This window comes from Ruegeria sp. D7 (genome assembly GCF_056534355.1).
Genome location: NZ_JBQFPG010000011.1, coordinates 1 through 57,187, shown reverse-complemented (window position 1 = coordinate 57,187; position 57,187 = coordinate 1). Strand labels below are relative to the sequence as shown.

Below are 57,187 nucleotides of genomic sequence, written 5' to 3'. Positions count from 1 at the left end.
GTCCTATCAGGAACTTGCGGGACATCCTCGTGTGTTAGAGACGATTCGGAGCCACGTTGAAGAGGTAAACAAGTCGGTCGCGGCGGATGAAATGCTATCGGGCTGTCAGGTGCATCGCTTTGTGGTTCTGCACAAGGAACTGGATGCCGATGATGGCGAGATGACTCGGACCCGCAAGGTGCGGCGTGGGTTTGTCGAGGACAAATTCAGCGACATTATTGCGGCGTTGTACGACGGGTCGTCGAGCGTTTCGACCACGACTGAAGTGACCTATGAAGATGGTCGTAAGGGATCGATTTCTGCGACGTTGGAAATTGTCGATGCGCCAGTGGTTCCGGTCGCGCAGCACAAGGTGGCGGCGGAATGAGTGGGCTGACGCGCGCCGCTCGACCTGCGGTCATCGCCCCGCCCGCCGTCCCGTTTTTGTGTCAGGGAGGTTCTGATGCTGGATAACTCCGAAGGATATGTCACCGAAGACGGCCGCAAGATCGGCGGTGTGGTGATGGAGATGAAGAACATCACCCTGCGCTTTGGCGGCGTGGTGGCTATCAAGGATATCTCGTTCGACATCCGTGAGGGTGAGATCCGTGCGATCATCGGGCCAAACGGGGCGGGTAAGTCCTCGATGTTGAACGTGATCTCGGGCTTTTATGTCCCGCAAGAAGGTGAGGTTTGGTTTCACGGCTCCAAGCGCCCTCCGATGCGGCCGTTTGAGGTGGCGCAGCAGGGGATCGCGCGGACGTTTCAAAACATCGCACTGTTCGAAGGCATGAGCGTGTTGGATAACGTGATGACCGGGCGTTTGGGTTTTATGAAGACCAATATTCTTCAGCAAGCGCTGTGGAAGGGCAAGGCCGAGGCAGAAGAGACCGAGAACCGCGAGGCGGTCGAGAAGATCATTGATTTCCTTGAGATTCAGCACATCCGCAAAACGCCGGTGTCCCGCCTGCCTTACGGGTTGAAGAAACGCGTCGAACTGGCGCGCGCGCTGGCGGCGGAACCGAAACTGCTGCTGCTGGATGAGCCGATGGCCGGGATGAACGTCGAAGAGAAAGAGGACATGAGCCGCTTTATCCTCGACGTGAATGACGAGTTTGGCACCACGATTGCGCTAATCGAGCACGATATGGGCGTGGTAATGGATCTGAGCGACCGTGTGGTTGTGATGGATTACGGCAAAAAGATTGGTGACGGCACCCCGGATGAGGTGCGCAACAACCAAGAAGTCATTGATGCCTATTTGGGGGTCAGCCATGACTGAGGTCCGGGCAGAATTGGGGAGGGGCTGGCATGCCTGAACAATTAATCTTCGCGATGGAGGTCATCCTCAACGGTCTGATGGCTGGGGTGCTGTATGCGCTGGTCGCACTGGGCTTTGTGTTGATCTACAAGGCGTCGGGGATTTTCAATTATGCCCAAGGGGTTATGGCCCTGTTTGCGGCGATGACGCTGGTCGGAATCATGAATGGGCAGGTACCTTTTGCGCATCTGATCAACGCGACTTTCGGCACGCATGTCTATAATTTTGGTTGGAATGTGCCCGCGTTGCTTGCGATTATTCTGACCATGGCCGTGATGGTGTTGCTGGCCTGGTGCGTGCAACGGTTCGTCATGCGCCATCTGGTCGGACAGGAACCGATCATCCTGTTCATGGCGACCATTGGTCTGGCCTATTTCCTTGAGGGCGTCGCCGACCTGATGTGGGGGTCCGAGATCAAGACGCTGGATGTGGGTCTGCCGCAGGGTATCAACCTGTGGATTGACGAGACGACCTTTAATATCTTCGACTACGGTTTCTTCATCGACAATCTGGACATCGTGGCCACGATCATCGCAGCACTTCTGGTGGCGGCTCTGGTGGCGTTCAGCCAGTACACCAAGCAGGGTCGGGCGATGCGTGCGGTGGCGGATGACCATCAGGCGGCGCTATCGGTCGGGATTTCGCTGAACTTCATCTGGATCATGGTCTGGTCGGTCGCCGGGTTTGTGGCGCTGGTCGCGGGCATCATGTGGGGCACCAAATCGGGCGTTCAGTTCTCGCTGTCGCTGATCGCGCTGAAGGCGCTGCCGGTGCTGATGCTAGGCGGGTTCACCTCGATCCCCGGAGCCATCGTCGGTGGCCTGATCATCGGTGTGGGTGAGAAACTGTTCGAGTTCGCCATCGGCCCAATGGTTGGCGGTGCGACTGAGAACTGGTTTGCCTATGTATTGGCGCTGATATTCCTCGTGTTCCGACCTCAGGGCCTGTTCGGCGAGAAGATCATCGAGAGGGTGTAGGGCGTGACCAAGCTGATTGCCATCATCAACGTGATCGCATGGGCGGGGTTTTGGGCCTTCGGCTACATCGCCCTGACATCGAGCGATCTGACCGAGGGCCAACTTGTGATCGCTGTAATTCTGGCCTTTGCCGGGCTGGTCATGGGCATCCTGGCTTACATGAAACTGGTGCGCGCTTCCGAGGCCACCGGATATGCCAAAGGGTCCAATCAACTGGACGCCGCTGCCCGCAATCGGGCGCAGGAAGAATGGGGAAAGTAAGACATGTTCTATCGTGAGGCCGGGGATTTCAAAACCTCATATATCGCCGACAGCCAGACTTTCCCGATCAAGTTTGACCGGTATCGGTATTATGTCGTGCTGGCGGTGGCGTTCGGGATCATTCCGTTCATCATCAACGACTATTGGGCCAACGCGCTGCTGCTGCCATTCCTGATCTATGCGATTGCGGCGATCGGGCTGAACATTCTGGTGGGCTATTGCGGACAGGTGTCGCTGGGCACCGGCGGGTTCATGGCTGTGGGGGCCTATGCCTGTTACAAGTTGATGACGGCTTTTCCGGATGTCAGCATGTTCATCCATGTGATCCTTGCAGGCGGCATCACCGCGATCGTGGGTGTCCTCTTCGGCTTACCTTCTCTGCGGATCAAAGGATTCTATCTGGCGGTGGCCACGCTGGCGGCGCAGTTCTTCCTTGTGTGGCTGTTTAACCGGGTGCCGTGGTTCTACAACTACTCGGCCTCGGGACAGATCAATGCGCCGGAACGCGATGTGTTCGGTATCATTATCACTGGCCCGAATGCTCCGGCATGGGCGACTTATTTGTTCTGCCTGATCTTCTTGACCGTCTGCGCAATCATCGCGCGTAACCTGACCCGCGGCACCACTGGTCGTACCTGGATGGCAATCCGCGACATGGACATCGCGGCCGAGATCATCGGGGTGAACCCGCTCAAGGCCAAGCTGACCGCCTTTGCTGTCAGTTCGTTCTTCGTGGGCGTGGCCGGCGCGCTGTTCTTTGCGGTCTATCTGGGCGCGGTCGAGGTTGGAGAAGTGTTCGGCATTCAAAAATCGTTCCTGGTGCTGTTCATGGTGATTATCGGCGGATTAGGGTCTATTTTTGGATCCTTTGCCGGTGCCGCCTTCCTCGTGTTGCTGCCAGTCGTTTTGAAACTGCTTGGCGTCGATCTGCTGGGCTGGCCCACAGATATCGTGGCGCACCTGAACCTCGTCATCGTCGGTGCTCTGATCATCATGTTCCTGATCCTCGAACCGCACGGTCTGGCGCAGCTTTGGCGTGTGGCGAAAGAGAAACTCAGACTCTGGCCGTTCCCGCACTAAGGACCGGCCCAACGAAAAGACGGGTGTGAAACCCGAAACCCAACATCGGATCAACCAAGGGAGGAGACACCCGATGAAAAAGAAACTGGCAACCCTGGCGCTGGGCGCCGTGATGGCCGCAGGTCCGGTCATGGCCGACCTCGTATTCCCGTCGCTCAGTTACCGGACCGGGCCTTATGCGGCCGGCGGTATCCCATTTGCGGACGGATATGCCGACTACTTCACACTGCTGAACGAACGCGATGGCGGTATCGGCGGTGTTGCGGCCAACGTGATCGAATGCGAGACCGGATATAACACGGAAAAAGGCGTGGAATGTTATGAATCGACCAAGGGCGAAGGTGCTTTGGTCTATCAGCCCCTGTCCACCGGCATCACCTATCAGTTGATCCCTAAAGTGACCGCAGACGGCATTCCGCTGCACACAATGGGTTATGGCCGCACCTCGGCGGCGAACGGTAAGGTGTTCAGCAACGTGTTCAACTATCCTGCCAATTACTGGAACGGGGCGTCGGGCGCGATCAACTATCTGCTGGACGAAAACGGTGGCGACTTGAGCGGCAAGAAGATCGCGCTGGTCTATCACAACTCGGCCTATGGCAAGGAACCGATCCGTACGCTGGAAACACTGGCTGAAAAACATGGCTATGACCTGACCCTGCTGCCCGTCGACCACCCCGGTCAGGAGCAGAAGTCGCAGTGGCTGCAAATCCGCCGGGAAAAGCCCGACTATGTGATCATGTGGGGCTGGGGCGTGATGAACCAGGTCGCCGTGCAAGAAGCCGCCAATATCCGCTTCCCGATGGAGAACTTCATCGGTGTCTGGTGGTCCGGGGCCGAATTTGATGTTGAGCCTGCGGGTGATAAGGCCACCGGTTACAAAGCGCTGACCTTCACCGGTCTGGGCGACGACTATCCTGTCTATGACGACCTGAAGAAATATGTCGTCGATGCGGGCAAAGCTGCAGGCGCCGGTGATCAACTGGGTACGGTGCAGTACAACCGCGGCCTCTATGCTGCGATGCTGGCCGCAGAAGCAGTGAAAACCGCGCAAGAGATGCACGGCACTGCCGAGATCGACGCATCGATGATGCGCGATGGCATGGAGGCGCTGGAGATCACCAACGCCAAGATGGAAGCGCTGGGTATGGCCGGTTTCGGACCTGAATTCGCGGTCTCATGCGAAAACCACGGCGGCCCAGGCCTTGTCGGCGTTGTTCAGTGGGATGCAGCGGCGGGTACCTGGAACTCGATTCAGGGCTTCGAACCGACTGACGCTGAGGTCATCAACGCACTGATCGACGAAGACTCGGGCGCATATGCTGCTGAGAACAATATTTCTCAGCGCTGCGAATAAGGTGCTCTGAACCAAACGGGGCGGCGGATCGCTGCCGCCCCGAACCCCACACTCGCACAAGGACACGCGCTGATGTTGGATGCGGCACAAACCACTGACGTGCAGGCGGAAACCCTGCTTGAGGTCAACAATATCGAGGTGATCTACAACCATGTGATCCTTGTTCTGAAAGGCGTCAGCCTGACTGTGCCCAAGGGCGGCATCACAGCCCTACTGGGTGGCAATGGTGCGGGCAAGACAACCACATTGAAGGCCGTGTCGAACTTGCTGCATTCGGAACGGGGCGAGGTCACCAAAGGCTCGATTAAATATCGCGGCGAGGGCGTGCATGAAAGCGACCCGGCTGCCTTGGTGGAGAAGGGCGTCATTCAAGTCATGGAAGGCCGCCACTGTTTCGAACACCTCACAGTCGAAGAAAATCTGCTGACCGGTGCCTATACCCGTAAGGACGGGTCTGCCGCGATCCAGCAGGACCTGGAACTGGTTTACAATTACTTCCCACGCTTGAAGGAACGCCGTCGTAGTCAGGCCGGTTATACTTCGGGCGGTGAGCAGCAGATGGTTGCGATGGGCAGGGCTCTGATGTCACGGCCCGAGACCATCCTTCTTGATGAACCCTCAATGGGTCTAGCCCCGCAACTTGTCGAAGAGATTTTTGGCATCGTAAGGGACCTGAACGAGAAGGAAGGCGTGTCCTTCCTGCTGGCTGAGCAGAACACAAATGTGGCTCTAAGGTTTGCTCATTACGGTTATATTCTGGAATCTGGCCGCGTGGTGATGGACGGCCCCGCCGCTGAATTGCGCGAAAACCCGGACGTAAAGGAATTTTATCTCGGCATGTCTGACGAAGGCCGAAAGAGCTTTCGAGACGTGCGCTCATACCGCCGCCGCAAGAGATGGCTGTAAGCGGGTGGAGGATATTTCAATGACCTATTTTGATAAGCTTGAAACCCGATCCGCTGACGAGCGCACCGCTGATCACGCGCGCGCCTTGCCAGAACAGATTGCCCGCGCTCAAAAAGCGCCCGGATATGCCGGCATCCTGTCCAACGTGGACGCCGGCACAGTGACAGACATGCAGGCGCTGGCACAACTGCCGGTTCTGCGAAAATCCGATCTGACAAAGGCGCAGGGCACCCGGCCTCCGTTTGGAGGGTTCACCGTCAAACCGGCGCGGAATTTCCAGCATGTCTTTCAATCTCCGGGGCCAATCTATGAACCCGGCAGCACTGATCACGACTGGTGGCGCATGGGCCGGTTCCTGAATGCTGCAGGGGTTGGTCCGGGCGATATCGTTCAGAACTGTTTTGGCTATCACCTCACCCCCGCGGGCATGATCTTTGAAAGCGGCGCGCAGGCTGTTGGCGCGTCGGTCCTGCCTGCAGGTACAGGTCAGACCGAGTTGCAGGTGACCGCTGCGCGCGATGTGGGTTGCACCGCATATGCAGGTACGCCCGACTATCTGAAAGTCATACTTGATAAAGCCGAAGCCATGGGCGTCGCGCTGAAATTTTCCAAGGCCGTTGTGGGTGGCGGGGCGCTGTTTCCAAGCCTACGACAGGATTACGCCGATCGGGGCATCGTCTGCCTGCAATGCTACGCGACCGCTGATCTGGGCAACATAGCTTATGAAAGCCCTGCGATGGAGGGTATGATCATCGACGAACACGTGATCGTTGAGATCGTCACCCCCGGCACAGGAACCCCGGTTGCACCTTGTGAAGTAGGTGAGGTGGTTGTGACCACGCTGAACCCCGATTACCCGTTGATCCGTTTTGCCACCGGTGATCTGTCGGCGATCATGCCTGGAGAGTCTCCGTGCGGGCGCACAAATATGCGTATCAAAGGCTGGATGGGTCGCGCCGATCAGACCACCAAGATCAAGGGCATGTTCGTCCGCCCCGAACAGGTGGCTGCGCTGGTCGACAAGCATGATGAAATCGTCAAGGCGCGTGTCATTGCGGCGCGACAGGGCGAGATGGATACCATGACCGTTCAGATCGAAAGCCCCTGCGAGAACGATGGTGCCTATGCAAAATCGGTGGTCGAAGTCCTGAAACTGAAAGGCGCGATTGAAGTTGTGGCGCCGGGCTCTTTGCCCAAAGATGGCTTGGTGATCGAGGATCAGCGCGTTTATGAATAGGGATCTGCGGCAAACATTGCCGCAGTTTTTGTTAGTCCGCCCACTGGTGTTTCTTAGAGTTTTAGTCGATTAAAGGCAGACCCTATGGGATTCTCAGTCAGACGCCATGGCCGAAGTCGAATATTCAGAACACGGAACGCATAATCGCGGCGCCCTAGGTACACGCTTTGTGGGCGGCATTGCCTATGTCGTGGCGGCCGCTTGTCTGTTGCCAATGGTGGCGGTTGTTCTGGCGGCGGTGACCGGTGGCACCGACACAATTTCCCATTTGTTAGAGACTGTTTTGCCTGGCTATGTGCTGACCACGGTGATCCTGGTGGTGCTGGTCGCAGCAGGGACGTTTTCGATTGGTGTCGGCGCTGCCTGGCTGGTCACGATGACCCGCTTTCCCGGAGTGCGGTGGCTGGAAATCGCTCTGGTCCTGCCGCTGGCCTTTCCGGCTTATGTGCTGGCCTATGCCTATACCTTCATTCTGGATCACCCCGGAATCGTTCAGACCACGCTGCGGGATGTGACCGGCTGGGGCCCGCGCGACTATTGGTTCCCCGAGATTCGCTCGACCGAGGGAGCGGCGGTGATGTTGATCCTGGTGTTGTATCCCTATGTCTATTTGCTGGCGCGGGCGGCGTTTCTGCAGCAAAGCGCTACGGCCTTTCTGGCGGCCCGGGCGCTGGGCAACGGCCCCTGGCATGCCTTTTGGCGCGTATCCCTGCCGATGGCACGCCCGGCGATTGCGGGGGGCGTCTTGCTGGCGGTTATGGAAACCATCGCCGATTTCGGCACAGTCGCCTATTTCGGAGTGCAGACTTTTGCCACTGGCATCTACACAAGCTGGTTTTCCATGGCTGATCGCGCTGCTGCGGCGCAACTCGCCCTTTGTCTGTTGGGTTTTGCGCTTGTCATGGCCGTGGCTGAGCGGACACAGCGCGGCAAAGCCAAATACTATCAGGCAGGCAAGCGCCACGCAGGTCTGCCAGCGGCGCAACTCAAGGGATGGCAATCACTTGCGGCATTTCTGCTATGCGCAATTCCCGTCCTGTTCGGATTCCTTCTGCCTGTGGTTATCCTGGTGCAGATGGGGTTGGAATCCGAGCAGAACCTGCTGTCGCGCCGATATATCGGGTTCATACAGAACTCGCTGACACTGGCGGGGGCTGCGGCGGTTATCACCGTCAGCGCGGCGATTTCGATAGGATTCTTCCAACGCCTGCGCCCCGGGCGCGGGTCCGCCATGGCGGCTTATGTGGCGCGGTTGGGCTATGCGGTGCCGGGTGGCGTGATCGCCGTGGGGCTGATCGTCCCCTTTGCGGGTTTCGACAACGCACTGGATGCGTGGATGCGCCAAACCTTTGGTATCTCGACCGGACTGCTGGTCACTGGATCCATCTGGTTGTTGATCGCGGCCTATATGGTGCGCTTTTTGGCCGCCGCGCTCAGCGCCTATGAAGGTGGGCAGAGTACCGTTCACGCCAATATGGATGCCGCCGCGCGGTCACTGGGTCAAACCCCGTTAGGAACGCTGCGCCGGGTACATCTGCCGATCCTTACGCCTTCATTGCTGACGGCACTGTTGATTGTCTTTGTGGATGTGATGAAAGAGCTGCCCGCGACCTTGATCATGCGGCCTTTTAACTTCGACACGCTAGCAGTGCAGGCCTATCGTCTGGCCTCGGATGAGAGGCTTGAAGGTGCAGCGGTTCCGTCGCTGGTTATTCTGGCTGTCGGGTTGCTGCCGGTGATCTTGATTTGCCGTCAGGTTGGGCGCAGATAGCGGGCGGGCGATCCAAAAATACAACACCTTGATGCCAGTGGGCTTGATTCGACGGCGATTTCCGGCAAGGCTTGTCATATGAACATGCAGCCTCCCAGCCGGTTCGGGTCCGGCTCTGCCCAGATGCCGGTCGCGTTTGACCGGCGCGAGATGTCTCAAATCCTGTCTGTTTATGGCCGAATGGTTGCTGCCGGTGAATGGCGCGACTACGGAATCTCGAACCTGCGGGATATGGCGGTGTTTTCGATCTTTCGGCGCACGGCGGAACATCCCATTTACAGGGTCGAGAAGCACCCGCGCCTGCGGCTACGTCAGGGCATGTATTCCGTGGTCGGCATGGATGGGCGTATATTGAAGCGCGGGCACGATCTGCGCGCGGTTCTGAGAGTTCTGGAACGCAAGCTCATCCGTGCGGTTGACCTGGATTAGAGCCTTTTGTGCGCTGTAACCGGCCCGTCGCCCTGGGCAGCGATCCGGGCAATCGCTTGATCCATCGGTTCGAGCGCGACAGCCATGTGATAGGCGTTGGCGTGAAGTAGAAGGTTTTCGGCGGCAACCCAGGCAACATGGCCTTTCCAGAACAGCAAGTCTCCGCGCCGTGCGGGATCGCCCTCGGGCACCGATCCACCAACTTCGCGTTCCTGATCGCCGCTGTCTCCGGGACAAGGAACGCCGCAGGCGAGCAGTGCGAGCTGTACGAGGCCCGAGCAATCCAGCCCGAATCGACTGTTACCACCCCAAAGATAAGGGGTGCCGAGAAAAAGTTCGGCCGCGGAAACGGGATCGGTCAGCAGGGAATAGGCGGGCACGGCATGCACCCCCGGAATGAACCCGATTGGCGTTTCCAGAAACCCGCCCTCCTCAGACAGAGCCCTGATTTTACTGCCAAAGCTCAGCGAGGTCAGATCGCGGCTTTTTATATCGGGCTTCTCATAGGCATGGGTCGAAGCGGCGACGATCCAGTGAGTCTGTGGCTCAATTGGTCCCAGATGGTCCGTCGCCACCCATCCGGTATAGCCGTCCTTGCTGGCTGAGATCTTGCTCCAGCCGTTTTGGTCGTCCAAAACAGTGACCGTGTCGCCGAACAACAATTGCCGGTCGCGCGGACCGTCAGGGTGGCGTAGCAGGTCTATGACCGGTTGAATGATGCGCGCCTGAGTCATAGGCCAAGGATCTCTGGCAAAGCCCCCAGGAGGGCACGCGGGCCTTGGCCCAAACCACCCTTGCTGCGACCGGGTTCCTTACTGCGTTGCCACGAATAGATGTCAAAATGCATATAGCGACTTTCGGCAGCGAACCGGCGCAGGAACAGTGCCGCGGTGATAGAGCCCGCAAATCCACCAGAAGGCGCATTGTCGAGGTTAGCGATGTCGGGTTCGATCATCGCTTCATAGGGGTCATGAAAAGGCATACGCCAGACCGGATCAGCGGCAGCCCGGCCAGCACGCGCCAGCACGTCCGCGGCTTTGTCGTCATCGGTATAAAACGGGGCCAAATCAGCGCCCAATGCAACCCGGGCCGCGCCAGTCAAAGTGGCCATCGAGATGAGCAGGTTTGGTGCCCCTTCATGCGCCAGAGCAAGGGCATCGGCCAGCACCAACCGACCCTCGGCATCAGTGTTGTTGATCTCAACCGTTAGCCCATTACGCGCCGTCAGGATGTCGCCGGGGCGGAAAGCATTGCCCGCTACTGCGTTTTCGACCGCCGGGATCAGGACCCGTAATTGCACCTTCAGATCCAGCGCCATGATCATACGGGCCAGACCCAGCACATTGGCCGCTCCGCCCATATCTTTTTTCATCAACCCCATCGAAGCACCGGGTTTCAGATTCAGGCCGCCGGTATCGAAACAGACCCCTTTCCCAACTAATGTTAGTTTTGGCCCGTGGTCACCCCAGTTCATCTCGATCAGACGCGGGGCCTGTTCGGCAGCACGCCCGACCGCGTGGATCATCGGAAAATTCTGTTCCAGCAACGCATCGCCTGTGATGACCGAGATGTCTGCGCCGTGTTCCCGTGCCAGTGCCTCAACCGCGTGTTGTAATTGCGCCGGGCCCATGTCCGAAGCGGGTGTGTTGACCAGATCCCGTGTCAATGCCTCGGCATTGGCCATGATTTCGATCCGCCGGGCATCTACGCCCTCGGGCGCGATCAGCGTGGCGTTAGCCGGGCTTTGCGCCGCATAGCGATCAAAGGCATATCCCGTCATCAGCCAGCCCAGGCATTCGGCCTCAAGCACATCTGCGGGAACGCCCGAGGCGATATGATAGGTGCCCTTGGGCAGCGATTCTGTCGCAGCGGCTAGCGGAAACCGCTTGCGTACCCGTTTTGCCGCGCTGCCATATCCCGCCAAGGCAAACTGCGGATTACCATCTGTGCCGGGCACCAGAAGTGTTTGACCCAGAGCTCCGGAAAACCCATCGGCCGCAACCCAAGCTCGGATATGATCCGGCTGATCGGTCAGCCAGCTTTCAAAATCTGATTGCTCTAACACATGTAGTGGCAGCGATGGGTCGGAGGCAGGGGCGAAGGACAGGGTCATGCGTGTCTCGGCTGGTTGGATTTTCGCCCAGACTATCTGTCTGCGGCGCACTCGCAACCCCCCTCAGACGGATAGATCTTGCTGGTCCCAGACGGCGGTCAGCGATCGCTCACCCACCCGGATTAGGCGGCTCAGAGTCGCCCCTGTCGCCACAGCATCGCCAGCGTCGACAGTACAGGCTACATCGCCTGCCACACGTGCCAGTGCTGTCATGCCGATTTGCTCGGATATGGCTACGAGAGATTTTGCGCATTTGCGCAGCCCGGCCCAATCGCGTTGCCGCCAAAACCGTTCACAATTCGACAGCCGCAACGCCAGTTCTTCAACCGTGCGGCACAGCACGTCCATCGCGTTGGTGTCGCCGAGCTGATTGTACAGGCTGCTCAGGCGGTCCGGGTCCAGACGCACGGGTTCTTTCTGTTCCAGTGTGATAATCTTGTCCACCACATTCACCCCAATTGAAGTGCCCCCACGGCACTGTCAGAGATTGGCGGCAAAATACTTTGCAAAACCTTGCACCGGTTCAAAAGAATGGGTCGAATTTTCTGAGAATTCAGGCTTCCACGCGGTTCTGTGGGCAAAACCGGGCGAGAGTCAGGTCACACCTCTTGCGTTGACGCTCACTTGCTGCCAGTACCATAGAAACCGGACAGAGAAGGACAGGATCATGCCGATTACCACTGACGAGCTGGCCGCTGCCCGTACCGCCTGGGGCGATGGGTTGATTGCGATCTCCAAAGCTTTTGAAGACGGTGGGATCGATGCGGCCCGTTCCGTTGCCGAGGGTGTTCTGGATGCGGCATACGGCTATAATCTGGGTCCGGTCCTGTTCAAACCAACTATGGCGTCCGGAGATCAAACCTTTCGCCCGACTCGCCACGGTGCACTGGCCTATTTTGTCGGTCACGATGCCGAATTTCCGCTTGATGGCGGTTTCGGAATCAAGGGTTGGCGCGAAATGGCAAGTGAGACATCGGCCAGCTTCGTCGAAGGCGATGTCGCCATGTGGATGGGCAAGGTCATTCTGACGGATAGCCAAGGTAACATCACGCAAGTCGACAAAAGCTTCGGCTACAAAAAGGACGCTGACGGAGTGCTTCGCATCGTGCTGCACCATTCGTCGCTGCCTTACCAGCCACCGGCCTGATCCTGCGGGTCATACGATCGGGCCTCTGAAATTACGTCGATTTTTTGATATGTTTCCGATGATGTTTTCAGAATCGGATCGAGCTCATGAAATTGATTAAACGCATTCTCGTCACCCTACTGGTGATCATTCTGGCGCTTGTCGGAGTATCATATCTTTTGCCTGGTCAGGCCGAGGTGTCCCGCAGCATCACAATCGACGCACCAGCCTCGGCGATCTTTCCCTATGTGAATTCGATGCAGGAGACCGAGAAATGGTCCCCCTGGCTGTCCCGAGACCCCGAAACCAAGCTGAGCTATAGTGGCCCGGAAGCGGGTGTCGGAAACACGCTGAACTGGGCCTCGGACAACCCGCAGGTGGGAACCGGTTCGCAGGAAATCACCGAGAGCACCCCGGATCAGTCCGTGCAAACCGCACTGGATTTTGGCCCGATGGGGACAGCCACCGCCTCGTTCCAGTTGCGGCCAGAAGGATCAGGCACACAGGTTACCTGGGGATTCGTATCCGACCTTGGTATGAACCCCATGTCCCGCTGGATGGGCCTAATGATGGACAATTGGGTCGGCGGAGATTACGAGCGCGGGTTGGAGAATTTGAAGACGCTGGTTGAGGGACAGGGGTGAAGGATCAGGCAGGAGGCATCTCTCTGATGACTGCTTTGAGGCCATACCAGAAACGATTGTTGAAATGTACGTGCGCCCATAGCAGTCCCTTTGCCACGCAGGAGGCTGGGATCAAGCCATCGTGCAGCGCAAATAACCTCCGCTGACGCGGTGTTCAACTCGGTTCAAGCCCATACAGAACGGGGCGTGGATCGTTTGGTCCTTCGCTTCAATGCCATTTGTAGTGCCTACCATTTTGACGACAGCTTAATCGGGGCGACCACCGACAACCCGTCTGTTATTGAATATCAAATCGTGAAGACCGTAGGTTCGAATGTGCAAGTTGGTTTCTCGAAAGCCACAGATTCGATTTTGATGCTCTGAACATTTGGAAAGGTGTGTTTATGAGGCGAACGGTATTGATGTTAGCTGTTTTGGCATTAGCGGGATGCGCTTCAACCACCACTCCTCCATCAGCACCTATTCCAAACCCCGGTCGCGCGAGCGCGCCCGTCAGTTCACAACAGGCACAAATAAGGTTCCGTCAGGTCGCCTCACGAATAGAACCTGTGGCAGAACGAGAATGCCTCCGCCGCACTAAGAATGTGAATTGTGATTTTTTGATCCGCATTGATCCAGACAAAAAAGCACCCTCAAACGCGTATCAGAGTTTAAGCAAGTCGGGGCGCCCCGTTATCACAATGACTCAAGCGCTGATACGGAATGTAAACAACACTGACGAACTTGCATTTGTTATGGCGCATGAGGCCGCTCACCACATTCAAGGGCATTTGGCGCGACAGGCCCAAAATGCGGCGGCTGGTGCGGTGCTTTTGGCCGGTCTAGCAACAATTGCGGGGTCGGGGCCGAATGACATTGCCGCAGCACAAGACATTGGAGCCTTTGTTGGCGGCCGCAGCTATTCAAAGAACTTTGAATTGGAAGCTGATCGACTAGGCACTGTAATAGCCTACAAAGCGGGTTATGATCCACTCAAGGGTGCGCTGTACTTCGCACGAGTTCCTGATCCTGGTGATCGCTTTCTAGGGACGCATCCCCCAAACTCTCAAAGATACCATGCGGTAAAAGCGACAATGTCCCAGATCGGTGGCTGACCAACTGGTGCTGGATAGGCAATGGCAACGCATGCACAGGGCGGCTTTGCCCCGCAATATTGCCATCTCTGCCCGTCCACAAAATAATAAACCCCACTGGCGGTACAGCGGGGTTTAATAGAGTCATAACCAACTGGCGAAGGTTACCCCTTCTTCAGAACTTCACGGCCCAGCAATTCTGCAATTTGAACAGCGTTCAATGCCGCGCCTTTGCGCAGGTTGTCCGAAACGCACCACAGGTTGATGCCATTCTCAACCGTCGAATCCTGACGGATGCGGCTGATGAACGTGGCGAAATCGCCCGCGCATTCGATGGGCGAGACGTAACCACCGGCTTCACGCTTGTCGATTACCATGATGCCCGGTGCTTCGCGCAGGATGTCGCGGGCTTCGTCTTCGTCGAGGAACTCTTCGAACTCGATATTCACGGCCTCGGAGTGGCCAACGAATACCGGAACGCGAACGCAGGTTGCGGTGACCTTGATCGACGGATCGACGATCTTTTTGGTCTCGACAACCATCTTCCACTCTTCCTTGGTCGAGCCGTCTTCCATGAAGACGTCGATTTGAGGGATGACGTTGAAGGCGATCTGTTTCTGGAACTTCTTCGGCTCAACCTCGGTCGTCGGGTTGTAGATGGCCTTGGTCTGATCCCAAAGCTCGTCCATGCCTTCCTTGCCGGCTCCCGACACCGATTGATAGGTCGAGACGACCACGCGCTTAATGCGTGCACGGTCATGCAGCGGCTTCAGCGCGACGACCATCTGCGCGGTCGAGCAGTTGGGATTGGCGATGATGTTTTTGTTTTTATAGTCGTGGATCGCCTCGGGGTTACATTCCGGCACGATCAGCGGAATGTCCGGGTCATAGCGATAGAGCGAGCTGTTATCGATCACCACGCAGCCAGCCGCTGCCGCCTTGGGGGCGTAAACCTTTGTGGCCTCGGAACCCACGGCAAACAGCGCCATGTCCCAACCAGTGAAATCGAATGTGTCCAGATCTTTGGTAGTGAGCGTCTTGTCGCCAAAGGTCACCTCAGTACCCAGCGAACGACGGCTTGCCAGAGCAGCAAGTTCATCGACAGGGAACTGGCGTTCCGCCAGGATGTTCAGCATTTCGCGGCCCACGTTGCCCGTGGCGCCGACGACTACGACGCGATAGCCCATTTCATGTCTCCAAAGTTAAGGACGCGCGTTCATAGCCGCGTTGCGGCAAAGAAAAAAGAGGGGTTTCGGCTTATTTCACCCCGTCACACCGATTTGACACAGTTCAGTACCGTTCAGAGTTGTTTCAGCAAGGATCGATAAACCTCGACAATCGCCCTCGCTTCGCCTTCGATTCGAAAATTCTGCTCGACATGGGCGCGCGCGGCTAGTCCCGCAGCGGCCAGCGCAGCGCGGTCCTGCAGCATATCCTCCAGCGCGTCGGCCAGTGCAGGGGCATTGTCTTTCTCGACCAGTCTTCCGGTCTCACCATCCTTGATTTGCGCACTGAACGCTCCGACCCCGTGACTGGCTATGGCGGGCACGCCCGAGGCCATCGCTTCAAGCGGTGTAAGGCCGAACCCTTCGTGTCGTGCGGGCGCAACGAACAGATCGAGCGCGCGATAGGTCTCGACGATCTCATCCCAGGGGCGCTCACCCAGAAAATGAACGCGGTTGCCCAGCCCGGCGTCCTGCAGCTTTTGCTCCTGCTCAGCCTGTAACGCCTCAAATTCGTTGGTGGTACGCCCGGTGAAGATCACATGCGCATCGGGGTGATTAGGCAGCACCTTCAGGGCGGCATCGACCAACAAGTCGACCCCTTTCTGAGGGCGGATACGGCCAAAACACCCGATCAGCAGCCCGTCTGGCAGGCCAAGTTTTTGGCGCAGGGCGCTTTTGTCCTCGGCTGGGTGAAACAGCTCGGTGTTGACGCCATGCATGATGACAGTAGCGGGATGCTCCAGAAAGGAAGCGGCCTGAGGCGTCGTCGCGATCAACGCGTCCATTTTCGAAATCAGCCGCTTGGTGAACCCGGAATGATCACGTTGCGCGGCTGAGGTGAATAGCAGTTTGTAGTTGCGTCGAAGCACCGAACGCAAGACCAGACCCATCAACATCTCGGTATTCCGGCGTGCATGCCAAACCCGTTTGCGATTAGGCAGAAACAGCAGCTTCCAGAATCTGATATGGGGCAAATCTGCCGGCAGGCCGGGACCGGTGGCGCGGATGCCGATCATTTTCTGCTGGATTGGCAGCAGTCGGATCACCGTCGTTGTCACGCCCGACAGGGAATGCTTCAGATTGGGTGCAATCACCTCAATGTCCTGCACGGGCGGTCTCCGGTTTCAGTCCACGCTGTCCCGACTGAATAGATAGATCACACAGCCAATGGCAAGGGTGACTGCGAAAAATCCGAAGATCGCCGTATAAGGTGCGGAAGGGCTGATCCCGGCGCTGGCCGCATGGATGCGCCCGGTGGCAAATTGCGCCAGACCAACGCCGCCAACGCCAAAAAGGTTCAGCAGGGTAACGCCCCGCCCGACCAGATGCGGCGGCACGAAGGCCCGGCCATGGGCCATGATCACCGGAAAACTGGCGCCCAGAAAGCCGATCACTGCCAACAGCAGCACCGAGACCCAAACGCCGCTGTCAATCCACAGGCACAGCAGGCCCAGTGCTGCGACTCCCAAGGTATTACCGCCCAGGATCACCCATTTCCGGGTGCCCAGGATACGGTCCAGCGGCCCATAGGCGAAGGTTCCCGCGATCATCGCGGCCCCCATGATCAACGTTGCCGTCCCGATCTGAGCGGTGCTGAGCCCGAACACGTCATTCAAATACGGCCCGGCCCAAAGACCTCGGATCGCACCCGATGGCGCATAAGACACAAGCATGAGAGGCAGAATGGCCCAAAGTGCAGGTTCTTTCAGCAGGTCTAGAAGTGATCCTTTTTGCTCGGTTTTTACCTTTTCAGGGTCATGCACCGTCAGCCAGATCCCCGCAGCCACCGCAGCAGAGATAATCGCCAGACCGGCCAGCGTCGCGCGCCAGCCCATCAGCTCGACCGCCAGCGCCGTGGGGTATGAGGCGACCAGATTGCCGACAGATCCCACGCCCAGCATCACGGCGGCGAGCGTGGCGAATTTGGCAGGTGGAAACTCTCGTGCAAAGATATAGTAGGATGCCATCAGAACCGGCGAGCATCCTACCCCGATCAACGCCATGGCGAGCGCCACATGGAACGGGGTCGTTGCGACCGCGAACAGGCCAGCCCCGCCAGCCCCGCCGATCAGCAGCAGCACCGCAGAACTGCGCCGAGGACCGACGCGGTCCAGTGCCCAGCCCACAGGAATCTGCATCGCCGCAAAGATTAGAAACCAAAGACCTGAAGCAAAGGCGAGGTCTTCGGGTGTTGCGCCGATATCGCGTCCCAGATCGGTGGTCAAAACTGCCAGAAAAGCTCGGAAAAACTGGCTGAGTACATAGGCCAGACACAAGATCACCAAACCTGCCTGCATTTCTTGACCTATTGTCTAGCTGCCCCGCCCCGATGCTTTGCACGCCGCGTTGATCGGCACAAGTGCCATGATTGAATCGATTGGGGCGGACATTCTTCACAATTGAGCTATCATCACTGCAGATTTAGGATTTCCCGAGTGTGTTATGACCCTCTCAGACTCTGTATTTTATGCCTCCGTCCCCATTTCGGACAATTTCCTCAGCCTCAGTGACCCCGCGCAGTTCACACCTTTGCCAGAGACATGGGTTCTGGGCGTCGCCGATATCGTAGATTCGACCGGTGAAATCGCGCGGGGCCGGTACAAGACCGTCAACATGGTGGGGGCGGCCGTGATTTCAGGCATGATCAATGCGCTGGGCGGGCGCATATTCCCGTATGTCTTCGGTGGTGATGGTGCTGGATTCGCCGTATCGGACGAGGATGCCGAGATCGCGCGAGATACGCTGGCAACATTGCAAAGCTGGGCCGAAACGGAATTCTCAATCACTCTGCGTGCAGCGCTGGTTTCGGTGGCCGACATCCGCGCCGCTGGACGTGATCTGCGTGTTGCTCGCTTTGCGCCGTCCACCGGCGTTGACTATGCGATGTTTACCGGCGGGGGACTGGCCTGGGCCGAGGCTCAGATGAAATCCGGGCAACTTGTTGTGCAACCAGCCGGACCTGACGCGCAGCCCGATCTGACCGGCCTATCTTGTCGTTGGTCCAACAGTCCAGCGAGGGTTGGTCAGATCGTTTCACTGGTTATTCAGCCTACATCAGAGTCTAATGAGGCTGAATTCGCCGCCCTGACTCAATCCATCCTGTCCGTCGCCGAAGGGTTAGAACGCGCCGGTCACCCGGTTCCGGCCAAAGGACCTCCGATGAGTTTCCCTCCGCCCGGCGTCGATATCGATGCCCATGTCTCACGCGCGGGTCGGAATCTTCTGATGCAGAAAACACGCTTGATGATCGGGAATATGTTGATCGGCTTGTTGTTCAAAACCGGGATGCGCCTGGGTCAATTCGAACCCAAGCATTACAAGGAGATGGTCAGTAGCAACGCTGATTTCCGAAAGTTTGATGACGGTCTGAAAATGACGCTGGATTGTGACTCGAGCACGTTGGAACAGCTCACTCAGATGCTGGACGACGCGCAAACAAAAGGCAAAATCAGATATGGCATGCACGCCCAGCAAGAGGCGATGATGACCTGCTTTGTTCCCTCGGCCATGCGCGACGACCATGTGCATTTTATTGACGGGGCCTCGGGGGGATACGCGCAGGCTGCAGCGTCAATGAGGGCCTAAAGCCCTCGAGCGATTTCAGTGATCACGTCATAGGCCATCATCACGTCCTGTTCTTTGGTTTCAAACTGACCTGCCTGAAAGCGGATGACCATATCGCCATCCACGCGGGTCTGTGTCAGGTAGATCCGCCCATCATCATTGATTGCATTCACCAGCCGCAGGTTCAGATCATCCAGATCGTCGGCCCCATCCGGCTCGTATCGGAAGGTCCAAAGAGACCACATTGGAGGCGTCACGATCCGAAAATCCGGTTCTGCTGCTAGACGGTCATGCAGCGCGCGCGACCAATTGACGTGATTCCGCAGCCGTTCGCGCAGCCCCTCCAGCCCATAGGTGCGGATGACGAACCACAGTTTCAGCGCGCGGAACCGACGTCCCAATGGCACCGACCATTCCGAGTAATTGATGATCCCGTCCTTGCCGTGGGTTTTCAGATATTCCGGGCTGATCGCAAGCGTGCGGACCAGATCATCGGGGTTTTTCAGGAAATGCGCACAGCAATCGAATTGCACGCCCAGCCACTTATGGGGATTGAATACAATGCTGTCGGCCTGATCGATCCCCGGCCAGTAGTGACGATATTCGGGGCAGATCATCGCCGACCCCGCCCAGGCTGCATCGACATGGGAATAAAGGCCGTATTTCTGTGCGATCGCAAGGCAGCGATCCACTGGATCAGTTGCCCCGGTTCCGGTCCCTCCAACACAAAGGATCACGCCCGCCGGGTGGAAACCAGTCTCTAAATCTGATTGAATCGCTGCTTCAAGCGCCTCGGGGTTCATTCCACGCCAATCACCTTGCACGGGGATGCGCACCAGATTGTCCTGTCCAATCCCCGCAACCCAGATTGCGCGGTCGATTGAGGTATGAACCTCGGAAGAGCAATAAATGCGCAGTGGCTTTTGACCGAACAGCCCCAGCGTGTTGCCCTGCCAGTTCATCGCCTTCTCGCGCATGGTCAGCACAGCCGCCAATGTCGCAGATGACGCCGAATCCTGAATGACCCCGGCAAAACCTTTGGGCAGGTCCAGCGCTTCGCGCAGCCAGTCCATCATTCGTGTTTCCATCTCGGTTGCGGCGGGCGAGGTCTGCCACAGCATACATTGCGGCGCGATGGCGCTGGCCAGGAACTCGGCCAGAACAGACGGGGCCGAGGCGTTCGAATTGAAGTAGGCGAAGAACCGAGGGTGTTGCCAATGGGTAATGCCGGGCATCACGATTTGTTCGAAATCATGAAAGATGTCCTCGATCGGCTCGCCCTGCTCAGGGGGATGCGCGGGCAGAGCGTTCAGGATATCGCCCGGCTCGGTCCGGGCGCGCACGGGCTTGTCGCCCACCCTCAGGTGATAGTCTTGCGTCCACTCGGCAACCTTCTTGCCCCAATCGGAGAATTCATTCCATTTCATCTTATCCGCCTCGGTAGCCTTTTTGTCAGTATCATATGCTAAACAAGTTAAGTAAAGTCCAGTAAACGAAACTCAACCACAACCAACGTTCTATTGCGAAATATTTGGAATTGCGCGAAAATTCCATATGTCAAAGAACTTACCACAGACGTCCCGATCATTGCCGATAGCGCTGTTGCGCGCTCGGGAAAGGGTGATGGGGCCTATTCGTGGTGTGCTAACGGATGCTGGCGTCACCGAGCAACAATGGCGCGTTCTGCGCGTTTTGCAGGAAGAAGGGCCTCAGGAGCCTACTCAGATCGCCGAGCGCGCCTGCCTCTTGTTGCCCAGCCTGACGCGCATTCTGAAAAAGCTAGAAGACAGCAAGCTGATCATGAGGCGGCCGGATACCAAAGACCGCCGCCGACAGATTGTCGAAATCAGCGAGAATGGGTTGCAAATTATCGACGCAAATCTGGCGGAAATGTTGGAGCTGGCGGAACACACCCGCTCTTTGCTCGGGGCAGAGCAGCACGAGAAGTTGCTGGACCTTCTGGTAGAGCTTCACCAGCTGGAAGGCTGAGAGCAATGCTCAGAACAGGCTCTAACCAAGTTGTTTGCCGTCGTTCAGACCTCGTTTTAGGCCCCAAACTATAAGCATTGTGGGCGGAGAAGGTAATATTCGTTGCCCGTAGATGGTTCGCGTCGTAGCCTCATCCTTACCTTTAACAAACGGTTCAATGCAGATGGATGGGCCCAAACCGCCAGAACCGGCACCGCCTGCACATATTGCAAAGCAGGATTTGAGCGAACGAGTGGGCGCGCGTGTACGCCGGGCGCGTCAAATGCGAGGCATCCCGCGCCGGATCCTGTCTGAGAACTCGGGCGTTTCCCCACGCTATTTGGCGCAGCTTGAGGCGGGTGAGGGCAACATCTCGATCGGCGTGTTGCACCGTGTCGCACAGGCACTGGATTACAAAGCCGAATGGTTGATTGGTGAAGATGATCCGTGGGATTCGGATGCTTTGCAGATAGTTGAGCTTTTCCGACAAGCCAGCGACGACGTCAAAGAAAGCGTCAGGCGTGCATTGCAACCTCACCCAGATGAGGATGCACGTGCGCATCGGGTTTGTCTGATTGGGTTACGCGGAGCGGGTAAGTCAACTCTTGGTGCTATGCTGGCCGCTGCACAAAGACTGACGTTTGTTGAGCTCACAGCCATGATTGAAGAGATGGCCGGCATGCCCATGTCTGAAGTGATGGCGTTCTACGGGCAAGACGGGTATCGCAATCTGGAAGCGCAGGCGCTGGATCGGGTGATTGCAGAGCATGATCGGGTCGTGCTGGCAGTCGCGGGCGGGATAGTATCAGAGCCTTCGACCTATGCTACCCTGCTTGGCCGGTTTCACACCATCTGGCTGCGCGCGTCACCGACCGAGCATATGGACCGCGTGCGCGCCCAAGGCGACGAACGCCCGATGGCTGGAAATCCCAAGGCGATGGAGCAGCTCAAGAACATATTGGCCAGTCGCGAGGCTTTGTATGGGCGGGCAAATGCGCAGCTAGATACATCGGGCAGGGCGCCCCATGTTTCGCTGAACGAGCTGCGCCTACTGATTGAGGAACAAGGTTTCCTGATCGAAAAATTGGGTTCTATTTAGGATCTTTCAGCCAATCCTTTTCAAATTCCACCCCGTCCAGTTCCGCAAATCGCCGCACCCGGTCCAATTCGGCCTGCAGGCGGCGGGTTCTTGCGTCAGACCAACGCACCGACCGTTCTGGCCATACGGATCGGACTTGCAACAGTCCACGGTCTCGCTGGGCCTTCATGTCGATGCGTCCGATCAACCGGTGCCCTTCAAGCAACGGAAAGACATAATAGCCGTAGGTACGCTTGGGTTCGGGTACGAACACCTCGATCCGATAGTGGAATCCGAACAACCGCTCGGCCCGGTTCCGGTCACGCAACATAGGGTCAAAAGGGCTGAGAACTCTGATCCGGCCCGGCGCATCGGGCAGCTCTGTAGCGTGTTCACATAGACCGGGGCGGGCGAACACTTTTCGTTCCCGCCCGTCTGCGCATTCGGCGCAGATCTCTTCGATTTCACCCTGTGTTAGAGCCTGTTGGCACCAGGATTTTGCCTCGGCAGCGCTTACCGTATCCCAGAACGCGGCAAGCTCTCCCGATGTGGCGAACCCCAGCCGGTCGAGTGCGGCGTTACACAACCAATCCACAGTTTCATTTGCGTCGCAATGCAAATTGCCGGGGCAAAGTTGAGTTTCTATAACCCGCTCTGTCAGATCATAGCGTTTCTGAAACCCATCGCGTCCAACCACGGTCAGCGCGCCGGATCGCCAGAGATATTCCAGCGCGGTCTTGGATGGATGCCAGTCCCACCAACCGCCAGATCCCTTTTTCTCGTCTTTTCCGACATCGGACGAGCCAACCGGACCATGGTCGCGGATATGTTGTAGGACGGTTTCGAACTTTTGCTCAAACCCGTCACGCCGCCAGTTCTTCCAGCGGGCTTTCAACATGTCGGCATCGCGCAGGAACCGCAGATGCCAATGGCGATAGAATTCCATTGGGATCACCGCCGCATCGTGCGTCCAATGCTCAAACAGCGCGCGGTCGCGTTCATAGAGGTGTTTGAGGTGGCGCGCGCGATAGCTGGGCTTACGCGCATATAGGATCATGTCATGCGCGCGAGCGACGGTGTTGATACTGTCGAGCTGGACAAACCCTAAACGATGGATCAGCTGTAACAAGTCATCGCCTTTGGAACTTCCAGCAGGCTGTTCCAAAAGCGCGTGCCGATCCATGAACAGCGCCCGCGCCGCGCGGTTGTCCAGACGTTGCTGCGCCATCGGGAGTTATCGCCGTTTCAGCGTGTCGCCATAGCTGATTTTGGGGGTCAGGGTAACACGGGTTTCAACCTCGGAATCCGGATCGGCCAACTTCGCCGCAATGATCTCGGCCGCGGTGCGCCCAATCTCGGTCCGGCAGGCATCCATGGTGGCCAGCTTGCGTGGTAGTCCCTGCAGCAGCTCCACATTGTTGAATCCGGCCAAACCGATCTGACCGGGCACATCGATCCCTTGGTCCAGCAAATACAGCAGCCCACCCGCGCCGATCATATCGTTGGAATAATACAGAAAATCCAACTCGGGCGAGCGTTCCAGCATCGCTTGTGTCATCTCGCGCCCCTTGGCCAGCGCTGAGCCACCCGAATAAAATTCACGGTCCTCAATCTCGATCCCGTGCTTGCCCAATACTTCGGTGAAGCCTTCGAACCGTTTACGGGCACGGTGGTCTAACGGCATCTTGGTGCCCATAAACCCGATATGCTCATAGCCCGCCTTCAGGATTGCCTGCGCCATTTCGCGCCCGGCGCGGCGGTGAGAGATTCCCACCATCGCATCCACCGGTTTGCCATCAGTATCCATGATCTCGACCACCGGTATGCCAGCTGAATCCAGCATAGCGCGCGCGGCTTCGGTATGCTCCAGTCCGGCAATGATCACGCCTGAGGGCCGCCACGAGAGCATCTCGTACAGCACTTTTTCTTCTTTTTCTGGCAGATAGTCCGTGACGCCAACCACCGGCTGCAGTTCAGTATCTTCCAGCACCTGATTGATACCGGTTAGAACTTCGGGGAAGACCATATTTGACAATGACGGGATGATCACAGCGACCAGATTCACCCGACTTGACGCCAATGCTCCCGCGATCTTGTTGGGCACATATCCCAACTCTTTTGCGGCGGCCAAAACACGGGTACGGGTGGCATCCGACACATCCCCGCGATTACGTAGCACCCGGCTAACGGTCATTTCGGATACTCCGGACGCTTCCGAGACATCACGAAGGGTAAGCGGGCGTTTTGTTTCTGTTGTCACCGAGATACCTGCATTGTTTGTTTGGCCGATGGTAGCGTGAACAGGGCGAATTGTTCAACTGTTGTGCAAAGCCCATGACAATCTGAAAAAACCCCGCTAGAGAAAACGACGCGCGGCCCCGTGGCTCAACTGGATAGAGCAGCCCCCTCCTAAGGGGCAGGTTGCAGGTTCGAATCCTGCCGGGGTCGCCAAGCTTTTCTGAACGTACCCGATTAAATGCGTTACAGATCAAGCGTTCTAATTCTCTGCCCTTTGGGAGACGAAGGAATTATACCCTCGTCACTTCTTGCCGGGTGTGCCGTCGAATTTCTTTTCGATGTCGCTCCAACAGTCGATGTAATCGTCCTGCAGTGGTGCCTCATTGGCGGCGAACGCTGTGAGATGCTGCGGAAAGCGGGTTTCGAACATGAAGGACATGGTGTTTTCCAGCTTGTCTGGCCCCAGGTTTGAATTCGACGCCTTTTCAAAGGCTTCGCGATCCGGTCCATGGGGCAGCATCATGTTGTGCAGGCTCATACCGCCGGGAATAAAGCCCTGCGGTTTCGCATCATATTGGCCGTAAATATTGCCCATCAGTTCGGACATGATGTTCTTGTGGTACCAGGGCGGACGGAAGGTATCTTCCATGACCATCCAGCGCTCGCGAAACAGAACAAAGTCGATATTGGCGGTGCCGGGCTGGCCTGAAGGTGCGGTTAGAACGGTGAAAATCGACGGATCCGGATGATCGAACAGGATGGCTCCGACCGGGCAATATGTACGCAGGTCGTATTTGACGGGTGCATAGTTGCCGTGCCACGCCACCACGTCCAGCGGGCTGTGACCGATTTTGGTCTGGTGAAACTGACCGCACCATTTGACGGTCACGGTTGAGGGCACTTCGCGGTCCTCAAACGCCGCGACCGGTGCTTTGAAATCACGCGGATTGGCCATGCAGTTGGCGCCGATCGGGCCGCGGCCAGGCAGTTCGAATTTCTGGCCGTAGTTTTCGCACACGAACCCGCGCGCAGGGCCTTCCACGACTTCGACCCGGTAGACAAGGCCGCGTGGAATGATAGCGATTTCCTTGGGTTCAAGGTCGATGATCCCTAATTCGGTGTAGAATCTCAGAACGCCCTCTTGCGGCACCACCAGCAGCTCGGAGTCAGCCGAGAAGAAGTAATCATCCTGCATTGAAGTATTCACCATATAGATATGGCTGGCCATCCCGACCTGAGTGTTCACATCCCCGGCAGTGGTCATGGTGTGCATGCCCGTGACCCAGGTTGTCTGTTCACCGGTATGGGGCACCGGATCCCAGCGGTACTGTCCCAAGCTGACAACGTCAGGATCTACATTGGGCGCTGATTTCCAATAGGGAACATCGATTTTTTCATAGCGATGTGAATGCTTTACCGACGGGCGGATACGATAGCACCAGGTACGCTCGTTCTGGTGCGAAGGTGCCGTGAACGCAGTGCCTGAAAGCTGCTCACCATAGAGGCCGTAATTGCATTTCTGCGGGCTGTTCATACCCTGGGGCAGAGCATCAGGAAGCGCTTCGGTTTCGTAATCGTTGCCAAAGCCCGGCATGTACCCTTCGTGCGGCCCTTTCAAGGATGGGGCAACTGTCATGCGTTCATTCTTGGTCAGCTCATTCATTTTGCACGTTCCTTCCGGACAGATACGATCGAATTTAATCGGTGTGGTAATAGTTGACTTTGTAACTAACAAGCGTGACGGGAAGGTATCTTCAAAAAAGATGAGTTTGATTTGCAGGAAATTGCCATAGCCTTGCACCATGTCCTTCTTAGACTGGCAAAAGGTAGTGCAACAGAGATTGTTAATTCCGGTAGCTACGGGTCGATTCTCGGGGTCAAACAAAGAAATTGACTCAGACAGGCCAAACCAGTCTGATTCTACATCGGTCAAGTGACCGGAAGTGCCAGGGGTTCAAATTTTATGGAAATTTTGGTGCCCAGGAGAGGACTCGAACCTCCACGTCCATACGGACACTAGCACCTGAAGCTAGCGCGTCTACCAATTCCGCCACCTGGGCAGGTGTCGTGGAGGGGCGTTTAAGCTGACTGGCAGGGGGCGTCAACCAGATTCGGGGGTGTTTTTGAAAGTTTTTTGATGCGTGCCCCAACTTCTGGTTCACGCGACGGATTTTCAGAGAAGCGCGGCGTTATTGCGCCTTGTTCGACGGGCTCGTGGGCGCTAGATCAATTCAGACCAAGACAGCAGGAGCGCCATCATGTCGAAACTCGTCACGATTTACGGTGGATCGGGCTTTGTTGGCCGATATATCGCGCGGCGTATGGCTGCCGAAGGCTGGCGTGTCCGCGTCGCTGTGCGGCGGCCCAATGAAGCGATGTTCGTCAGACCCTATGGCGCGGTTGGTCAGGTCGAGCCTATCTTGTGCAATATCCGTGATGACGCCTCGGTCGCTGCAGCGATGCATGGTGTTGACGCCGTGGTGAATTGCGTCGGCGTATTGAATGAGCTGGGCAAGAATGCGTTCGACGCAGTGCAGGCCGAAGGTGCCGAACGGATCGCCCGGCTGGCGGCCGCTCAGGGTATTGACTGCATGGTCCATATCTCGGCCATTGGTGCGGATCCCGAATCCGACAGCGAATATGCGCGCACCAAAGCGCAGGGCGAGGCGGGCGTTTTGCAACACATGCCGGGTGCCGTCATTCTGCGCCCATCAGTCATTTTCGGCACCGAAGACCAGTTTTTCAACCGCTTCGCAGGGATGACACGGATGAGCCCGTTCCTGCCGCTTGTTGGGGCGGAAACGAAATTTCAACCTGTCTATGTCGATGATGTTGCGCAAGCGGCAGTTCAAGGCGTTCTGGGCAAAGCGTCTGCCGCTGTTTATGAACTGGGCGGGCCAGAGGTAAAGAGTTTCCGCGCCTTGATGCAGCAGATGCTCGACGTAATTCATCGCCGCCGGATCATCATCGGGATGCCTTTCTGGGCGGCGAAAATCATGGCGGGTGTGTTGGATATCGCGAAGTTCGTCAGTTTTCAGTTGTTTCCGAACAATATCCTGACCCGTGACCAACTTAAGAATCTGCGGCGCGATAATGTGGTGGCGGATGACGCCAAAGGTTTTTCGGACCTCGGGATCGAGCCCGCGACGTTGGAGTCGGTTCTGCCAGAATATCTGTGGAAATTCCGCCCCGCGGGTCAGTATGACGATATTCAGAACTCGGCCAAGAACCTGCGCATCTGATCAGCTATATGCAATCACCAGCAGGATTGCTCCGAGGATGACCCGGTAGATCACATAGGGTGTGAAACTGACGCTGCGCAGAAGCCGCATCATCAGGTTAAGCGCGAGCAGAGCCGAAACAAAGGCGAAGGCTGCGGCAATCGCTCCGTCCTTGGCCAGCTGTGTATCTGCCTCACGGACGACATCGATCGAAAGCAGGACGCCCGAAGCGATGATCGTTGGTATCGACATCAGCATGGCAATCCGCGCACCATCTTCGCGTGTATAGCCAAGCTGACGAGCGCCTGTGATCGTAATCCCCGAGCGTGAAGTCCCCGGGATTAAGGCCAACATCTGCCACAGCCCCATGATCATTGCGTCCTTTAAGCCCCAGTCCGAACTACGTTTGGTTTGTACCCCCTTTTGATCCATCCAATACAGCACTAACCCGAAGCCAAGCATCGCCCATCCGATGACGGCGACTGAACGCAGAGCCTGCTCAAGCCCCGTCAGGTACACGATCCCGCCCGCAATGACTGTCGGAATCGTGGCGATGACCAAGCCCAGTGCCAACCGCGCCTGAGGCGTCTCAATTCGTCCTCGGATAATTTGTGGTATCCCGGCTAGGGCTTGTTTCACATCTGACCAGAAATAAAGAATAACCGCGCCAAGTGTTCCTACATGGACGGCGACATCGATTGCCAGGCCTTGATCAACCGCGCCAGTCAGGCGGGGCAACAGGATCAGGTGCCCGGATGAAGATACAGGCAAGAATTCGGTGACGCCCTGAATGATCGCCACAAGAATCAAGTGAAAAAGGCTCATCTGCTCTGCCGGTACCGTGCTCGTTTTGTTGAGAACAATGGGTATAAGCGGGCAACGGGAAAGTGAAGTGCTCAGATAGGTCCGAATCGGAACTAAAAACACGACAAATTTCTCTGAAAAAACATCGAGCGATGCAGTTTTCTCAATATAGGTCAGTATTGTTGACTTTTCATCCAGAGTGACATCACTTAAAGAACCCTGACCAAGCCAATTCATGGAGTCTGACCCGTGGCCAAGCAACCGATGCTGAAATTTGTGCAGATCGATCGTGTCATGCCTGAAAAGCGTGCCGCCAGTGACCGCAAAGAGGACTTCGATGAAATCTATGCCGAGTACGCCGCGGAGAAGGCGGCCGAACAGGCCAGCCGATGCAGCCAGTGCGGAGTGCCCTATTGCCAGTCCCATTGTCCGCTGCACAACAATATCCCTGATTGGCTGAACCTGACGGCAACCGGGCGGTTGGAAGAGGCGTATCAAACAAGCCAGGCTACCAACACTTTCCCTGAAATCTGCGGCCGCATCTGCCCACAGGACCGTCTGTGCGAAGGCAATTGCGTGATCGAGCAATCGGGCCACGGTACGGTCACCATTGGCTCGATCGAGAAATACATCACCGATACAGCCTGGGACAAAGGCTGGGTCAAACCCGTTCAGCCTCGTGCCGAGCGCGACGAAAGCGTGGGTATCATTGGCGGTGGTCCCGGAGGATTGGCAGCGGCGGATATGCTGCGCCGGGCGGGTATTCAGGTCACGGTCTATGATCGATATGACCGTGCGGGGGGGCTGCTGATGTACGGCATTCCCGGTTTCAAGCTGGAAAAGGATATCGTCCAACGCCGAAATGACCTGCTGGCAGATGGTGGTGTTGCATTTGAGCTGAACTGCGATGTGGACGCCGCGAAATTCGCGGAAATCCACGCGAAACATGATGCGGTGATTATTGCAACGGGCGTCTACAAATCCCGTGATCTGTCCATGCCCGGCAGCGGTCTGGGTGGGATTGAAAAGGCGATCGATTTTCTGACAGCCTCGAATCGCAAAAGTTTTGGCGATGCGGTTGATGACTTCGACAATGGCCGCCTGAACGCGGAAGGTAAGAAAGTGGTCGTCATCGGCGGGGGCGATACCGCAATGGATTGCGTGCGCACGTCGATTCGTCAGGGTGCGACGTCGGTCAAATGCCTCTATCGTCGGGACCGCGCCAATATGCCGGGCTCGCAGCGTGAGACCCAGAATGCCGAGGAAGAAGGCGTGATCTTCGAATGGCTTAGCGCACCCAAAGGCTTTACCGGCAATGAGCAAGTAAACGGTGTCATGGTGCAGAAGATGCGTCTGGGCCAGCCCGATGCCTCGGGCCGTCAGGCTCCCGAAGTGATTGAGGGCGCAGACTATGTCGAAGAGGCCGATCTGGTGATCAAGGCGCTTGGCTTCGAACCCGAAGACCTGCCCACCTTATTCGGCCAACCTGATCTGCCTGTGACCCGCTGGGGTACAATCAAAGCTGCGTTCCAGACCGGTGCAACCGAGATGGAGGGCGTTTATGCCATCGGCGACATCGTGCGCGGTGCTTCGCTGGTGGTCTGGGCGATCCGTGACGGGCGCGATTGCGCAGATGCCATAATTGAGCGTTTTAACGCCAAATCCGCCATCGCAGCCGAGTGAAACAAAACGCAAAAGCAATTCGAAAAATCCCAGCGGGTATGCGTTCGAAAGCGAACGCCGACAGATGAACAAAAGCCTGTGTGCCCCCTTGGGAAGAAGGAGACAGCCAATGACCAAATATGATGCCGATTGGGTGCGGGCCGAAGAAGCCAAGCGCAAATGGATGGCAGAAAAAGGTCTCTATTCAGAGGAAGAAGAACATTCCTCGTGCGGTGTGGGCCTTGTTGTGTCCGTCGATGGTAAGCCGTCACGCAAGGTGGTGGATGCCGGGATCGATGCGCTAAAGGCAATCTGGCATCGCGGCGCGGTGGATGCGGACGGTAAAACCGGGGATGGCGCAGGTATCCATGTGCAGATCCCGGTCCCATTCTTCTATGATCAGATTCGTCGCACGGGTCATGAACCAAACTTGGATGAACTGGTTGCTGTCGGTCAGGTTTTCCTGCCCCGCACGGATTTTGGCGCGCAGGAACAGTGCCGGACCATAGTGGAAACCGAAGTTCTGCGCATGGGTTACTATATTTATGGCTGGCGACATGTGCCGGTTGATGTGACCTGTCTGGGCGAAAAGGCCAACGCGACCCGGCCCGAGATCGAGCAAATTCTGATCTCGAACTCCAAAGGCGTGGATGAAGAGACATTCGAGCGTGAGCTCTATGTCATTCGTCGCCGTATAGAAAAAGCGGCGCTGGCCGCAGGAATCTCGGGGCTATATCTGGCGTCGCTGTCTTGCCGGTCGATCATCTACAAAGGCATGATGCTGGCCGAGCAGGTCGCTGTTTTCTACCCCGACCTGATGGATGAGCGGTTCGAGTCCGCTTTTGCGATTTACCACCAGCGCTATTCGACCAACACGTTCCCGCAATGGTGGCTGGCCCAGCCCTTCCGTATGTTGGCCCACAACGGTGAGATCAACACGCTGAAAGGCAACATCAACTGGATGAAAAGCCACGAGATCCGCATGACCTCGGATAGCTTTGGCGTCTATGCCGAGGATATCAAACCGATCATTGCGGGCGGATCGTCGGATTCCGCCGCATTAGACTCGGTATTCGAGGTCTTGGTGCGTGCTGGGCGCTCGGCGCCGATGGCGAAAACCATGCTGGTTCCGGAAAGCTGGTCCAAGCAAGCTATCGAGCTGCCGCAAAGCTGGCGCGACATGTATTCCTACTGCAATTCAGTGATGGAACCTTGGGATGGCCCTGCTGCGCTGGCAATGACGGATGGCCGCTGGGTATGTGCCGGTTTGGATCGGAACGGTCTGCGCCCGATGCGCTATGTGGTAACCGGCGATGGTCTGGTTATCGCGGGGTCCGAGGCGGGTATGGTGCCGATTGATGAGGCCACCGTGACCGAAAAAGGCGCGCTGGGACCGGGCCAGATGCTGGCTGTCGATATGAAAAAGGGCAAGCTGTACCGCGACAAGCAGATCAAGGACAAACTGGCCCGAGCACTGCCGTTTGGCGACTGGGTCGGCAAGATCAACGATCTGGACGAGTCACTTGCGGGCGTGACGGAACACCCGAAATTCATCGGAGAAGAACTGCGCAAGCGTCAGATCGCGGCCGGGTATTCTGTAGAAGATCTAGAACAGATTCTTGCCCCGATGGCAGAGGACGGCAAAGAGGCGCTGGCTTCGATGGGGGATGATACGCCCTCGGCTGTTCTGTCCAAGCAATACCGCCCGCTTAGCCACTTTTTCCGGCAGAACTTCAGCCAGGTGACGAACCCTCCGATCGACAGTTTGCGTGAATACCGTGTGATGTCGCTGAAGACGCGGTTCGGCAACCTTAAGAACGTGCTGGACGAAGACAGCAGCCAGACCGAGATCATCGTTCTGGAAAGCCCCTTTGTCGGCAATGCACAATGGGACACCCTGGTCAATCAACTGGGTTCACCCCTTGCGGAGATCGATTGTAGCTTTGAACCCGGCCGAGGCGCTCTGAGCGCCGCCTTGGCACGTGTTAGAGCCGAAGCAGAGGAAGCCGTGCGCTCGGGCGCGGGTCACTTGGTTCTGTCTGACATGAATTCAGGGCAAGGTCGTGTGGCGATGCCGATGATCCTGGCCACCAGTGCTGTGCATTCGCATTTGACCCGTCAGGGTTTGCGGACCTTTTGTTCGCTGAACGTGCGGTCTGCTGAATGTGTCGATCCGCATTACTTTGCGGTTCTGATCGGCTGTGGCGCGACAGTTGTGAATGCCTATCTGGCTGAAGATTCGCTAGCTGACCGCATTGATCGTGGTCTGCTTGACGGCACCCTGACCGAAAACGTTGCGCGCTATCGCGAAGCCATCGACCAGGGTCTGCTGAAGATCATGGCCAAGATGGGTATTTCGGTGATCTCATCTTATCGCGGAGGTCTGAATTTCGAAGCCGTTGGTCTCAGCCGCGCGATGGTGGCCGAGTACTTCCCGGGTATGACCAGCCGGATTTCCGGCATCGGTGTCACGGGCATTCAGACCAAAGTCGAAGAAATCCATGCCAAAGCGTGGGACAGCGGTCTGGATGTTCTGCCCATCGGTGGTTTCTACAAAGCGCGTAAATCGGGTGAGACCCACGCGTGGGAAGCAACCTCGATGCACATGATGCAAATGGCCTGTAACCGTGCCTCGTACGAGCTGTGGAAGCAGTATTCGGCCAAGATGCAGTCCAATCCTCCGATTCACTTGCGCGATCTGATGGATTTCAAGCCGCTGGGCAAGCCGGTGCCGATCGAAGAGGTCGAATCGATCACTTCAATCCGCAAACGCTTTGTCACTCCAGGCATGTCGCTGGGCGCCCTCAGCCCCGAGGCGCACAAGACACTGAACGTGGCGATGAACCGGATTGGCGCGAAGTCGGATTCCGGCGAAGGTGGTGAAGACCCGGCGCATTTTGTGCCTGAACCCAACGGTGACAACCCGTCGGCCAAGATCAAACAGGTGGCCTCGGGCCGGTTCGGCGTGACCGCCGAATACCTGAACCAGTGCGAAGAGCTTGAGATCAAGGTCGCCCAAGGCGCGAAACCGGGTGAGGGCGGTCAGCTGCCGGGTATGAAAGTCACAGACCTGATCGCGCGTCTGCGGCATTCTACCAAGGGCGTGACCCTGATCTCACCGCCGCCGCACCACGACATCTACTCGATCGAGGATTTGGCGCAGCTGATCTATGACCTGAAACAGATCAACCCGCGCTGCAAAGTGACGGTTAAGCTGGTGGCGTCCTCGGGCGTTGGCACGATTGCTGCCGGTGTGGCCAAGGCGAAAGCCGATATTATCCTTATTTCGGGTCACAATGGCGGCACTGGGGCCTCACCTGCGACCAGCATCAAATATGCCGGCCTGCCATGGGAAATGGGCCTGACTGAAGCCCATCAGGTTCTGGCGATGAACAACCTGCGCGACCGTGTGACTCTGCGGACGGATGGTGGCCTGCGCACCGGTCGTGACATCGTCATGGCCGCGATGATGGGCGCTGAGGAATACGGCATCGGTACCGCCGCCCTGATCGCAATGGGCTGTATTATGGTGCGTCAGTGCCAGTCGAACACCTGTCCGGTGGGCGTGTGTACGCAGGACGAATCGTTACGTGCCAAGTTTACTGGCAACGCGGACAAGGTGGTGAACCTGATCACCTTCTACGCACAGGAAGTGCGAGAACTGCTGGCTAGCCTCGGCGCACGTTCGATTGACGAAATCATCGGTCGTGCTGATCTGCTAGCACAGGTCAGCCGCGGATCGGCGCATCTGGATGATCTGGACCTCAACCCGCTGTTGATCACCGTCGATGGCGCACATGATATCGTCTACAACCGCGACAAGGATCGTAATGCAGTGCCGGATACGCTGGATGCCGAGATTGTGCGCGATGCGGCGCGATTCCTGAAAGACGGTGAGAAGATGCAACTATCTTACGCGGTGCAGAACACGCATCGGACCGTGGGTACACGTGTCTCAAGCCACATCGTCCAGAATTTCGGCATGCGGAACACGTTCCAGGACGATCACTTGCATGTGAAACTGCAGGGTTCGGCCGGCCAGTCGCTGGGGGCTTTTGCCGCTCCAGGTCTCAAGCTGGAGGTCTCGGGTGATGCCAACGACTATGTCGGCAAGGGGCTTTCGGGCGGCATGATCGTCGTACGTCCGCCGCAGGTGAGCCCGCTCAAGGCGGAATATAACACCATCATTGGCAACACCGTCCTATACGGTGCCACCGATGGCCACCTATTTGCGGCAGGCCGCGCAGGTGAGCGGTTCGCGGTGCGAAATTCAGGTGCCAGAGTGGTGATCGAAGGCTGCGGCTCGAATGGATGTGAATACATGACCGGCGGTGTTGCGGTTATTCTCGGCGATATCGGTGCCAACTTTGGTGCGGGGATGACGGGTGGTATGGCTTATCTGTACGACCCCGAAGGCAAGGCCGAAGCGCTGATGAACATGGAGACGCTTGTCACCTGTCCGGTGACAGTGGACCATTGGGAAGATCAGCTGAAAGCAATGATCGAGCGCCATGTCGCGGAAACCAATAGCCGCAAAGCCATTGATATCTTACAGCATTGGGATGTGGAAAAGACCAACTTCCTGCAGGTTTGCCCGAAAGAGATGTTGAACAAGCTCAGTCATCCTTTGACCACCGAAGTGGCGGCGGTTCCTGCAGAATAGGTCTTGAGAGATCTAAATCTTTGGCCCGGCGTGTCGTTCCCAACACGCCGGGTATTCTTTTGTCTGGCCATATTGTTTCCAATTCTTGTGTAATGCCGTGCATAACGCCTAGCTTTAGTCATAGTTTATTCGGGAAATGCAGGCATGCTGCTATCCCAATGATGTGAGTGAAGTGGAATATCGGTGTGCCCACGACGTATACAGACCAGTTTTTTGTGCTCGATCCGGCCAATCCGGGTGCGAACGGAACCGTTGTTGGATCCACGCTGAACGTCGAGTTCTTTGATATCATCGATCAGAATGACGATGATCTGGTCAACCGGCTGAGCGGAGACTCGGTCGACGGATCTGATATCACTGCGTCTTACTTCGATGATATGGTGACGATCGAGTTGCCGGGTGGTGCGCAGGTTACATATACCGGCGTTACCTTCTACCTTGCTGACGGGCGCGAGGTTTTTACCCCAACAGACGGATCGGTTCTGCAGCAAGGCACGTTTGTTTCTTCTTCAGTCACCGATTTTAGCGATGATGGGGCTTCGTTTGGTTCGGTCGATATCGCCAACGGTGATCTCGGTCCGCCCTGCTTTACGCCCGGCACATTGATTAATACCCCCGATGGGCCCCGACCGGTCGAGGACCTGAAACTTGGAGATCTGGTTACGACCGTGGATAGCGGCGCTAAACCTGTGCTCTGGATTGGTCGGACCAAGGTAGCAGCCGAGGGTAAACTGGCCCCAATTCGGTTCGAGACAGGGATGTTCGGGCTCACGCGCCCTCTGCTTGTTTCGCCGCAGCACAGGATACTGATCGATGATTGGCGTGCACCCTACCTGTTTGGCCATGAAGAAGTTCTGATCGCTGCCCATTGTCTTGTGAACGGAACAACAGTCACGCGTGTCGAAGGGGGCGAGGTGGATTATATCCACATTCTGTTCCGGCGACATGAGATCGTGTTCGCCAATGGCGCCAAAAGTGAAAGCTACTACCCGGGACATGCACTGACCCAGGCCGAGCGTCGGACGCAAGCAGAAGTATTGGCCTTGTTCCCGGAGTTGGCGGCGCGCGGAGCAGCCTCAGTCAGAACTGCACGCCCGGTTGTGCGACCGCGCGACGGACAGATGTTGTCGAAATAATCCGTTTCAAATACGCCCTTCGCGGCGTATAGCAAGGCATGGCAAAAAAAGCAGTCCGCAAACCGCGCGGTAAGAAAAAGAGGGCGTCCAGATCAAACAAAACAACAGGCCCCATCGCTCGGATACGGCGCTGGGCCCTTCGTGTTGTTCTGGCGATGGTCGTGGCTTTTGTGTCTTTGGTTCTGATCTATTCAGTCGTGAACCCGCCGGTCACGCATACGATCTGGTCCGAGTGGCGTCGGCTTGGGAAGGTTGATCGCGAGTGGGTGCCGATCGAAGAGATTGCACCGATCATGGCGCGGTCGGTCGTAGCAGCCGAGGATGCCAACTTCTGCCTGCATTGGGGCTTTGATGTCGAAGCGATCCGCGATGCGCTGGAAGATGGCGGCAGCCGGGGTGCATCGACCATCACGCAGCAGGTGGTCAAGAATGTATTTCTCTGGCAAGGGCGCAGCTGGGTCCGCAAGGCGCTTGAAACCTCGATGACTCCGGTTGTTGAAATCGTCTGGAGCAAGCAGCGCATTCTCGAAGTGTATCTGAACGTCGCGGAAACCGGACAAGGGATCTTTGGCGTCGAGGCCGCGGCGCAGAAGTACTATGGGGTAAGTGCGGCAAAGATGTCTCCGACACAAGCGGCGCGTGTGGCGGCGATTCTGCCATCGCCGCGCAACCGGTCGGTTACGGATCCATCGGTGCGGACCCGCAGGCGTGCCGCGTCAATTCTGGATGGAGCGGCCACCATCCGCGCAGATGGACGCGCCGCGTGTTTCGAGGATTGAAACCCAGACCCCTCAGCGGCTAAAGCTTGAAGGGTACTCTACTGGTTCGAATGGAAGTTCATGGCGCGTCTGTTTCACGTTCCCCTCTCGCCCTATTGCCGCAAGGTTCGCCTGTCTTTGGCCGAAAAGAAGATCGAGGTTGAGCTGGTCGAAGAACGATACTGGGAACAGGACCCGGATTTTTTGCGCCGCAACCCGGCGGGTAAGGTTCCTGTGCTGCGACTGGATGGTCAGATCATGGCCGAGAGCGCCGCGATCTGCGAATATATCGAAGAGACCCGACCCGAGCCACCCTTGATGCCTAAAAAAGCCGAAGCACGTTATGAGGTGCGGCGTTTGGTAGGCTGGTTTGATGACAAGTTTCACCACGAGGTGACCTCAAAGCTACTCTATGAGCGGGTGAACAAGAAAGTAACGGGGCAAGGCTATCCGGACAGCAAGAACGTCAAGGAAGGCGCGCGCGCGATCAAGTATCATCTGGATTATATGGCCTGGCTGCTGGATCACCGTCGCTGGCTGGCCGGAGATCAGATGACATTGGCCGATTTCGCCGCGGCGGCGCATCTGTCGGCGCTGGATTACATTTCGGACGTAGATTGGAACCGAAGCTCTGCGGTGAAGGACTGGTACGCCAAGATCAAATCCCGCCCGGCGTTCCGCTCGATTCTGGCGGATCAGGTTCCGGGATTCCGGCCACCGCCACATTACGCGGATCTGGATTTCTGATAGATTGAGGGGTAGGGGGCTGTCCGCCCCCTCTTGGCCATTGGGCCAATTCATCCCCGAAGGTATTTTTGGCCAGATGAAGAGCGGATCGGAGTTGAAACAGCGGTTGGTGGAGCAAGCCTTGTCTGAGGGGTTTGTCGCCTGTCAGGTTTGTCGTCCTTGGGATGTGCCCCTTGTTCCCGAACGGTTGGATGCCTTTCTACAAGCCGGATATCATGGCCAGATGGGCTGGATGGCTGAGCGGGCTCATTGGCGCGGTGATCCGTCTGTGCTGTGGCCTGACGCGCGGTCGGTGATCATGCTTGCGGAGAGCTATACGCCCGAGCATGACCCGACTGCGGTGCTGGCGCATTCCAACTTGGGCGCCATTTCGGTTTATGCGCAGAACAAGGATTATCACGATCTGGTTAAGAAGCGCCTCAAACGATTGGCGCGCTGGCTGATTGCCGAGGGTGGTGGTGAAGTGAAGGTGTTTGTCGATACTGCTCCGGTGCCAGAGAAGGCGCTGGGGCAGGCCGCTGGGCTGGGGTGGCAGGGCAAGCATACCAATCTTGTCAGTCAGGATTGGGGAAATTGGGCCTTTTTAGGGTCTGTTTTCACAACTTTGGATTTGCCTGTGGATGGCGCTGAGGTCGACCATTGTGGCTCATGCCGCGCGTGTTTGACGGCCTGTCCGACCGACGCGTTTCCGGCACCGTATCAGTTGGATGCGCGGCGCTGTATTTCGTATCTGACCATCGAGCATAAGGGGCCGGTGGAGGAAGAGTTGCGCGCGCTGTTGGGCAACCGAATCTACGGCTGCGATGATTGTCTTGCGGCCTGCCCGTGGAACAAGTTTGCGGTCGCGGCCAGTGACCTTCGCTATGCGGCGCGGGAGGAGCTAAAGGCGCCTCCGTTGGCGGAACTGGCGCAGCTGGATGATACAGCATTCCGCGCGATGTTCTCGGGCTCGCCGATAAAGCGGATCGGCCGGAATCGGTTCGTGCGGAACGTGCTTTATGCGATTGGGAACTCAGCGGTGCCGGCGTTACTGCCGGTTGCACAGGCGCTGACCGATGATCCGGATCCGACCGTGGCTGATGCAGCGCGCTGGGCGGCATCCCGGTTGTCGTAAACAGGCTGGACGCGCCGCAGGAAAACGCTACACCCGGTTCTGGCGAACAGATGGAGGACCCGATGGCGTTGGCTTTGGGGGTGGATACGGGCGGAACCTATACGGATGCGGTGCTGATCCGGGATGAGCGCGAGGTGATCGCGTCGGCCAAATCGCTGACCACACGAGCGGATCTAGCGATTGGTGTGGGGCGCGCGGTTTCTGCTGTGCTAGAGACGGCTGATGTGTCTCCGGATCAGATTGGGATGGCATCGTTGTCGACAACGCTGGCCACCAATGCGTTGGTCGAAGGCCAGGGCGGGCGCGTGGCGTTGATCTATGTCGGGTTTCGGGAAAGCGACCTTGAGAAACACGGTCTAAGAGAGGCGTTGAAGGGCGATCCGGCTTTGGTTCTGGCCGGGGGGCACAACTATGCCGGGGGTCAGGTCGCCGAATTGGATGTTGCAGGGCTAGAGGCCTTTTTAGACTCACATTCAGGCATTTCCGGCTATGCGGTTGCGGCACAGTTCGCGACCAGGAATCCGGCGCATGAACTGGAAGTGGCGCGCGTGATTTCCGAGCGTACGGGAGTGCCGGTCACGTGCTCTCATCATCTGTCGGCCAAGCTGAATGGGCCAAAGCGTGCAGTGACCGCCGTGCTGAATGCACGATTGATCGGGATGATCGACCGCTTGATCGGGCGCGCGCAGGATCAGTTGCGCGCGCAGGGCATCACCGCCCCAATGATGGTTGTGCGCGGGGATGGCGCTTTGATGAGCGCCGAGCAGGCGCGGGAGCGTCCGATTGAAACGATCCTAAGTGGCCCTGCGGCCTCTATCGTTGGCGCGCGCTGGCTGACCGAAGCTGAGAACGCGCTGGTGTCCGATATCGGCGGGACCACAACCGACGTCGCGCTGATCAGAGATGGCAAACCTGCCATCGACCCCGCAGGCGCGCAGGTTGGCGGTTTCAGGACCATGGTTGAAGCGGTTGCGATGCGGACTCATGGTTTGGGCGGTGACAGTCAGGTGCATGTGGTGACCGAAGGCTTGGGCGGCGGTGTCTTCCTTGGGCCGCGTCGGGTGCTGCCGGTGTCGCTGATCGCAGCTGAGGCCCCGGATGTGGTACATGCGGCATTAGATGAGCAATTGCGAGCGACGACCGTAGGTGAACATGACACGAGGTTTGCCCGTCGTGTGTCGGGTATCCCCGCCGATGGGGTCGGGCCGCGTGAAACAGTGTTACTGGACCGGTTGGAGGATCGTGTTGTGCCGCTCAGCAGTCTGTTGCAAACCCGGATGGAGCATGGGGCACTGGGTCGTTTGGTGGATCGCGGGATCGTACAGGTCTCGGGTGTCACCCCTTCGGATGCCAGTCATGCTCTGGGGCGGCTTGCGGATTGGGACTGCTCAGCAGCGCTTAAGGCGCTGGAACTGATGGCGCGTAAGCGGGTTGGATCAGGGGACAAGCTGGCAGCATCGCCTGAAGCGCTGGCTCAGCTCATTGTCGATCAGTTGACCGAACAAACCTCATTGACCTTATTAGAGACTGCTTTTGCCGAGGAAAGCCATGGGTTTGACCAGCCTGCAAGAGATCTGGCCCGGCATGTTCTGACGCAGCGCGGGCTGGCGAAACACCGTGGGTTGTTGGCATTGGATGCCGCGCTGAATGTGGATGTAGTGGGCCTTGGGGCTTCGGCCCCCAGCTATTACCCGGCAGTCGGAGAGCGGTTGCATTGCAAGATGGTCCTGCCAAAGCATGCCGGTGTTGCAAATGCCATCGGTGCGGTTGTCGGGCGGCTGACCCTTCGGCGGGCCGGTTCAGTTACGTCCCCGGCCGAAGGCCGCTATCGGGTACATCTGGAAGAGGGGCCGCAGGATTTCTCGGACTCGAATTCCGCTCTACAGTTGCTTGAAGATGTGCTGCGCAACGAGGCTGAGGGCGCGGTGCGCCAAGCAGGTGCCGAGGATATACGCGTGACAGTCGACCGCGATATCCGCACCGCCAAGATTGAGGCGCAAGAAGTATTCGTCGAAGCGTTGATCACGGTTGAGGCGAGCGGACGACCTCGGGTGGCGGTCGGATAGCCCCGCAAGGGGCTATACCGCGCATATCATTCTGCCGCACTGGAGCGTTTTGGCAGCACCCAGTCCGGGCGCGGGAAATGGCAGGTGTATCCGTTGGGGATGCGCTCTAGGTAATCTTGATGCTCGGGCTCGGCTTCCCAGAAATCGCCGACGGGTTCGACTTCGGTCACCACATTGCCGGGCCAAATGCCGCTGGCGTTGACATCGGCAATTGTATCTTCAGCCACCTGTTTCTGGGCATCGTCCACATAGTAGATCGCCGAGCGATAACTCATTCCGCGGTCATTGCCCTGACGATTCAGGGTGGTCGGGTCGTGGATCTGGAAAAAGAACTCTAGCAGATCGCGATAGGTGATCTGGGTCGGGTCGAACCAGATTTCGATCCCTTCAGCATGGGTGCCGTGGTTGCGATAAGTTGCGTTTGGCACATCGCCACCGGTGTACCCGACGCGGGTGCGCGAGACGCCGGGCAATTTGCGGATCAGGTCCTGCATGCCCCAAAAGCAGCCTCCGGCCAGAACGGCGCGTTCATCGGTCATCAGATATCCTCCACATGGATCAGAAATTCGCCATACCCTTCGGCCTCCATCTCGTCGCGATGAATGAACCGCAGCGAGGCGGAATTGATGCAATAGCGTAGCCCGCCATGTTCGCGGGGGCCATCGGGAAACACGTGGCCCAGGTGGCTGTCGCCGTGTTTCGAGCGGACCTCGGTCCGGATCATGCCATGAGTGGTGTCGCGAAACTCTTCGACATGTTCATGTATGATTGGCTTGGTGAAACTGGGCCAGCCGCAGCCGGATTCGTATTTGTGGGTCGAGGCGAACAACGGCTCGCCCGAGACGATATCCACGTAGATGCCCGGTTCCTTGTTGTTCAACAGCTTGCCAGTGCCCGGGCGTTCGGTGCCGCTGCGCTGGGTGACGTGAAATTCTTCAGGTGAGAGGGCCGCAATGACCTCGGGGTCTTTGGTATAACGGGACATGGATCCTCCGGTGTTTGAATGATGATGTCCTATTTGGGCATAGATGCGTAGGAATCAAAACCATATTACAGCGCGCTCGCGGGTCTGTGCAGTTGATCCAAACGAATGCACAGCGCGTATGATTTATAACAGGAGGTGAAGTGATGTTCCGTATGGCTCTGTTGACTGCTCTGATCTTGTTGGGCAAAGCCCTTCAGGCGGCACCACTGACGGGCGAATTTTCATCAATCGATGGCGGGACATTATCACTGGAAGACTGGCGCTGACAGCCCGTGCTTGTGGTCAACACGGCGTCGCTTTGCGGCTTTACCGGACAATACGCAGCGTTGCAGGAGCTGCACGAAACATATGAAGTACGCGGGCTGGTGGTACTGGCGGTCCCGTCGAATTCGTTCAAACAAGAGCTGGCGTCGTCGAAAGAGGTCAAGAATTTTTGCGAACTAAATTATGACCTTACGCTTCCGATGACGGATATCACTCCAGTGAAAGGTTCGGATGCCCATCCGTTTTACCGAGCTGTTGCTGCGCAGACTGGCTTTGTCCCGAAATGGAACTTTAACAAAGTGCTTATTGGCCCCGAGGGTGAGGTCGTTGCCACCTATGGGTCAAGCACCAAGCCAAATGCGCCTAAATTGATAGATCAGGTCGAGGCGTTACTGCGCTGACCGGGTTCGCGCGACAGCTGTACGGCAAGAATTCCCAGCGTTGTGATCAGAACCCCCACCGCATCCAATGGGCCCAACTTCTCACCCAGTAAAATGGCGGCGATGGTCACGCCGAATACCGGGTTGAGGAAATGGAACGTTGCTGCACGGATCGGGCCGATGCGATCCAGTAGCAGGAACCAGATGAAAGTTGCCAGAAGGCCCGGGAATAGCGTGGTGTAGGTAAAAGCCAGCATAAAAGGCAGTGTGGCGTGGATATGAATAGACTCGAACACCGGGGCGGCGAGAAACAGCACCGCCGATCCGATAAGCATCTGCAGCCCAACCACCATCATGAAGTTACCGCCCGAAGTCGCCCCCCGAACAGCCAAGGTGGCAAAGGTCAGCGCCAGCGCCCCGATTCCGCAGAGCAGAACCCCGAACAGATCGACACCAGCGTTAATCCGGCTACCCATGATTAGCGCGACACCGACAAAACCTGCCAGCAAGCCGACGATGCCCAGCGGGCGTATCCGCTCACCCAATAGCAGCCAGCCGGCTAGGGCTACCAGCAGGGGCATAGTCGAGGCGATGATCGCCGCGACCGAAGCCTCGACTGTCTGCATCGCATAGAAGTTTAGACCCAAATAAAGGGCATTTTGGCAGATTCCGAACAGAATAGTGGCGCGCCATTGGTTGCGAGTCAGGCGCCAGCTTTGCCCCATGGCGCGTGCGATCGCCACGCCAATTAGTCCCGAAATCAGAAATCGCAGCGCCAACGAGAACAAAGGCGAGGCATCGGCAACGATGATCCGCGCCGAGCTGAAGGCCGAAGACCAGATGAGGGCGAAAACAAGCCCCATGGCGATGGCGCGCAGGTCCATTACGGCCTCCTGATGAAATTCGGGCGACTGTTCCTGATTTTAACATGAGCTGCAAGGACCCATTGCGTCGAATAGCGGGGTCGCCCGATAGTTGGCATCAATGAGCTTGCGCGCAATGAGAATGAGCAGAGCTTTTGTAGAAAAGCGCTGCTCATCATTATGATTCAGCTTGTCGCTTGATTCAGGCGAAAAAGCTAAGATCGTCCATCGAGAACCAACCCGCGTTCTCGACATGGTCATTGGTAATTTCACCTCCCGATGCAACGAACTCGACGTGATCAATATCGCGCCAGTCAAACTCGTGTGTGACGTGATCGAATGTCAGATCGACCTCTGCAGAGTGCACCAGCTCATCGCCATTATAGGCATTGATAGTGACTTGGTTTGCCCAGTTCGATTCAGGTATATACGTGGTGTCCGATCTGGAAGCATTGGCCAAGGAAACGCTGTTGAAGTTGAATTCTTCGCCATCGCTTTTCGAGAAGCCGACAGTTGCCCCCCAGGAATTGAACGCCTCCAGGTCGGGGTCGGGGTTTGAGCCACCGTATTCGTATGGGGTTAGAATACCATCAGTGTTGCTCTGCCCTTTGCTAACACTTGCAATAAATGCACCATTCAGCACCTGATCACTGTCATTGATGCGGGTTCCGTCATTGAAATCCAGCACGAACTCTTCAAGCGGGTCAGGCGCGGTCAGTTCCGGGAAGTATTGGAGCAAGGATTCAGGGATGTCCTCGACCTTTTTATACAAAGAAATCTCTTTCCCGCCTGCGTCTGGATAGCTGGTGACCTTCAATGCCCAAGAAGCACTGTCGTCCCCGTCCAGTTGCAGCACGTCAGAACGTTTTCCATCCGCATAAAGTGTAACGGTTACGTCCCCATTATCTTTCTCCAGCCGACGTTCCGAGATTTGTCCGTCCTGATAGGTGGTCGTGATCGAATCCCAGGATTTCGCTTCCAGCTCATCGGTCTGGCTGATGCTGACGCGCTGGCCATCTGACCAGACCTCGTGTTTCACGACTCCATTGTCATATGTCGTTGTCTTTCAGATTTCTTTCCACTGCCATCAAATGAGGTGCTGATGGTTTCCCACGACTTTATGTCGCTTCCGTCTGTCTGCGTTACGTTGCTATGCTGTCCGTCTGCCCACGTTTCCTGTTTGACAATTCCATTGTCATAGGTGGTCGTCCGTCCGGTTGTCTCTCCGTTGACATCGAAGAACGTGTCGATCCGATCCCAGGATTTGGTTTGTAGAAAGTCCTGAACAGTACTGAAATGACCGGGCGCGAAGGCTTCAACCGTCCGGGCACCATTATCGTTTGTTATCGTGCGGCCTACGATATTGCCCGACGCATCATAGCGTAGAACGATCTGGTCCCAGGGTTTTGCACCGTCTCCGAAAAACCCATCTTGGATGAGAATCTCATTCGGAACACCATTTTGAAAGGTCTCGGTCACGCGGATACTGTCTGGATAAACCGTTCCGCGTTCGGTCATTATGCCATTGGCGTCATAGTCAATGAACCGATTATCAAAGCCCAATGCCTCTTCTGTTCCGACATAAAATTCCTGACGCAAAACGCCGTCTTCGTAAGTCCCGAAGACCTCGTATCCGGCATCAAAAGTCGTCCGCGTTGCAACGACAACATCGTCTTCAATCGTGTATTGGATGCTTGCCCAGTCGAATTGATTTTCTGTATCGAATTCAGTGGTTTGATATCGTGCCAAAAATCGAGATTCCTCAATAATACTTCCCATTAAGCGAGTGGATGAGGAATATGACACAACTATGGCGATATCTGCAAAAACTCGATATTAATCAGATGTTTACATAGCTTATTCAGGCAAAAAAGGGCCGCCCGGTGGCGACCCCTTCGATCTTGCGATCTGTCTTCGGCGAATTAGCCGTTGACGCTGTCTTTCAGAGCTTTCGCGATGGTCATTTTGACCACTTTGTCGGCTTCTTTCTTGAACTGCTCGCCGGTGGCGGGGTTGCGCACCATGCGCTCGGGGCGCTCGCGGCAGTAGATTTTGCCAACGCCGGGCAGGGTGACGGCACCACCGGCCGAAACTTCGCGAGTGATCAGGCCGGTCATGGCCTCCAGCGCAGCATTTGCGGATTTCTTGTCAGTTCCCATTTCCTCAGCGAGAGCAGCCACCAGCTGAGTCTTTGTCATAGGCTTTGCCATTTCTTGGTCTCCTTAACGTGCCCGATCTATAGGGCCTCACCGCGTAACTGTAACGGGATATTGTGGCTGAACACAACGAATAGTAGCACTAAAAACCCCAAAAATAGGGGAAATTCGTTGCTTTTTTGCTTCAGAGAAAGGCCGTTTCGTCAAACGAACGCAATTTCCGGCTGTGTAACCGTTCCAGCGGCATGCCGCGCAAGTGCTCCATCGCCCGGATTCCGATCGCCAAATGACGACTGACCTGAGTGGTATAGAACGCCGAAGCCATGCCGGGAAGCTTTAATTCACCATGCAAGGGCTTATCCGAGACGCACAGCAAGGTGCCGTAAGGAACGCGGAACCGATAACCGTTGGCTGCGATTGTTGCACTTTCCATATCCAGCGCAATCGCACGGGACTGGCTGAGTCGTTGCACCGGGCCGGACTGATCGCGTAGCTCCCAATTGCGGTTATCGACCGAGGCGACTGTACCTGTTCGCATGATACGTTTCAGCTCGTAGCCTTCCAACTCGGTTACCTCGGCCACAGCCTGTTCCAGCGCGACCTGGACTTCGGCCAGCGGTGGGATCGGCACCCAGACGGGCAGGTCGTCGTCCAGCACTTTGTCCTCGCGCAGGTAGGCATGTGCCAGTACGAAATCCCCAAGCGCCTGCGTGTTGCGCAGACCGGCGCAGTGGCCGACCATCAACCAGGCGTGCGGGCGCAGAACCGCAATGTGGTCGGTGGCCGTTTTGGCATTCGATGGCCCGACGCCGATATTGACCAGCGTGATCCCAGACCCATCCGCGCGTTTCAGGTGGTAGGTTGGCATTTGCGGCAGTTTAAGGGGCTGTTCCAGTACGGCTTCGGCGTCCGTGATCTCAACATTCCCGGTCGAGACAAAGCTGGTATAGCCGCTGTCGGGATCAGCGAGTTGCGCCCGTGCGTAGCTCTCAAATTCCGAGACATAGAACTGATAGTTGGTGAACAGCACGTGGTTCTGGAAATGACCGGGGTCAGTCGCGGTGTAATGCGAAAGCCTTGCCAACGAATAGTCCACGCGCTGGGCCGTGAACAGCGCAAGGGGCCCGGCTTCGTTTTCCAGCTCGTGCACGCCATTCACGATATCGTCGTTTGTTGTATTCAGGTCCGGTACATCGAACGCATCGCGCAGAGTGAACCCAGCTGCACCCTGATGCGGGACAACCAGATCCGGGTTATTGGCGACAGCGAAATGGACCGGGATCGGCGTTTCCGAAGCTCCGATTGTGACCGGTTGATCGTGGTTCTTGATCAAAAGCGCGATCTGCTGGGTCAGGTAGGACCGGAACAGATCGGGGCGCGTCACTGTCGTGGCGTGCGTGCCCGGCTCGGACACGTGACCGAAGCTCAGCCGGCTGTCGACCTGCGCGTAAGACGAGGTCCTGATCCGGATTTCGGGGTAGAACGCCCGAAACCTTTCGGTAGGAGCGCCGTTCTTAAGTGCATTTGCAAACCTATCGCACAGGAATTTTGTCGCCTGTTCATAGAGCTCTTCCAAACGTGCGACAGCTGCAAGCGGATCGCTAAATTTCTCGGGGTTGGGAACGTCAGGTGTTCGGATAGTAGTCATGCAAGGGGTTCCAGAAGGTCGATCTTTTCGAATGTACGTACGTCCACCAGCCCAAGGTCCGAGATCCGCAGTTCAGGAATCACAACCAGGGCCAGCAGAGAATGCTGCATATATGCGTTGTTAAGCTGACAGCCGCAGGTCTTCATCGCCTCGACCATTTGTTCTGCTTTGGCGGCAACCTCAGTCGCTGGGTTGTCGGACATCAGGCCTGCGATCGGCAGTTCCACCAAGGCCAGTTCCTCGCCATCGCGAAAGATTGTGATGCCTCCGCCCACTTCGGCCAGCCTGTTCGCTGCCAGCGCCATCTGTTCACGGTCGGTGCCGACAACAATCATATGGTGGCTGTCATGCGCAACGGTCGAGGCCATGGCCATTTTGCCTTGATACCCAAAGCCCGAGACAAAGGCGTTGGTCACACCTCCGGTAGCGCGATGCCGTTCGACCAATGCGATTTGGCACACATCGCCTTCGCCTTCAACAAGCCCTTCGATAATCGGTAGCTCGGATTTCAACGCTTGCGTTGGAGCTTGGTTTTCAACCACCCCGATCACGTTGGCCGTGACACGGTTCGCTCCGGCAGGGGCTGCGATTTCAAAGTCTGTCGAGGTCAGCGCATGCCCTAGGTGTACTGTATTTCGCGCCTTAGCGGGCCAGTTCAGATGCGGGCATTCGACCGTTACCGTCCCGTTTTCAGCCACAATCTGACCGCGCGCGACCACGGTTTCGATCGGAAGCTCTACCAGATCAGAACTCAGGATAATGTCAGCGCGCCGCCCGGGTGTGATCGAGCCGATCTCGCGTTCCAATCCAAAATGGGTCGCCGTGTTGATCGTCGCCATTTGCAGCGCAACCAGAGGATCGCAACCGCAGGCTATCGCATGCCGTACCACGCGGTTCATATGGCCATAGTTGACCAGTGTGCCCGAATGACAGTCATCCGTGCACAGAATGAAGTTCCTCGGGTCCAGCCTTTTCTCTGTCACTGCGGTGATCTGGCTTTCTACATCATACCAAGCCGATCCCAGCCGCATCATAGACCGCATCCCCTGACGGACCCGAGCTATCGCGTCTGCCTCGCAGGTGCCCTCATGGTCATCAGCAGGGCCGCCGGCGACATATGCCGCGAAATCAGACCCTAAATCAGGCGAAGCATAGTGCCCGCCAACAATTTTCCCGGCGCGCTGTGTGGCTGCGATCTCTGCCAACATTTTCGGATCGCCATGAATGACACCGGGAAAGTTCATCATCTCGCCCAGTCCGATGATACCGGGCCAAGACATCGCCTCGGCCACATCCTCGGCGGTGATCTCATACCCTGTGGTCTCAAGCCCCGGTGCTGAGGGTGCACAGGACGGCATCTGGGTGAAGATGTTCACCGGCTGCATTAGTGCTTCGTCATGCATCAGGCGCACGCCTTCCAACCCCATCACGTTTGCGATCTCATGCGGGTCGGTGAACATCGATGTTGTGCCATGCGGAATGACTGCGCGGGCAAATTCTGCCGGGGTCAACATGCCCGATTCGATATGCATATGCGCATCGCATAACCCCGGCACCAAATAGCGACCGTGCGCCTCGATGATCTGAGTCTCAGGACCGATACAATGCGCGGCGTCCGGCCCCACAAAAGCAACGCGCCCCGCAGCGATCGCCACGTCATGGTCAGGCAGGGTTTCGCGGCTATGCACATTGACCCAGACGCCGCCACGGATCACCAAATCGGCAGCCTCGCGGCCAGCAGCAACAGCAATGAGACGAGGGGCGGTATCGGGCCAACTTGGGAAGGGAGTGTATTCCATGGCCCAACTTTCCCGAATGCGGCGCAAGGTGCAACCCCCACTATTAAGGTATCATGGAATCATCACAAAACCTGCCATCCGCAGCGCGCCAGCGCTGCCACGCCCAACCAGAGGAGATGCCCAAAGGGCATCAAAGATGGGCGGGAGCGACCCGCGATTAGTTGTGGCGATCGGCTTCAATCTCTGCGCGCAGCCAGTCGACAAACGCCAACGCGCCCGGCGTTTCCTCGGCTTGGGGCGATAGCAATAGATAATAGGCCTCAGGCATTGCGGCGCGATGGATGAACGGCGCGATCAGGCGGCCTTCTTCAATCAACCGTTTTGCGATCATGTCGTGGGCTAAACACAAGCCTCCTCCGGCCATCGCAACTGACAGGCTGACCAGATAGGTCGTCGAATAGGTTACCTTGGGTTTTTGCCAAGTTAGACTCTGATCTGAGATCCAACTCTCCCAATTCGACAACAAATTTGAACAGTCGAACAGGGGCTGTTCCTGCAGGGTTTCCAGCGTCACCGGGAAATCGGGGGCACAGACAGGATAATAGTGATCTGTTCGCAGCAATTCCGTGCGCACCGTATCGGCCGGGCGCAGCGAATAGCGGATTTCCACCGCCGCGCCTTCGGCCATTTCGCGAGGCTCCCATAGTTCGGTGAAGATGTTCAGATGTACATCCGGATGCAGTGCCCGAAACCGGGGTAGGCGCGGAGCCAGCCAGTTGACGGCAAATGTGATATTGCTCTGGACCTGAACTGCGTTTTGTTGTGCGCCCGTGACGGCTTGTGTCCCCCTTACCAGAGTTCGAAAGGCTTCGCGAACGACCGGCAGATAGGTGATACCAGCTTCGGTCAGCTCCAATGCACGCGGGCGACGTAGGAATAATGGCTGACCCAGATAGCCCTCTAGTGATTTGATTTGCTGGCTGACTGCGCTTTGCGTCATGTTCAAATCCCGCGCCGCCCCGGTGAATGATAAATGACGGGCTGCAGCTTCAAATGTGCGCAGCCAGCCGAGCGGAGGAAGTGATTTCTGCATGCTTATAACTCTGCCAGTAGTTTTACTAATGAACTAGGCTTGTTTTTTTCGTTGGTCAAACGTTTGCGGCGAAGGCACGATTTCCAGAAATCGAATACCCCGCGAAGGAGCCCGGCATGAGCGTTACAAACCTGCGTCCCAACATCGATCATTGGTCCGAACGCGTGGAGATGGCCGCCGCATTCCGCTGGACCGAACGGTTGAACATGCATGAAGGGGTGGCGAACCATTTCAGCCTCGCGGTGAATGAAGACGGCACGCAGTTCCTGATGAATGCCAACCAGATGCATTTTGCGCGTATCAAGGCGTCAAATCTGCTGCTGCTTGATGCCAATGACAAAGATGTCATGGATCAGCCCGGCGCACCGGACCCAACGGCTTGGGGGCTGCACGGATCGATCCACCGCCATTGCCCACATGCGCGCTGCGTGATGCACGTGCATTCGATTTTTGCGACGGTTCTTGCCTCGCTGGCAGACAGCACCTTACCGCCGATCGATCAGAACACCGCAACTTTCTTCAATCGCTACGTAATCGATGAAGAATTCGGAGGTCTGGCTTTTGAAAACGAAGGTGAGCGCTGTGCCGCGATGCTGTCGGACCCGAAAAAGAAAGTCATGATCATGGGCAACCACGGGGTTTTGGTGATCGGCGACAGTCCGGCAGATGCCTTTAACAGACTCTATTATTTTGAACGCGCCGCAGAAACGTACATTCGTGCTCTTCAAACCGGGCAACCTTTGCGCGTTCTGTCCGATGAGATTGCTGAGAAAACCGCGCAAGAGCTTGATGAATATCCCGGTCAGGCCGAAGCACATTTACGCGAAATCAAATCTGTTCTGGATGCCGAAGGCTCGGATTACGCAACCTGAAGCGCACTGTTAGGAGTTTCAGCCATGACCGATATACATGATGCAGAAGCCGCCCGATGGAATTACCGCCCCGAAGGGCCCGTCGGTTTGAACCCTTTGTTCAACTGGCCGCCGCGTCCTGCGGCTATCCTGAACTGGTACAAAGGGGCTTGGCTTCCCCTTACGTCGCTGACGCTTTGCATGGTGATGGCTTTTGCCGCCTATTTCGTGTTTTTACCTCCATTAGAGACCATGCAGAGTTTCGCGCCCGGCTGGATGTTCCGTATTTGGCTGCTGAACATGGTGCCTCAGATCATGATAGCAGGAGGTCTGCATTGGTGGCTTTACATGCGCAAAGGGCAGGGCATGTACAAGAAATTCGACCGGCGTGATCTGACACGTGACAATGGGCCGTTTACCTTTCGAAATCAGGTTTTGGATAACATCTGGTGGACGCTGGGAAGTGCGATGACTGTGGCGACGGTCTATCAGTGGCTGATCTACTGGGCCATGGCGAATGGCTATGCGCCAGTGATAACCTGGGCCGTGGCCCCCGTTTGGTTCGTGATCTGGATGCTTTTCATCCCGATGTGGTCAGGGCTTCATTTCTACTGGGTGCACCGATTGGAACATCACCCGAAACTCTACAAGCACGTTCATGCTGTGCACCATCGTAACGTCAATATCGGACCATGGTCGGGAATATCGAACCACTGGTATGAAAACCTTCTCTATTTCACCACCTACTTCATCCATCTGATTGTACCCTCGCATCCGCTGCATCTGCTGTTTCACGCCTACTTCCAGCAGATCAGCCCGGTACTGTCTCACTCGGGTTTCGAAAAGCTGAAGGCTGGTGAAACGGATGCCGCGCGGGCAGGGGACTTCTTCCACCAGCTTCATCACCGGTATTTCGAGTGTAACTACGGCACATCCGAGATTCCGTTCGACAAGTGGTTCGGCACTTATCACGATGGTTCAGCCGAGGCGACAACGCGGACACGGGCTTTCAAGAAGCAGATGTATACTTAGATCACTAGGGCGTTCTGCCCCGCCGAGTTCTGCATAGGTCCGTATATGACCTACGCAGAGCTTTGGTCAGGTTTTCTCAAACAACGCGATCAAAGCGACGTCATCTTTGTTAGGGCCGGCAGCAAGATCGCCATAAATCCGGACCTGCGTTAACGATAAGTCTCTGATCTGATCCGCTTCGAGGCGGCGGAAGGTATCGGCGAACCCGAGCGCCTCAAAGTGTTTTGCGTTGATCGACAGGGCGAACTGCGCACCGTGGCGTGCGACGCGCAAGAGCGCTGGCAAAACTTCTGGCCCAAGATGGCCATGGGTGAACGTTCCGGACGAGACGACACCGGCATAGCTGCCGCGCGGAACCGGCAGGCCCTGATTGAGATCGGCTTCGATCGCGTCGCGATAGATATCCTTGCGCATCGCCTCGTCCAGCATTTCGGCGCTGATATCGGTGGCGTCGATCGGACCCACGCCCAACCCGGCCAGAATAGCTCCGCATAACCCCGTGCCCGCGCCTACATCCAATACCGGGCCTTGTCCGCCTGCACCCACAAAAGCGCGCGCCGTGTGGATGTGGAGTTGATAGTCCTCAAGCGCTGCGAAACTGTCGTCATATTCCCCTGCCCATTCCGCATAAAGGCGCTTGTTCTCCTCGGGCGATTTCAGGGAGTAGGCTGCGTGCAAGTCAGGTGTCTTTTTGGTCATTTCTCAATGAATGCGCATCAGAGGATTCGAATCAAGTGCGTCCATCCGGCGCTTGCATCCACGTGCCGGGCAGATCATCAAAGGGACCATGACACAGACACTATTCTCCTTCGGCCACGGCTATTCTGCCCGAGCGATATCGAGGCAACTGGATCCAACCACATGGCGGGTCATCGGAACCACGCGTGATTCCCAGCAACTTGAGACAATCCGCGACTCGGGCGCCGAGCCTTGGGTCTGGCCGGGGGATCGGCCTGATCTGGATGGGGTGACGCATCTGCTTGTCTCTACAGCACCCACAGCCGATGGTGATCCGGTGCTGGCGGAATTGAAGGATGAGATCGCCGCGCGGATCGGACAGTTCAAATGGGTCGGCTACCTGTCGACCACAGCCGTTTACGGGGATCACCAGGGAGGCTGGGTGGATGAGACGACGCCCGCCACACCGACGGCTGAACGTGGCCGTTGGCGCGTGCGTGCCGAGGAGCAATGGGGCGGCATTCCGGGCCTGCCCTTGCATATCTTCCGACTGGCAGGGATTTACGGGCCGGGTCGCGGGCCGTTTTCAAAGCTGAAACGCGGAGGGTTGCGGCGGATCATCAAGCCGGGCCAGGTATTTTCGCGCATTCATGTTGACGACATCGCACAAGTTTTGATCGCGTCGATGGCCAAACCCAATCCGGGTGCGATCTATAATGTCTGTGATGATGAACCGGTGCCTCCGCAGGACGTGATCGGCTATGCCGCCGAGTTGCAAGGTCTGCCGATGCCACCTGCGGTTCCGTTTGATGAGGCTGATCTGACTCCGATGGCGCGCAGTTTCTATAATGAGAACAAGCGCGTTCGGAATGATCGGATCAAGGATGAACTGGGCGTCTCATTGCTCTATCCGAACTACCGTGTAGGGTTGGAAGCACTGATGCAGCATCAGAAGGATGCCACTTGATCGCCGCGCCTTGCCAAGAAACCGGCACGGATTGTATGGGATTTCGATGAAAGACCGCTCTGTCCCGCTGAACATTACCGTTTCGACCCTGACCCGGCAGCGGCCCGAGATGCTGGCCGCTTTGGTTCGAAGCTGGGGAGAGATGAAGCTGCCGCCCGACTGCTCGGTGCGATGTTTGGTGGTGGAAAACGACAGCTCAGCGCTCAGCGAAGGTACCGTGCAGGCAGTAGGGGAGAAGCTGCCTAATGGAGCAAGTCTGAACTATGTCCTTGAGACCGAACTCGGCATCCCGTTCGGACGCAACCGAGCCGCGCGCGAAGCGTTGGAGAATGGCTCGGATCTGCTCTGTTTTGTCGATGATGACGAGGTGGTGGCGGTCGATTGGCTTGAACGGTTGGTCGCCGGGTATCGCAACAGCTCTGCCGTGCTACTGGGCGCTCCGCTTCGTGCGGCGGGGCCATCGGGGCAGGAGACCGCGATTCAGCGGCTGATGTTGCGCAATATCAGCAACCGTTACCTCGACAAGGAAAACGCAGCCGCCAAGAAAGCCACGCTGAACGATACGGGCGGCGTGACCATTGTGACCAACAATTGGCTGGGCGAGACACGTCTGTTCAGCGAAACCGGCCTTTGGTTCGATGAAACCATGCGGATGACCGGGGGGACGGATGCAAAGTTCTATGCCGAGACCGTTGCTGCAGGCTTACCGGTCGGCTGGGTGCCCGACGCTTTTGTGTACGAGACCATTCCTCCCGAAAGGTTGTCATTCTGGTATCAGACCGCCCGGGGAAGGGACCAGTCCAACACCCATATGCGCCGTAAGCTTGATCAGAAGCCAACAAAGGCGATCTTGGGGTTTTTGAGCACCCCCTTCCGCTTGTTGGCGCTGTTAGGGGCAATCCTTCTGTTTCCGTTCCAACCAGATCGGCGATTGATCCAGATCGCCCGAACGGTTGGGTGGCTTGTCGGGGTATTGGGAATTCCCTTCGGCTATAAATCGGCCCTTTATAAGAAGGTCAGTGGCCACTGAATCTGGGCCGGTCAATCCGTTTTGCGCTAGACTCAGTTCAGTCGTTTCATGCGCGGCCATCATCGGAAGTTTATTTGCGTCCACTCTCTCTTGTGCCCGACTTGCGAGGCACGGTGAAGCTTGGTGGTGCAATCGCAATCACGCGCTTCAGGGTCAGGCTGCGCGCAGATGTTCAAGTGATAGCTCTGGATTATCAATATCATCAAAAAACAAAACTTATATGAATGGCTTGGATTTGCTAAATCTACATCCAAACAGAAAGAACGAGTCGTTAATGCTATTTCCTACAATGAAGGCAGGGCCGATCTGCGCGATCCCGCGTAACGCCCATTCCAAGGACGAGCGCAAAAACACTCAAGACCCCTGTTTCTCGTTTCAAAGTTAACCGCGCGACGCACACATCTAGCCAGGACTGGAGATCGATATGGACGGAAGTGATACCCCCAACATGGGCAAATGCCCGGTAATGCATGGCGCCGAGGCCCGGTCCAACCGGGATTGGTGGCCGAACCAACTGAACCTGTCGATTCTGCACCAGCATAGCCCTGCATCGAACCCGATGGGCGAGACATTCGACTATGCCGAAGAGTTCAAGAAGCTCGACCTGAAGGCACTGAAGGAAGACCTGTATGCGCTGATGACAGATTCGCAAGATTGGTGGCCCGCAGATTATGGTCACTATGGCGGTTTGTTCATTCGTATGGCCTGGCACGCAGCGGGCACCTACCGCACGGCAGATGGCCGCGGTGGCGCATCGACCGGCAATCAGCGGTTCGCGCCTCTGAACAGCTGGCCGGACAATGGCAACCTGGACAAGGCGCGCCGTCTGCTTTGGCCGATCAAGCAGAAGTACGGCAACCAGATCTCGTGGGCTGACCTTTACATATTGGCGGGCAACTGCGCGATCGAATCCATGGGCGGTACGACCTTTGGATTCTCCGGTGGTCGCGAAGACATCTGGGCACCTGAGGAAGACATTTATTGGGGTGCCGAGACCGAATGGCTGGCCCCAACTGAGAACCCGCACAGCCGCTATTCGGGCGAACGTGATCTGGAAAACCCGTTGGCCGCTGTGCAAATGGGTCTGATCTATGTGAATCCCGAAGGTCCAGATGGTCAGCCAGATGCCTTGGCTTCAGGTCGCGATATTCGCGACACCTTTGGCCGAATGGCGATGAATGACGAAGAAACCGTTGCTTTGGTTGCGGGTGGTCACACCTTTGGTAAGGCCCACGGCGCCGGTGATCCCAGTCTTGTCGGTCCCGAACCCGAGGCCGCCCCGATGGAGGCGATGGGCTTTGGCTGGATCAACGACTTTGGCAGCGGCAAGGGTGATGATACCACCACCAGCGGCATCGAGGGTGCCTGGACCGCAAACCCGACCAAGTGGGACAACGGCTACTTCGACCTGCTGTTTGGCTACGACTGGAACCTGACCAAGAGCCCAGCGGGCGCGTGGATCTGGGAACCTGTTGGGGTCAAGGAAGAGGACATGGCCCCGGCAGCGGGTGATCCATCGAAAAAGGTCAAGACTATGATGACCACCGCCGACATGGCGATGCGCATGGACCCGATCTATGGCCCGATCTCGAAGCGCTTCCACGAAAACCCGGACGAATTTGCCGATGCCTTTGCTCGCGCGTGGTTCAAACTAACCCACCGCGACATGGGTCCGCGTGCGCGTTATCTTGGAGCCGAGGCTCCCAGCGAAGAGCTTATTTGGCAAGACAACGTCCCGGCCGTCGATCACGCGCTTATTGACGACGCTGATGTAGCCGATCTGAAAGCCAAGATACTCGCGACGGGATTGTCTATCTCAGATCTGGTGTCGACCGCATGGGCTTCGGCCTCGACCTTCCGGGGATCGGATATGCGTGGCGGTGCCAACGGTGCGCGCGTTCGTCTGGCCCCGCAGAAGGATTGGGAGGTCAACGAACCGCTGAAACTGTCCAAGTCGCTGGATGCGCTGGAAGGCGTTCAGAAAGCGTTCAATGACGCACAGTCTGGTGGCAAGAAGGTCTCATTGGCCGATCTCATTGTCTTGGGTGGTGGTGCTGCCATCGAAAAGGCAGCCAAGGCCGCAGGTCATGACGTTGATGTTCCCTTTAGCCCCGGCCGCACCGATGCTTCGCAAGAGCAGACGGATGTCGAGTCTTTCGCGGTGATGGAACCGATAGCGGACGGTTTCCGCAACTACCTGCACAAGGAATACTCGGTTCCGGCCGAGGCCCTGCTAGTGGACAAAGCGCAACTGTTGACGCTGTCGGCACCGGAGATGACTGCGCTTGTAGGTGGGATGCGTGTGCTGGGCACAAACTTTGACGGAACTTCTCATGGTGTGCTGACCGAACGGGTCGGCACGCTCAGCACCGATTTCTTCGTGAACCTGCTGGATATGGGCACCGAATGGAAACCATCCGGTGACGGCGTCTATGAAGGCCGCGACCGCGCAAGTGGTGACGTGAAGTGGACAGGTACCCGCGTGGATTTGGTCTTTGGGTCGAACTCGCAGCTGCGGGCACTGGCTGAGGTCTATGGTCAGGACGACGCAGGTGGCAAATTTGTCTGCGATTTCATCTCGGCCTGGAACAAGGTGATGAACGCGGATCGTTTTGATCTGAAGTAACCCTATAACCATCGCAGTAAATTGCGCCGCCCGAGGAGAGTCGGGCGGCGTTTTCATGCGCCTGACTCAGGGCGCGTACCAAGCATTGGGTACGATTCCGCCGAGAGACTGTTCTTTCTCTTTCTATAAACCTCCTTTTTGTGAGTTCTCGGGAGGATTTGTTAAGCTAACCTGTTGTTTTTATTAAGGTGAAGAAGAAGGTGGTCGGAAATGTGAAGTTTTTTCAAATTGGGGGTTGCAGGTCCCAGACCTAATCCGTAAATACCCCTTCACCGGCGCTGCTGAGGTGCTGGGACGCGGTGGAAGCTGCGGAGACGCTCGGGAGAGACTGGGGGCATCTGAGGTTTTTGATTGGG

The 57,187-nt window shown here is 56.9% G+C and carries 52 protein-coding genes and 2 tRNA genes (1 of these 54 cut by a window edge); 32 read left to right on the top strand and 22 right to left on the bottom strand.

All coding sequences use genetic code 11. The features are described 5' to 3' along the window. From ACRZ9U_RS15345 to ACRZ9U_RS15300, 10 genes are all read left to right on the top strand, one after another. Window positions 1-367, top strand: the 3' end of a protein-coding gene (locus tag ACRZ9U_RS15345) for an AMP-binding protein (RefSeq protein WP_170408821.1). 1,577 nt of this gene lie to the left of the window's left edge; the window shows 367 of its 1,944 coding nt (coding positions 1,578-1,944); its start codon lies off the left edge, out of view; it ends in the stop codon at window positions 365-367. A 75-nt stretch (window positions 368-442) separates the two neighbouring features. Next, window positions 443-1,261, top strand: a complete 819-nt coding sequence (locus ACRZ9U_RS15340; RefSeq protein WP_170399285.1) for an ABC transporter ATP-binding protein — start codon at window positions 443-445, stop codon at window positions 1,259-1,261. Between the two features lie 29 nt (window positions 1,262-1,290). Beyond that, window positions 1,291-2,277, top strand: a complete 987-nt coding sequence (locus ACRZ9U_RS15335; RefSeq protein WP_170408767.1) for a branched-chain amino acid ABC transporter permease — start codon at window positions 1,291-1,293, stop codon at window positions 2,275-2,277. 3 nt (window positions 2,278-2,280) lie between these two features. Beyond that, window positions 2,281-2,538: a hypothetical protein gene (locus tag ACRZ9U_RS15330; protein ID WP_170408766.1), complete on the top strand. Its 258-nt coding sequence runs from the start codon at window positions 2,281-2,283 to the stop codon at window positions 2,536-2,538. Between the two features lie 3 nt (window positions 2,539-2,541). Beyond that, window positions 2,542-3,618, top strand: a complete 1,077-nt coding sequence (locus ACRZ9U_RS15325) for a branched-chain amino acid ABC transporter permease (RefSeq protein ID WP_170408765.1) — start codon at window positions 2,542-2,544, stop codon at window positions 3,616-3,618. 73 nt (window positions 3,619-3,691) lie between these two features. Continuing rightward, window positions 3,692-4,975, top strand: a complete 1,284-nt coding sequence (locus ACRZ9U_RS15320) for an ABC transporter substrate-binding protein (RefSeq protein ID WP_170408764.1) — start codon at window positions 3,692-3,694, stop codon at window positions 4,973-4,975. A gap of 72 nt (window positions 4,976-5,047) precedes the next feature. Continuing rightward, window positions 5,048-5,881, top strand: a complete 834-nt coding sequence (locus ACRZ9U_RS15315) for an ABC transporter ATP-binding protein (RefSeq protein WP_170399269.1) — start codon at window positions 5,048-5,050, stop codon at window positions 5,879-5,881. Between the two features lie 19 nt (window positions 5,882-5,900). Next, entirely contained in the window at window positions 5,901-7,118 is a 1,218-nt protein-coding gene (locus tag ACRZ9U_RS15310) for an acyl-CoA synthetase family protein (RefSeq protein WP_170408763.1), read from the top strand. Between the two features lie 106 nt (window positions 7,119-7,224). After that, the gene (locus ACRZ9U_RS15305) at window positions 7,225-8,889 is read left to right on the top strand and encodes an ABC transporter permease (RefSeq protein WP_170408762.1); all 1,665 of its coding nucleotides are present in this window, start codon (window positions 7,225-7,227) and stop codon (window positions 8,887-8,889) included. A 78-nt stretch (window positions 8,890-8,967) separates the two neighbouring features. Further along, window positions 8,968-9,318 carry a DUF2794 domain-containing protein gene (locus ACRZ9U_RS15300; RefSeq protein ID WP_170399260.1) on the top strand — a complete coding sequence of 117 codons (351 nt, stop codon included), beginning with the start codon at window positions 8,968-8,970 and terminating at the stop codon, window positions 9,316-9,318. Here the strand turns inward: ACRZ9U_RS15300 and ACRZ9U_RS15295 are convergent. The 3 genes from ACRZ9U_RS15295 to ACRZ9U_RS15285 form a co-directional block, all read right to left on the bottom strand. Further along, window positions 9,315-10,052 (bottom strand): NlpC/P60 family protein, encoded by a 738-nt coding sequence (locus ACRZ9U_RS15295; RefSeq protein WP_170408761.1) that lies wholly within the window; start codon window positions 10,050-10,052, stop codon window positions 9,315-9,317. The two genes, ACRZ9U_RS15300 and ACRZ9U_RS15295, sit on opposite strands and share 4 nt — an antisense overlap. Beyond that, a complete protein-coding gene (locus ACRZ9U_RS15290) occupies window positions 10,049-11,431 on the bottom strand; it encodes a leucyl aminopeptidase family protein (protein WP_480902331.1) in 1,383 nt (460 codons plus the stop codon). The genes ACRZ9U_RS15295 and ACRZ9U_RS15290 overlap by 4 nt, the downstream gene beginning before the upstream one ends. 63 nt (window positions 11,432-11,494) lie before the next feature. Further along, window positions 11,495-11,884, bottom strand: a complete 390-nt coding sequence (locus ACRZ9U_RS15285; RefSeq protein WP_170399254.1) for a hypothetical protein — start codon at window positions 11,882-11,884, stop codon at window positions 11,495-11,497. Window positions 11,885-12,098: 214 nt separating this feature from the next. Between ACRZ9U_RS15285 and ACRZ9U_RS15280 the strand changes: the two genes are divergently transcribed. From ACRZ9U_RS15280 to ACRZ9U_RS15270, 3 genes are all read left to right on the top strand, one after another. Further along, complete coding sequence (locus tag ACRZ9U_RS15280; RefSeq protein WP_170399250.1) at window positions 12,099-12,578, top strand: phosphoribosyl-AMP cyclohydrolase; 480 nt, start codon at window positions 12,099-12,101, stop codon at window positions 12,576-12,578. Window positions 12,579-12,664: 86 nt separating this feature from the next. Next, window positions 12,665-13,201, top strand: a complete 537-nt coding sequence (locus ACRZ9U_RS15275; protein ID WP_170408759.1) for an SRPBCC family protein — start codon at window positions 12,665-12,667, stop codon at window positions 13,199-13,201. 599 nt (window positions 13,202-13,800) lie between these two features. Next, window positions 13,801-14,295: a M48 family metalloprotease gene (locus ACRZ9U_RS15270; protein WP_480887646.1), complete on the top strand. Its 495-nt coding sequence runs from the start codon at window positions 13,801-13,803 to the stop codon at window positions 14,293-14,295. A 143-nt stretch (window positions 14,296-14,438) separates the two neighbouring features. On the opposite strand, the gene ACRZ9U_RS15265 is transcribed toward ACRZ9U_RS15270, so the two are convergent. The 3 genes from ACRZ9U_RS15265 to ACRZ9U_RS15255 all read right to left on the bottom strand — a co-directional run bounded on the left by ACRZ9U_RS15265 (window position 14,439) and on the right by ACRZ9U_RS15255 (window position 17,797). Beyond that, window positions 14,439-15,461, bottom strand: a complete 1,023-nt coding sequence (locus tag ACRZ9U_RS15265) for an aspartate-semialdehyde dehydrogenase (protein WP_170408757.1) — start codon at window positions 15,459-15,461, stop codon at window positions 14,439-14,441. Between the two features lie 113 nt (window positions 15,462-15,574). Further along, window positions 15,575-16,609 carry a glycosyltransferase family 4 protein gene (locus ACRZ9U_RS15260; RefSeq protein WP_170408756.1) on the bottom strand — a complete coding sequence of 345 codons (1,035 nt, stop codon included), beginning with the start codon at window positions 16,607-16,609 and terminating at the stop codon, window positions 15,575-15,577. A 15-nt stretch (window positions 16,610-16,624) separates the two neighbouring features. Further along, window positions 16,625-17,797, bottom strand: coding sequence for an MFS transporter (locus tag ACRZ9U_RS15255; protein WP_170408755.1), 1,173 nt, complete (start codon window positions 17,795-17,797; stop codon window positions 16,625-16,627). A gap of 145 nt (window positions 17,798-17,942) precedes the next feature. Between ACRZ9U_RS15255 and ACRZ9U_RS15250 the strand changes: the two genes are divergently transcribed. Beyond that, entirely contained in the window at window positions 17,943-19,085 is a 1,143-nt protein-coding gene (locus ACRZ9U_RS15250; protein WP_170408754.1) for a DUF3095 domain-containing protein, read from the top strand. Here ACRZ9U_RS15250 and ACRZ9U_RS15245 read toward each other — a convergent pair. Continuing rightward, the gene (locus ACRZ9U_RS15245) at window positions 19,082-20,491 is read right to left on the bottom strand and encodes a pyridoxal-dependent decarboxylase (protein ID WP_170408753.1); all 1,410 of its coding nucleotides are present in this window, start codon (window positions 20,489-20,491) and stop codon (window positions 19,082-19,084) included. The two genes, ACRZ9U_RS15250 and ACRZ9U_RS15245, sit on opposite strands and share 4 nt — an antisense overlap. Window positions 20,492-20,618: 127 nt before the next feature. Here ACRZ9U_RS15245 and hpaR point away from each other — a divergent pair, with 127 nt between their 5' ends. Both hpaR and ACRZ9U_RS15235 read left to right on the top strand, forming a co-directional pair. Beyond that, window positions 20,619-21,053 (top strand): homoprotocatechuate degradation operon regulator HpaR, encoded by a 435-nt coding sequence (gene hpaR, locus ACRZ9U_RS15240; protein WP_170408752.1) that lies wholly within the window; start codon window positions 20,619-20,621, stop codon window positions 21,051-21,053. Between the two features lie 112 nt (window positions 21,054-21,165). Then, the gene (locus tag ACRZ9U_RS15235) at window positions 21,166-22,131 is read left to right on the top strand and encodes a helix-turn-helix transcriptional regulator (RefSeq protein WP_480902290.1); all 966 of its coding nucleotides are present in this window, start codon (window positions 21,166-21,168) and stop codon (window positions 22,129-22,131) included. Here the strand turns inward: ACRZ9U_RS15235 and ACRZ9U_RS15230 are convergent. Then, window positions 22,124-23,338: a DNA glycosylase AlkZ-like family protein gene (locus tag ACRZ9U_RS15230; protein ID WP_170408750.1), complete on the bottom strand. Its 1,215-nt coding sequence runs from the start codon at window positions 23,336-23,338 to the stop codon at window positions 22,124-22,126. The genes ACRZ9U_RS15235 and ACRZ9U_RS15230 overlap by 8 nt on opposite strands. Window positions 23,339-23,344: 6 nt before the next feature. Then, window positions 23,345-24,370, bottom strand: coding sequence for a LacI family DNA-binding transcriptional regulator (locus ACRZ9U_RS15225; protein ID WP_170399205.1), 1,026 nt, complete (start codon window positions 24,368-24,370; stop codon window positions 23,345-23,347). Between the two features lie 114 nt (window positions 24,371-24,484). Between ACRZ9U_RS15225 and ACRZ9U_RS15220 the strand changes: the two genes are divergently transcribed. After that, window positions 24,485-24,561 (top strand) — tRNA-Arg (locus tag ACRZ9U_RS15220). 88 nt (window positions 24,562-24,649) lie between these two features. Here ACRZ9U_RS15220 and hmgA read toward each other — a convergent pair. Then, window positions 24,650-26,011, bottom strand: coding sequence for a homogentisate 1,2-dioxygenase (hmgA, locus tag ACRZ9U_RS15215; protein WP_370644329.1), 1,362 nt, complete (start codon window positions 26,009-26,011; stop codon window positions 24,650-24,652). Window positions 26,012-26,321: 310 nt separating this feature from the next. Continuing rightward, a tRNA-Leu gene (locus ACRZ9U_RS15210) sits at window positions 26,322-26,408 on the bottom strand. Window positions 26,409-26,606: 198 nt separating this feature from the next. Here ACRZ9U_RS15210 and ACRZ9U_RS15205 point away from each other — a divergent pair. Further along, on the top strand, window positions 26,607-27,590 hold the full coding sequence (locus tag ACRZ9U_RS15205; protein ID WP_170408749.1) for a complex I NDUFA9 subunit family protein: 984 nt from the start codon (window positions 26,607-26,609) through the stop codon (window positions 27,588-27,590). On the opposite strand, the gene ACRZ9U_RS15200 is transcribed toward ACRZ9U_RS15205, so the two are convergent. Continuing rightward, window positions 27,591-28,394, bottom strand: a complete 804-nt coding sequence (locus ACRZ9U_RS15200; protein WP_170408748.1) for an undecaprenyl-diphosphate phosphatase — start codon at window positions 28,392-28,394, stop codon at window positions 27,591-27,593. 228 nt (window positions 28,395-28,622) lie between these two features. On the opposite strand from ACRZ9U_RS15200, the gene ACRZ9U_RS15195 reads away from it, so the two are divergent. The 7 genes from ACRZ9U_RS15195 to ACRZ9U_RS15165 all read left to right on the top strand — a co-directional run bounded on the left by ACRZ9U_RS15195 (window position 28,623) and on the right by ACRZ9U_RS15165 (window position 40,519). Further along, a complete protein-coding gene (locus ACRZ9U_RS15195) occupies window positions 28,623-30,056 on the top strand; it encodes an NAD(P)-dependent oxidoreductase (RefSeq protein WP_170408747.1) in 1,434 nt (477 codons plus the stop codon). A gap of 109 nt (window positions 30,057-30,165) precedes the next feature. Next, window positions 30,166-34,698, top strand: coding sequence for a glutamate synthase large subunit (gltB, locus tag ACRZ9U_RS15190; RefSeq protein ID WP_170408746.1), 4,533 nt, complete (start codon window positions 30,166-30,168; stop codon window positions 34,696-34,698). A gap of 167 nt (window positions 34,699-34,865) precedes the next feature. Beyond that, on the top strand, window positions 34,866-35,834 hold the full coding sequence (locus tag ACRZ9U_RS15185; protein WP_480902284.1) for a Hint domain-containing protein: 969 nt from the start codon (window positions 34,866-34,868) through the stop codon (window positions 35,832-35,834). A gap of 38 nt (window positions 35,835-35,872) precedes the next feature. After that, entirely contained in the window at window positions 35,873-36,613 is a 741-nt protein-coding gene (mtgA, locus tag ACRZ9U_RS15180; protein WP_170399165.1) for a monofunctional biosynthetic peptidoglycan transglycosylase, read from the top strand. A 60-nt stretch (window positions 36,614-36,673) separates the two neighbouring features. After that, window positions 36,674-37,339 carry an FtsZ-binding protein FzlA gene (gene fzlA / locus ACRZ9U_RS15175; protein ID WP_170399162.1) on the top strand — a complete coding sequence of 222 codons (666 nt, stop codon included), beginning with the start codon at window positions 36,674-36,676 and terminating at the stop codon, window positions 37,337-37,339. 76 nt (window positions 37,340-37,415) lie between these two features. Next, the gene (gene queG / locus ACRZ9U_RS15170) at window positions 37,416-38,453 is read left to right on the top strand and encodes a tRNA epoxyqueuosine(34) reductase QueG (RefSeq protein ID WP_170408744.1); all 1,038 of its coding nucleotides are present in this window, start codon (window positions 37,416-37,418) and stop codon (window positions 38,451-38,453) included. A gap of 62 nt (window positions 38,454-38,515) precedes the next feature. Next, entirely contained in the window at window positions 38,516-40,519 is a 2,004-nt protein-coding gene (locus ACRZ9U_RS15165; RefSeq protein ID WP_170408743.1) for a hydantoinase/oxoprolinase family protein, read from the top strand. A 26-nt stretch (window positions 40,520-40,545) separates the two neighbouring features. On the opposite strand, the gene msrA is transcribed toward ACRZ9U_RS15165, so the two are convergent. Continuing rightward, window positions 40,546-41,058 (bottom strand): peptide-methionine (S)-S-oxide reductase MsrA, encoded by a 513-nt coding sequence (gene msrA, locus ACRZ9U_RS15160; protein WP_170408742.1) that lies wholly within the window; start codon window positions 41,056-41,058, stop codon window positions 40,546-40,548. Next, window positions 41,058-41,504, bottom strand: a complete 447-nt coding sequence (msrB, locus tag ACRZ9U_RS15155) for a peptide-methionine (R)-S-oxide reductase MsrB (RefSeq protein ID WP_170399151.1) — start codon at window positions 41,502-41,504, stop codon at window positions 41,058-41,060. Before msrB ends, msrA begins: the two co-directional genes overlap by 1 nt. Window positions 41,505-41,647: 143 nt before the next feature. Between msrB and ACRZ9U_RS15150 the strand changes: the two genes are divergently transcribed. Both ACRZ9U_RS15150 and ACRZ9U_RS15145 read left to right on the top strand, forming a co-directional pair. Continuing rightward, complete coding sequence (locus ACRZ9U_RS15150; RefSeq protein WP_480902281.1) at window positions 41,648-41,770, top strand: hypothetical protein; 123 nt, start codon at window positions 41,648-41,650, stop codon at window positions 41,768-41,770. 6 nt (window positions 41,771-41,776) lie between these two features. Next, window positions 41,777-42,169, top strand: coding sequence for a glutathione peroxidase (locus ACRZ9U_RS15145; RefSeq protein WP_480902278.1), 393 nt, complete (start codon window positions 41,777-41,779; stop codon window positions 42,167-42,169). Here ACRZ9U_RS15145 and ACRZ9U_RS15140 read toward each other — a convergent pair. From ACRZ9U_RS15140 to ACRZ9U_RS15110, 7 genes are all read right to left on the bottom strand, one after another. Next, the gene (locus ACRZ9U_RS15140) at window positions 42,145-43,032 is read right to left on the bottom strand and encodes a DMT family transporter (protein ID WP_170399146.1); all 888 of its coding nucleotides are present in this window, start codon (window positions 43,030-43,032) and stop codon (window positions 42,145-42,147) included. The two genes, ACRZ9U_RS15145 and ACRZ9U_RS15140, sit on opposite strands and share 25 nt — an antisense overlap. A 181-nt stretch (window positions 43,033-43,213) precedes the next feature. Next, window positions 43,214-44,050, bottom strand: coding sequence for a hypothetical protein (locus ACRZ9U_RS15135; RefSeq protein WP_480902275.1), 837 nt, complete (start codon window positions 44,048-44,050; stop codon window positions 43,214-43,216). Then, complete coding sequence (locus tag ACRZ9U_RS15130; protein ID WP_170408740.1) at window positions 44,047-44,760, bottom strand: hypothetical protein; 714 nt, start codon at window positions 44,758-44,760, stop codon at window positions 44,047-44,049. Before ACRZ9U_RS15130 ends, ACRZ9U_RS15135 begins: the two co-directional genes overlap by 4 nt. 173 nt (window positions 44,761-44,933) lie before the next feature. Beyond that, window positions 44,934-45,221: an HU family DNA-binding protein gene (locus ACRZ9U_RS15125; protein ID WP_010442901.1), complete on the bottom strand. Its 288-nt coding sequence runs from the start codon at window positions 45,219-45,221 to the stop codon at window positions 44,934-44,936. A gap of 130 nt (window positions 45,222-45,351) precedes the next feature. Next, a complete protein-coding gene (locus tag ACRZ9U_RS15120) occupies window positions 45,352-46,815 on the bottom strand; it encodes an AMP nucleosidase (protein WP_170399140.1) in 1,464 nt (487 codons plus the stop codon). Further along, on the bottom strand, window positions 46,812-48,614 hold the full coding sequence (ade, locus tag ACRZ9U_RS15115) for an adenine deaminase (RefSeq protein ID WP_170408739.1): 1,803 nt from the start codon (window positions 48,612-48,614) through the stop codon (window positions 46,812-46,814). The genes ACRZ9U_RS15120 and ade overlap by 4 nt, the downstream gene beginning before the upstream one ends. A 157-nt stretch (window positions 48,615-48,771) precedes the next feature. Then, window positions 48,772-49,647, bottom strand: coding sequence for a LysR family transcriptional regulator (locus ACRZ9U_RS15110; protein WP_170408738.1), 876 nt, complete (start codon window positions 49,645-49,647; stop codon window positions 48,772-48,774). A gap of 116 nt (window positions 49,648-49,763) precedes the next feature. On the opposite strand from ACRZ9U_RS15110, the gene ACRZ9U_RS15105 reads away from it, so the two are divergent. Together ACRZ9U_RS15105 and ACRZ9U_RS15100 are read left to right on the top strand one after the other, a co-directional pair. Further along, complete coding sequence (locus tag ACRZ9U_RS15105) at window positions 49,764-50,519, top strand: class II aldolase and adducin N-terminal domain-containing protein (RefSeq protein ID WP_170408737.1); 756 nt, start codon at window positions 49,764-49,766, stop codon at window positions 50,517-50,519. A 24-nt stretch (window positions 50,520-50,543) separates the two neighbouring features. Further along, a complete protein-coding gene (locus tag ACRZ9U_RS15100) occupies window positions 50,544-51,530 on the top strand; it encodes a sterol desaturase family protein (RefSeq protein WP_170408736.1) in 987 nt (328 codons plus the stop codon). A gap of 66 nt (window positions 51,531-51,596) precedes the next feature. Here ACRZ9U_RS15100 and ACRZ9U_RS15095 read toward each other — a convergent pair whose 3' ends face one another. Then, window positions 51,597-52,229, bottom strand: a complete 633-nt coding sequence (locus tag ACRZ9U_RS15095; protein WP_170408735.1) for a class I SAM-dependent DNA methyltransferase — start codon at window positions 52,227-52,229, stop codon at window positions 51,597-51,599. An 88-nt stretch (window positions 52,230-52,317) separates the two neighbouring features. Here ACRZ9U_RS15095 and ACRZ9U_RS15090 point away from each other — a divergent pair, with 88 nt between their 5' ends. The 3 genes from ACRZ9U_RS15090 to katG all read left to right on the top strand — a co-directional run bounded on the left by ACRZ9U_RS15090 (window position 52,318) and on the right by katG (window position 56,831). Then, a complete protein-coding gene (locus ACRZ9U_RS15090) occupies window positions 52,318-53,175 on the top strand; it encodes an SDR family oxidoreductase (RefSeq protein WP_170408734.1) in 858 nt (285 codons plus the stop codon). Window positions 53,176-53,221: 46 nt separating this feature from the next. Further along, entirely contained in the window at window positions 53,222-54,205 is a 984-nt protein-coding gene (locus ACRZ9U_RS15085; protein WP_170408733.1) for a glycosyltransferase, read from the top strand. Window positions 54,206-54,629: 424 nt separating this feature from the next. Then, window positions 54,630-56,831 carry a catalase/peroxidase HPI gene (katG, locus tag ACRZ9U_RS15080; protein ID WP_480562869.1) on the top strand — a complete coding sequence of 734 codons (2,202 nt, stop codon included), beginning with the start codon at window positions 54,630-54,632 and terminating at the stop codon, window positions 56,829-56,831. Window positions 56,832-57,187: the final 356 nt, after the last annotated feature.

Excerpts from the sequence above, each read along its gene's own strand:
- ACRZ9U_RS15340 (WP_170399285.1), top strand. The coding sequence starts at position 443 with ATGCTGGATAACTCCGAAGGATATGTCACCGAAGACGGCCGCAAGATC.
- ACRZ9U_RS15335 (WP_170408767.1), top strand. The coding sequence starts at position 1,291 with ATGCCTGAACAATTAATCTTCGCGATGGAGGTCATCCTCAACGGTCTG.
- ACRZ9U_RS15325 (WP_170408765.1), top strand. The coding sequence starts at position 2,542 with ATGTTCTATCGTGAGGCCGGGGATTTCAAAACCTCATATATCGCCGAC.
- ACRZ9U_RS15320 (WP_170408764.1), top strand. The coding sequence starts at position 3,692 with ATGAAAAAGAAACTGGCAACCCTGGCGCTGGGCGCCGTGATGGCCGCA.
- ACRZ9U_RS15315 (WP_170399269.1), top strand. The coding sequence starts at position 5,048 with ATGTTGGATGCGGCACAAACCACTGACGTGCAGGCGGAAACCCTGCTT.
- ACRZ9U_RS15310 (WP_170408763.1), top strand. The coding sequence starts at position 5,901 with ATGACCTATTTTGATAAGCTTGAAACCCGATCCGCTGACGAGCGCACC.
- ACRZ9U_RS15305 (WP_170408762.1), top strand. The coding sequence starts at position 7,225 with ATGGCCGAAGTCGAATATTCAGAACACGGAACGCATAATCGCGGCGCC.
- ACRZ9U_RS15300 (WP_170399260.1), top strand. The coding sequence starts at position 8,968 with ATGAACATGCAGCCTCCCAGCCGGTTCGGGTCCGGCTCTGCCCAGATG.
- ACRZ9U_RS15295 (WP_170408761.1), bottom strand. The coding sequence starts at position 10,052 with ATGACTCAGGCGCGCATCATTCAACCGGTCATAGACCTGCTACGCCAC.
- ACRZ9U_RS15290 (WP_480902331.1), bottom strand. The coding sequence starts at position 11,431 with ATGACCCTGTCCTTCGCCCCTGCCTCCGACCCATCGCTGCCACTACAT.
- ACRZ9U_RS15280 (WP_170399250.1), top strand. The coding sequence starts at position 12,099 with ATGCCGATTACCACTGACGAGCTGGCCGCTGCCCGTACCGCCTGGGGC.
- ACRZ9U_RS15275 (WP_170408759.1), top strand. The coding sequence starts at position 12,665 with ATGAAATTGATTAAACGCATTCTCGTCACCCTACTGGTGATCATTCTG.
- ACRZ9U_RS15265 (WP_170408757.1), bottom strand. The coding sequence starts at position 15,461 with ATGGGCTATCGCGTCGTAGTCGTCGGCGCCACGGGCAACGTGGGCCGC.
- ACRZ9U_RS15255 (WP_170408755.1), bottom strand. The coding sequence starts at position 17,797 with ATGCAGGCAGGTTTGGTGATCTTGTGTCTGGCCTATGTACTCAGCCAG.
- ACRZ9U_RS15250 (WP_170408754.1), top strand. The coding sequence starts at position 17,943 with ATGACCCTCTCAGACTCTGTATTTTATGCCTCCGTCCCCATTTCGGAC.
- ACRZ9U_RS15245 (WP_170408753.1), bottom strand. The coding sequence starts at position 20,491 with ATGAAATGGAATGAATTCTCCGATTGGGGCAAGAAGGTTGCCGAGTGG.
- hpaR (WP_170408752.1), top strand. The coding sequence starts at position 20,619 with ATGTCAAAGAACTTACCACAGACGTCCCGATCATTGCCGATAGCGCTG.
- ACRZ9U_RS15235 (WP_480902290.1), top strand. The coding sequence starts at position 21,166 with ATGGTTCGCGTCGTAGCCTCATCCTTACCTTTAACAAACGGTTCAATG.
- ACRZ9U_RS15230 (WP_170408750.1), bottom strand. The coding sequence starts at position 23,338 with ATGGCGCAGCAACGTCTGGACAACCGCGCGGCGCGGGCGCTGTTCATG.
- hmgA (WP_370644329.1), bottom strand. The coding sequence starts at position 26,011 with ATGAATGAGCTGACCAAGAATGAACGCATGACAGTTGCCCCATCCTTG.
- ACRZ9U_RS15205 (WP_170408749.1), top strand. The coding sequence starts at position 26,607 with ATGTCGAAACTCGTCACGATTTACGGTGGATCGGGCTTTGTTGGCCGA.
- ACRZ9U_RS15200 (WP_170408748.1), bottom strand. The coding sequence starts at position 28,394 with ATGAGCCTTTTTCACTTGATTCTTGTGGCGATCATTCAGGGCGTCACC.
- gltB (WP_170408746.1), top strand. The coding sequence starts at position 30,166 with ATGACCAAATATGATGCCGATTGGGTGCGGGCCGAAGAAGCCAAGCGC.
- mtgA (WP_170399165.1), top strand. The coding sequence starts at position 35,873 with ATGGCAAAAAAAGCAGTCCGCAAACCGCGCGGTAAGAAAAAGAGGGCG.
- fzlA (WP_170399162.1), top strand. The coding sequence starts at position 36,674 with ATGGCGCGTCTGTTTCACGTTCCCCTCTCGCCCTATTGCCGCAAGGTT.
- queG (WP_170408744.1), top strand. The coding sequence starts at position 37,416 with ATGAAGAGCGGATCGGAGTTGAAACAGCGGTTGGTGGAGCAAGCCTTG.
- ACRZ9U_RS15165 (WP_170408743.1), top strand. The coding sequence starts at position 38,516 with ATGGCGTTGGCTTTGGGGGTGGATACGGGCGGAACCTATACGGATGCG.
- msrA (WP_170408742.1), bottom strand. The coding sequence starts at position 41,058 with ATGACCGATGAACGCGCCGTTCTGGCCGGAGGCTGCTTTTGGGGCATG.
- msrB (WP_170399151.1), bottom strand. The coding sequence starts at position 41,504 with ATGTCCCGTTATACCAAAGACCCCGAGGTCATTGCGGCCCTCTCACCT.
- ACRZ9U_RS15150 (WP_480902281.1), top strand. The coding sequence starts at position 41,648 with ATGTTCCGTATGGCTCTGTTGACTGCTCTGATCTTGTTGGGCAAAGCC.
- ACRZ9U_RS15140 (WP_170399146.1), bottom strand. The coding sequence starts at position 43,032 with ATGGACCTGCGCGCCATCGCCATGGGGCTTGTTTTCGCCCTCATCTGG.
- ACRZ9U_RS15125 (WP_010442901.1), bottom strand. The coding sequence starts at position 45,221 with ATGGCAAAGCCTATGACAAAGACTCAGCTGGTGGCTGCTCTCGCTGAG.
- ACRZ9U_RS15120 (WP_170399140.1), bottom strand. The coding sequence starts at position 46,815 with ATGACTACTATCCGAACACCTGACGTTCCCAACCCCGAGAAATTTAGC.
- ade (WP_170408739.1), bottom strand. The coding sequence starts at position 48,614 with ATGGAATACACTCCCTTCCCAAGTTGGCCCGATACCGCCCCTCGTCTC.
- ACRZ9U_RS15110 (WP_170408738.1), bottom strand. The coding sequence starts at position 49,647 with ATGCAGAAATCACTTCCTCCGCTCGGCTGGCTGCGCACATTTGAAGCT.
- ACRZ9U_RS15105 (WP_170408737.1), top strand. The coding sequence starts at position 49,764 with ATGAGCGTTACAAACCTGCGTCCCAACATCGATCATTGGTCCGAACGC.
- ACRZ9U_RS15100 (WP_170408736.1), top strand. The coding sequence starts at position 50,544 with ATGACCGATATACATGATGCAGAAGCCGCCCGATGGAATTACCGCCCC.
- ACRZ9U_RS15095 (WP_170408735.1), bottom strand. The coding sequence starts at position 52,229 with ATGACCAAAAAGACACCTGACTTGCACGCAGCCTACTCCCTGAAATCG.
- ACRZ9U_RS15090 (WP_170408734.1), top strand. The coding sequence starts at position 52,318 with ATGACACAGACACTATTCTCCTTCGGCCACGGCTATTCTGCCCGAGCG.
- ACRZ9U_RS15085 (WP_170408733.1), top strand. The coding sequence starts at position 53,222 with ATGAAAGACCGCTCTGTCCCGCTGAACATTACCGTTTCGACCCTGACC.
- katG (WP_480562869.1), top strand. The coding sequence starts at position 54,630 with ATGGACGGAAGTGATACCCCCAACATGGGCAAATGCCCGGTAATGCAT.